This is a genomic window from Paucilactobacillus vaccinostercus DSM 20634 (assembly GCF_001436295.1).
Lineage (GTDB): Bacteria > Bacillota > Bacilli > Lactobacillales > Lactobacillaceae > Paucilactobacillus > Paucilactobacillus vaccinostercus.
The window spans coordinates 173,014-230,684 of record NZ_AYYY01000025.1; the positions used below are offsets into that span (position 1 = coordinate 173,014).

Below are 57,671 nucleotides of genomic sequence, written 5' to 3' on the forward strand. Positions count from 1 at the left end.
CCAACCGTTCAGGCGATACGTACAGTAATTTAACTTCCTGTCGTTCAACTTGCGCCAGACGCGTCGCAATCTCCGGATAATCCAGTGTACTGTTAATAAACGTCGCCGGAATATCATTTTCATTGAGTGCGTCGACTTGATCCTTCATTAATGAAATCAACGGGGAAATGACTAACGTAATCCCGTCTTCAAGCAGTGCCGGCACTTGATAGCAAATTGATTTACCACCACCAGTTGGCATAATCGCCAACACATTTTGCCGTTCTAAAATCGTATTAATAATGTCTTCTTGTCCGGCACGAAAGGTATCGTAACCAAATTTACTTTTCAAGATTGTTTGAGGCGTCATTTTCTCATTCCTTTATTTGATAGTCCGTCCTCTATATTAGATGATCTGTGGTCAAATTGCGAATCACCTACCACTTAAATACGCAAAAAGTCCGCCAGAATCGGCGGACAATTAGTCATTGACACTATTAATTTATTTTTAAGCGGGCACCACTTTTAACATGATGCGCATAGCCAAGGGCTTTACCAAAATTCCACGCACGATGTAGGCTAAAATAAACGAACGCGCCCAGGTCATCAGTAGCCCCGTCACGCCAATTGCTGGCAACTGACCGGCTGTCAGTAGGCCCCAAGTACACATGCTGAAACACATGATCACAATCATCGTCCAGCCTCGAATTTGACTACTCTTTTTAAGAAGTGCCTGACCTGTGAGTCCCACGGTAGCACGGCTAATCAGCCAGTTCGTTATGTTACTAGCCACCATCAAATTATAGATAAAGGCCACGACGATCGTCTGAACCCACCACCCGAAAAACGCGTGGAAGGCGCTCGTGGTCCACCCCATCGCAAACAAATTACCGATTAGGCTCATGATGGACCCCATTCCGAGGCACATTTCAGCCGTTAAAAATAAGCGTTGTTTCGTTGACATTGTAATCCCATCCTTTAACAGAGTTTGATCACTACGCCAACTACCGTCTTCAAAACGGACACACTGTCAGCTGACATCGATCAAAAATCGTCGGTATCGTTCAAGCCTATTGATAGTGTGCGCATGATAGTCATTAGTTTAGTCCTAATTTGCCCCCCAAAGCAAGTTTTTTAGGCTTCTATTTGAACCCCCACACCAATGAGGCCGGGCCCGGTGTGCACGCCTAACGACGGTGAAATATCACCTTGATAATCCACTGCATGCCCCGTTTGTTCCTGCAACGCTGCCGATACTTGCGCCAACAACGCTGGATTCTGACCATGAGCCACGGCGATCCGTCCCCGCTGTCCCGCAAAATCACCGGCCACTAGGGCCACCATTTTAGCAACAGCTTTATTTTCTGAGCGTGACTTGGTGATCGGATAGTAAATTCCTTCCGGATCACACGAAATCACTGGTTTAATTTTCAAGGCACTGCCGACGAGGCCAGATACTCGGCCAATCCGGCCTCCCGCTCGTAAATACTTCAATGTGGGGATGTAGAAATAAACGTGACTCTTGGCAATCGATGCCGTCACCTTAGCCACAACCGTTTCAAATGAGTGGCCCTGATTAATCAGCTCACTCGCATAAACGGCCTGCAAGCCACTGCCAATCCCCACGCTCTTTGTATCCAGCATCACAACCTGATCTGAATCAAACTGCTCCGCTGCGAGTCGAAAGGTCTGATGAGTCGCCGATAGACCACTCGAAATGGTGATTCCTAAAATTTTGGTGAACCCTTCATCCAATAGACCTTGAACGGCAGTCGTAACTTGTTCAGGGGCTGGACTCGCCGTTAGCGGCAGTGCCGAAACCGTCTGTAGCCGGGTATAAAACTCATCGGGCGTTAAGTTCACCCGATCTTGATAGTCTTGGCCTTCGATCGTTACAGTTAATGGGACAATGCGGATATTATCATTGGCATCAACAACTGCTTGTGGGACATCTGATCCTGAATCAACGAGAATCGCAATTTTTTCCGTCATGAGTGCGCTCCAATTCTATATAATGTTATTGACGATATTATATAGTTTTACAAACTAGATGTAAATAGGCGTAACAAAAAAAGAATTCGATTTGTTTCATCGAATTCTTTTTTGTTACTTAATGGTTGCTGCTACGGCCGCATTAACTGCCGCCTGTTCATCTGTAATAAGTTGTACGCGGCTTTCAATCACAGTGATATCCATCGTAATTTCACGCGTGAGTCCCGGTGTTGCAATCTTCGGCTCGAAGAACGCCTTAAATTCGGCAAGCCGTGCGGCCGTCTTGAAAATTCCGGCGATGACCGTAATGTAAGTGGTGAATTCCATGTCACCACCCACCGTTTTTTCAAGCCAGCCCCAATCCTTACGAATCCAGTCCCAAGCAGTCTGTTCACCAGCAGGGTTCGCCAAAGTGCCCCGGAACCAAGCCCGTAAATCTTGGGGTTTAATCGTATTCGGATCCTCAAACTGCTGAATTAGTTTCGTAATCAGTTGGGGGTCCGTTGTGCCAGTCAAGGCTGCGCAAATGCTAGACTTATAGCTTGCATCACTGGTTTGCCGATACTCATCGAGTAATCGATCAAACAAGGCCGCGGTCCCAAAGTGTTTAACCTCGTTGGCTAAAATTAGCGTCCGGGTATCGGCTGCTAACGTCGCCAGCTGGTCACGGTTAGCCACAAAGATATCGTGAGCTGCCGCAATTGTCGCCGCATTTTCGGCGTACAACGATGCTCGTAATACAAACGGCCGCGTTAATTGATCGTCATGCGATTCTCCCGTCTTAGTCGTCCACCCGAGGCGAGCCACTTGTTGGGCACTAAGCTGATCAAACAACGTCTGTAACTGGTCTTTTTGCGCCGAATCAGGTACAACAAACTGCTTCAAATCGCCAGCTACCCGATATAGAGCGTCGTTCACAATAGTCTCGTGACGCGCCGCAAACTTCGTCAATAGTGGCACAATGGTGGCGTATGAGATTTGACGTCCCTGTGCCAATAAACGCTGGTCCTGAAGTAGCTGTAACTGCGAAATAGCGTCCAGTTCAGTCACATGTTCTAATAGATCGGCCATCAACGTTTCATCATACTTCACGATAAAGTGTGACTCATTGCCCAGGTTCAACCGGAATGGCTGTCCTTCACGCGCTCGCAACTGCTGGTAGTCGCCAATCACAATGTGCTTTCCGGTCATAATGCCGGGCACGTCTTGATAGTTAGCCTTTAATGGAATCTGCCACTGCCGACCAGTATCCTTACCGGTACCAATGAAGAACTGTTGTTGTGACAGCGTCAACTGACCATCCTCGACCGCGGCAGTGACAACCGGATAGCCAGGTTGTTCCAACCATGATTGCATGATTGTGCCCACATCAATTCCCGACGCCATGGCCAGTGAATTCCATAAATCGGGACCCGTGGCGTTGCCATATTTATGCAGTTCGAAGTAGTTCTTCAACCCGGTGCGTAGTGCTTGATCCCCGATTAGGGCTCGCACCATGACCAACATCCGTGCACCCTTAGCATACACGATCGCCCCGTCGAACAACGCATCAATTTCGGCTGGATTTTCGACCTGCACGTGCACGGATTGGACCCCATCGGTTGCGTCACGCTGCAGGGCAGCCGGTACATCCGACGTCTGGAAAAGTTCCCAAATATGCCAGTCGGGTTCGATTGCATCGATCGCAACATACTCCATCATGTTGGCAAAGCTTTCGTTTAACCACAGATCGTCCCACCACTTCATCGTGACGAGATCACCGAACCACTGATGCGCTAATTCATGGGCAATCACGGTTGCTACCAATTGCTTCGTATCAAAGGCCGTGTTATCTGGATCCAGTAACAGGTATGCTTCACGATAGGTCACTAGCCCCCAGTTTTCCATCGCGCCCGCCGAGAAATCGGGTAACGCGAGCTGCCAGGAGTGTGGTAGTGGATACGGTGTTTGATAAAAGTCTTCATAAAATTCAATCGAACGTTTGGCAATGTCGAGTGCAAAATCAAGTTCATTCGCCTTGTGTGCCTTGGTAGCAAACACCCCTACTTGGACGCCACTCTTAGTCGTCGTCAGCTTACTTTGCAAGTCGCCAAAGGCAAATGCAATCAAGTACGTCGACATTTTAACCGTGGTATCAAAGTAATGAACCCCGTTTTCGGTCCGCACCTCAGGCATATTGCTCAAGATGGTCTCACCGGGATGCTCATCAAATTTAATGGCTAAATCAAACGTTGCCTTCGCCTCTGGTTCATCAACACAGGGGAAAGCTTGGCGGGCAAAGTTCGTTTCAAATTGAGTCCCAATAACCTGTTTTTGAACGCCATCGACTTCGTAGTATGACGGATAAATCCCCATCATGGAATCGGTCAACTTCGCCCGATAGCTAATCGTTAACGTCACACTCCCCGTTTGACCAAGGTTAATTCGAATTGCATCAGCCTGATTATCGCTGACAAACCGAATGCGTTTCCCGTTGAGTTGCACATAATCCACGAGCAAAGCTTTTTGATGAATGCTGATTGTTTCCTGCTTTGCATCCCCAGTAATAGTCGTTAGACCACTGATTTGTTTATTTTGGCGGTTAATTTCCAAGTACACATTGTAATGTGTTGGTTGGAAAGTTTCATAAAAATGTGTCATTTCAGCCATATTTGATCCCCCAGTTAATTTAGAATACGTCCATTATACGCCAACGCTCGGTTTAAGTCTGAGGATTGCGCTCGATATTGAATAGAAATCAGTTGAACCGATTAAGTGACTTAATCTGCTCTCAAGCAATCGATAACTTTCAGGTTTGCGTTATACTAACATTAACGAAATCTTGGGGAGGATTACTTTTTATGGGAAAATTTAAACTCATCGCAACGACGGTCGCGGCGACCGCTATCTTACTTACCGGATGTGGCACGAGCAACGGTTCACAAAAGTCAACATCGCAATCTGCTGTCAGTTCTACTAAGGCAACATCCGCTTCCAGCAAGCATGCCACTAGTCAAAAAGCAACGGCCACACTGTGGAACACGGCCAAGGCGTCCCAGTTACGAAGTTACATTAAGACATGGGGACCAACGATGAACCAATCGTATCAGGAATATACCACTAGTAACGATGTCAATTTTTACGGTTACCACTTTCCTAGTGACTTTGCCAGCACGCAACTTGTCTATAACGGACACAACTATTCCGCTCAACTTTCTCAGGACGGTACTGGAACGGGTACTGATACCTTCCATGTTGTCGCCGTATATTCAGATGTTGAATCCATTGATAATCGGCCTGGTGGCTACCTTTACTTGTTTGCGTTCAAGAACGGGCAGCCCTACACCCTCGTTTCTGACCAAACTAACGGTGGTGGCGGACTTCATGTCAGAGACTCGGCCAATCAAGATATTTCCAATGCTTTCAGCAAAATCGCTAAAAACACTTCGACTACCGCCTCGGCAAAATCAGCCACTAGCACCACGAGTCAAACAACTACGCTTGACGATAAAACAGCTGGCGTCCTCGTTTCTCTGCGGGCAAATGCCGATTGGTTTAAGGAAGGCGCCAATAATAATGGAATGTGGTATGGTAATGCCGGTAATGATTTTGGTGACGAAGTCGTGGGGTACAGCTACATGACCGCCAACGGTGACCCAACCAGTTATATTTACTACAAAATCAGTGGAGATAGTGTCACGTACAAAGTGTGGACCGCGCGCGATTCAGTTGCGGATGGCTACTTCAAGTCCACCACGACCACACTATCCAGCCTCGAAAGCGACTACTATAGTACAAAAGATCAGAAGGCTGAAGTTCAACAGTACGCTAACGAAGTAAAATCTGAAAGTAGCTTTAATGACGGCGAATAGTGTTTCTTTCAGGACTCGGCTTAGAGGTGGTAGGTTTCTCTGATCCAGAGGATGTTGAACACGTTTGTTAAACTTAATTAGAAAGTGAAAAGTACTAAAGTCTAAGTTGGCTTTAGTACTTTTTATTTTAAATTCTTTATAATTGGAAATTTAAACCTTTAGCTGGATGATACAATGCGATCATGAGGATACAATCTACGAATTCTAACTTACCACTATCAGTAATTATTCTTGTGACATCTATTTTATAAGTTTACCGTGATATCCCTCGACATGAGTTTCATAATTTTGAACCTTTTTATTTATCAGGTCATACGTATTTTGAACCTCATCCAAGTGCCTTTTAATGACTTTAAGTTGTTCTCTAAGAAGGTCTTTCCGAGCTTCTAAGGTTTTCTTCCCACCTTTGAATAATTCTATATATTCGATCAAATATTCAATACTAACACCAGCTTCACGCATACATTGTGCGAAGCTGATCCAATCCATATCTTCTTGGTCATAATCTCGATACCCAGCTTCATCCCGATTTACTGGTGGTATTGCGCCTTGCCGTTCCCAATATCTTAAGGTATCTGCTGGTATATTATATTTTTGTGAGACCTCTTTTATTTTCATTTAACTACTCCTACCATGGTTGATCAGTCGGTCCAACCGTAAACTCATTGACGTTAGTATCCTCCGGTTGATCAATGGCAAACGCAATAACATTAGCTACTCGATCAGGCCCAATTTGATAGGTATCATACACATCTTTCGCGCCACTGGCTGTAGTGGTATCTGTGATAGTCTTTAACAGTTCAGTGTGAATTGCCGCAGGATAAATGGTGGCTGTACGAATGTGTGACCCTTCCTGAGCTGATTCCATACGCAAAACTTCCATCATATCCCGAACCGCCCATTTAGTAGCACCATAAATTGCACCGCCAGGATAGGCCTTTAGCCCTGCCACAGATGATGTTGTAATAACGTGACCAGATTTTTGCGCTTTAAAAGTTGGTAACACAGCTGCTATTCCGTTCATAACGCCCTTAATGTTGACATCCACCATTTGATTCCACTCATCAACTTTAAGTTCAGAAAGCGGTGAGTTCGGCATTAATCCAGCATTTAAGAAAATTACATCCAACTTACCAAACTTATCCTTAGCCAACTGAACTAGCGCTTCATTGTCTGCCGGATTGGTCACGTCAGTCACTTGATAAACTGCCTCACCACCCGCTGCGATAATTTGGTTTGTTAACTCTTTAAGTTTACTCTCTCGACGTGCACCAAGAACAACTTTGGCGCCTTTCGAAGCCAACAACTGGGCAGTAGCTGAACCAATTCCTGATGATGCTCCCGTAATTGCGACTACTTTGTTTTGAATGGTCATGATTGAATCCTCCTAAATTTTTATTGTCCATATCATAAACCTTGGAGTCGACTCAAAGGCAAGCACTTCTCTAAAATTAATTAAATAATTCTCTACTATGCCAATATATTTATCAAAATAACACGTAAAAGTTTAAGCGTTCAGATGACTCATTCATTGTTATTGTGGATTCATACTTTTTTCGTTTACAGAGTAAAAGCCAGTCCAAATTTCTTTGGACTGGCTTTTACTAGGTTAGCAGACTACCATATTAATTTAAATTATTTTTGAATCAGATACAGTTTCCGAACCGCCAATTACTGGTATTCGGACACCAAATTCATTTGGCGTCTTATTCCCATTCAATTGTCGAAGGTGGCTTACTGGTACAATCGTACACAATCCGGTTAACATGCTCCACTTCGTTGACGATCCGCACGGAGATCTTTTGCAAGACATCCCATGGAATCCGCGCGAAGTCCGCCGTCATCCCATCAATAGAGGTTACGGCACGAATGCCGACAGTGTAATCGTATGTCCGACCATCACCCATGACACCGACACTCTTGATGCCTGGCAAAACGGTAAAGTATTGCCAGATATCCTTATCAAGCCCGGCTTTAGCAATTTCTTCCCGCAGGATCAAATCACTGTCACGTACAATCGTTAATTTTTCATCGGTGATTTCACCAATGACCCGAATTCCAAGACCAGGACCTGGGAATGGCTGACGCCAAACAAGTTCGTATGGCATACCAAGTTTTTCACCCAATTCACGGGCTTCATCCTTGAACAAGCTCCGCAATGGTTCGATCAATTCAAAGTGCATGTCTTCTGGAAGACCACCCACGTTGTGATGTGACTTGATCGTTTGGGCCGTATCTGTCCCACTTTCGATCACGTCAGTATACAACGTGCCTTGCGCCAAGAAATCAATACCATCAAGCTTCTGAGCTTCATCATTGAAGACCTGGATAAATTCGTTCCCAATGATCTTCCGTTTCTTCTCAGGATCACTCACGCCGGCCAACTTACTCAAGAAGCGTTCCTGAGCGTCCACCTTGATGATGTTCAAACCAAGCTTGCCAGCTAAGCCGTTCATCACTTCGTCAGCTTCATTCTTCCGCAGGAGACCGTGGTCGACGAAGATACAAGTTAATTGGTCGCCAATGGCTTTATGCAATAAGGTTCCCACGACGCTTGAGTCCACCCCGCCAGAAAGGCCAAGTAAGACTTTGCGATCGCCCACTTCTTTACGGATGTGGTCAACTTGAAGGTCAATGAAGTCATCCATCGTCCAGTTTGCTTCGGCTTCACAAACGTCGAAAGCAAAGTGCTTCAAGATTTCACTACCGTATTCGGTATTTTGGACTTCTGTATGAAATTGAAGACCGTAGAACTTACGATCGTCATCCGCCATTGAAGCGATTGGGCAGTTTTTGCTGGTGGCAACGGCTTTGAAACCATCTGGTACTTTGGTTACCAAGTCACCATGGCTCATCCAAACATATTGTTTTTCAGGCAGGCCTTTAAACATCACTGCGTCTTTATCGGTAACTTCAATATCTGCGTGTCCATACTCAGAGTTGTCGGCGTTTTCAACCGCGCCTCCTTGTAACTTGTATGCCATCAATTGCATACCGTAGCAAATTCCAAGAATTGGAATGCCTAGTTCAAAAATTGCTGGATCAACTGAAAATGCATCATCCGCGTACACACTGTTGGGTCCGCCAGAGAAGATGATACCCTTTGGGTTAATCGCTTTGATCTGTTCAGCAGTTGTCTTATGTGACATTAACTCTGAATAGATACCAAAGTCACGGATACGTCTCGTAATCAGTTGGTTGTACTGACTACCAAAGTCCAAGACAATAATCTTGTCGAACGCATCAAGGTTAACGTTAGCCAATGTTTGCCACCCCTTTGATAAATTTTCCTAACGAAATCCATTTTACGGGTTAATTTCGTTCGGGTCAATGATTATTAGGACGGTCTCATGATTAAAACCGTTTACTTTCTTAAATAGATTTTATCGATCAAATGGTGCTTCGTTTTATGCAAGATAACATCCGCTCGGTTGCGCGTCGGCAAGATGTACCGGTTCAAATTAACGAGGTCAATATCTTGCCAAATTTTATGTGCCCGTTTGAATGCTTGGTGTCGATCACCGATCGCGTAGGAATAATAATAGTTCGTGGGATCCCGAAAGGCCGAATCTAGTAATAGTTCGAATCGTTCGATAAACCACTTCTCGATCAGTTCCGGATTGGCATCCACATAGACCGAAAAATCGAAAAAATCACTAATGTACAGGAGTTGATTTGACGGGAGTTGCAGAGTATTAATCCCCTCCACGATCAAAACATCCGGCTGCACAATCTTTTGCTTTTGGTCCGGCACAATATCGTATGTCGCATGTGAGTAGACGGGTGATTCGACAACATCCACACCAGCCTTCACATCGTTTAAAAACGTGAGCAGGGCTTCCATGTCGTAGGATTCCGGAAACCCTTTTCGGTTCAAAATTCCCCGCCGCTTCAATTCCGCCGTCGGGTACAAGAAGCCGTCCGTGGTAATTAATTCCACGTTGCGCTGGGGCATCAGCCGGTTCAATAAGAGTGATAATAGCCGGGCCGTGGTACTTTTACCAACCGCTACAGAACCCGCAATGCCGATAATAAAGGGAACTCGGCGGGCCGGCATTTTGAGAAACGCCGCCTTTTGGTCCTGCCACTTAAGATACTGTTGATACTGCAACTTAATTAGTTTCACTAGTGGGAGATAAACTTCACTCACATCATTGAGTGAGATCCGATCGTTTAACGCCTTAATCTGATTTAAATTATCCTGAGTTAGTTCAACGTGGTCGTCAGCACTAAAATTACCCCAGTCACCACGATCAAACTGAAAATAATTGACTCGATCCTGCATCATCGCAACCTCATTTTATTCATAAATTACAAATATTCTAACATACCCACCGCCGACAAACACGTTTATGTGTAAGTCAAAAGGGCCGGTAAGAAATTATCTTCTTCCGACCCTTTTATAGAAAACTATTTTGCCGTTGGGAAGGTGTAATCCTTCGCATCAACATTTTGAAGTTCAGGCGCATCCGTCGTGTATTCGTCAAGCGTCGACTTACCGCCGTTTTCGCTTTCAACACTCGTCTTCTTCTTTTCCTGAGCTTCTTTGAGCTTCTTCAAACTCTTATTCAAGTTGTAACTGTAGTCCTTCTTATTCACCTTAGTGAAGCCCTTTGGATGGTAGAAACGGAGAAGATCCCCATTAACAACCTTATCTGAGAGATTCAGTTCGGTGGTGACATACTTCTGATCCTTTTCGACCGCCGCTTTTTGTGCCTTAGTCATGTGGGTCAGTTTCTTACCCGTCTTCGTATCATAGACGTCACCACCGTACTTGGTGTACTTAGCACTGACAAAGTCCCCGTTCCGGAACGACACAATCTGCTTTCTGTTCGTCGCCAGCAAATCTTGACCGAACTGAACGTAGTTGCTGGAGTCGATACCCAACAAGTTTTCAATCGTTGGTAGCACATCGATTTCACCACCGTAAGTATGATTAATGCCCCCCTTGAGTCCTGGCATTTGAATCATAAACGGTACCTTTTGGAACATCGCTAGATCGTAATTCGTAACCTTCTTCTTACCGAGGATATCAGCAATCGCAGACTTATGGTTGTTCGAAATACCATAGTGATCCCCGTAAAGAACAATCATACTATTCTTCCGTAGGCCAGATTTATCAAGGTAGTTCATAAACTCACCGATTGATTGGTCCAAGTAGTGCGCCGTTTGAACGTACGGATCAACCGTATTATCGCCCGTCTTTAATTGATCAATCGAAATGTTTTCCTTATCTAGTGGGTATGGATAGTGGTTCGTAACCGTGATTAACTTCGCATAGAACGGTTGTGGTAACTGCTGAATGTAGTTTGCCGCGCCCTTCAAGAAGATCTTGTCTTTAATCCCGTAACCTTCTTCATCGTTCTTCACGTTTGGATAGAATGATTTACTAAAGAAATAGTCATATCCCCATGACTTATAGGCGTTATCCCGATTCCAGAAACTTGGCACATCCCCATGGAACGAAGCGGTCGTGTAGCCTTGCTGTTGACTTAAGATCGCGGGCGCTGCTTGGAACGTGTTCGTCGTCCCGTCAATCGTCATTGCGGATCCTTCAGAAAGCCCAAACAGCGAGTTTTCAAGCATCAATTCAGCATCTGACGTCTTCCCTTGCCCAACTTGGTTAAAGAAGTTGTCAAATGAGATTGTATCGCTAGCATGGTAAATTTTATTGAGGTTCGGTGTTACTTCTTTGCCATCGACCTTATAGTCGATCACGAACTGCTGCAAACTTTCTAGGTGAATGATAAAGACGTTCTTGCCCTTAGCCACCCCTTTATATTGGATATCAGCATTCGTTTTATTTTTCTTGAGGAAATTAAGAACTGGTTTGAGATCCGAAGAACTCGCCTTTGATTTCACCTCGTTGTTATGCGTCGTCTTGACCGCATCGTACACCGTATAGAACTGAAGCCCTAAGTACTTCACAATGTAGTTGTTATCAAAGGTCCGAGTTAACAGACCAGAACGGTTACCTTCCGCCATCCCCAGGTTGGCGCCAAACAGGAGCACCCCAAGCATGGTAATCACGCCTGCATACCGAAGCTTAAAGTAGCGACCATCGATTCGAATCAGCTTAAATGCGAGTACCAGAATCAAAATGACCACGTCGGTATACACAAACAGGTCTGACATTCTAAAAATGCCGGCAAGACTCTTACCGAGGTTATTCGATACCGAGCCTGAGCCAGAAATCAAGTTAAAGGTAATAAAATCCGAGAATTCACGATAGTACAGAATATTAGCAAATAACCACGTCGACAGGATTGCATCAATCAAAATCATCAACCAATAGGACAATCGGCCCCGGAAATATAGCGCGATCCCAATTAAAATGATCGCTCCTGGAAATGCGTTAAACCACAACAGAAACTGTTGAACATTACCAACGGCTCCTAGTGCGAACTTGTTCTCGTACGCCCAGCCATCCTTAATCGCAAACAAAATAACCGTGAGAATGAAGAATCCAAGCTTGGAATTCAAACCGGACCTTACCTTCTGCAACACAGTTTTCATAATCTTTCCTCCATCTAAAAATATCGCCACGTCCTATCATACCGTATTTCACGTTAAAGGCAATTTAATATCACAATATTTCCTAAATGTTTAGAATTTAGTCAAACTTTCATATGCTCCATTGTACCGAATTTGGTCTGGCTTTTTACCGGATCATCAAAAAAGACCAGAAATTTTAACATTTCCAGTCTATATTAGTTATTGAATTAAATCGTACTGATCTGTCGGAACCTGATCAATCAAGCTGGTCATTGACCCGATGCCGATCATCGTCAGTTCGTGCATGGCCCGTGAACAGATCGTGTATAGCAATTGCCGTTCATCATCCCCGACGTACTGCTGAGCATTGGCATTCCACACGATGACCGCGTCAAATTCCAACCCCTTAGCTAGGTAGGATGGTACAACGATGGTGCCTTGCACTAGCCGTTGGTTCTCGGTTTTGATCAGTGTCACTTGCACACCACGCTTCTGTAGTTGTGTGCAAATTTTCTCACTGTCTTGTAAAGTCTTCCCAATGATGGCCGTCGTATCCTGTTCGGCACGTTCCTGCTTCAACGTCGCCATTACCTGATCCGTAGCCTGTTCTAATGTCGGGCTTACGATGACCTTTGGCAACTCGCCTTGTCGTTCAAACGGTTCAACGGCTTCCCCATTTTTCAAAATGGCTCGGGTAAATTCGGTAATCTGCTTCGTTGACCGGTAGGATTTCGTCAATTGCACCACCTTGGTCTTATCGGGATCAAACATGGTCCCGAGTTGGCCTAGCAATGAGCGGCTATTTTCCTTGGTAAAGATGGCTTGGTTCAAGTCGCCGAGGAGGGTAAATTTAGCCTTTGGAAAACTAAACTGCAGATAGGCCAACTGGTAAGCATCGTAATCTTGCACTTCATCGACAAAGACATACCGGATATCGCGTTCGCCACGCTTCCCAGTAATCAGGTCGTAAAGGTACAGATAGATCGTCACATCGCTGGCATCTAGATGCCGTGTTTTCAGCTTCTCATAGGTCGCATCAACGTGCGCATCCCACTCGGCAGCGGTAATACCATACTTTTCGAGGTTCACTAATTTAGGTGCCACGCGCATGAAGTGCATAAATTGAGAGTTAATACTGATCCACCGGTTATGGTCGATCGCTTTTTTGATGGGCCGGAACGCCTTAATCACAATTTGACGGGCCAAGAACTTGAATTCCTTATCGCCGGATTCGAATTCACGCGGCTGGTCGCCAAACAACGCATCCATTTCTTGCTTACTGAGCGATTGCACGGTCTGTTCAACCCACTTGGAACGCATCTCCGAACTGATTCGGTGATTGAGCATCTTAACGAGTTCCTGTTTCGTTGCGTCTAATCGGTTGCCCAAGTGATAGTTAAGGTTGAATGAATAGTAGATGTCGCGAATCTTTTCACGACTGATGAAGACCTTCCCGTCAAACATGAGGTTCCGGAATCGCATATCATCTTTTTCCAGGTAATGCGCGTACCGGTTCGTGGCCTTAAAGAAGGCTAAGCTCGTCTTCAAGGCGGTAATCTTTTGCGCAGCCGCACTTTGATCGGCCTCAAATCGTTGTTGTAGCGTTTGTACCGTCATATTGGGCAGCCGGCGGTTAGCAAACTGGAAGTAGGTCATTTGTACCATATTCTGTTCGCCCAACTCTGGCAAGACTTGATTGATGTAGTCATTGAATAATTGGTTTGGTGAAAATAAGACCACCTGTCCCGAATTGAGGTTCCCTCGATACCGGTATAGTAACCAAGCGACCCGTTGGAGGACCGCAGCCGTTTTACCGGAACCAGCAGCCCCTTGAACAAAGAGTAACTGGGCATCGGTATTCCGAATAATTTGGTTTTGTGCCTTTTGGATCGTCGTGACGATGCTCTTCATTTTCGTGTTGGAATGGGTTCCCAACGCTTCCAGCAACATCTGGTCGCCGACCGTTTCATCGGTGTCAAAGATGGTGACAATGGCCCCGTCTTTAATTTGAAACTGCCGCTTCAAACTCACATTGACCGTTTGCGTACCATCGGGAGTCTGATAACTAATCTCTCCGAGTCCACCATCATAGTAGACGCTTGAAATGGGTGCGCGCCAATCATACACCAAAAAATGATCCGGTCGGTCGGTGAAAGTTGCCAACCCGATATAAATGGTTTCTGGGTGTTCTTCGCCCGTTTCTTGGAAATCAATCCGGGCAAAATATGGCGTTTGTGCCAGTTTCTGTAATGTTTGTAGTTTCTGGTTGGCATGTTGCCAACTACCTTCCCGCTCTGCCAGCATTTGCTGTTGTTGGCGGACCGACATCGCCGTGTCCATCATCCCGGAATAGGATGTGGTATTGACATGAATATCGTCAAATTGAGAATTAATATCGTCGACGTCCTTTTTAGCCGTGCCGATATTCTTCTTTGCCGCATCTTCAGCTAATTGAATTTTATCAATTACTTCATTTAAATGTTCTTGTTCGTAATCTTGAATTGAATCTGCCAAATCGACGCCCCCGTAAAAAAGTAATTAAATAATTATATCATGTTCACTAATATCATCAAGCGATACGATCACTTAGTTTCCCCGGTTAGTTTCTCAAATAATTGTTAAATGTTCAGCAAATTGGTAGTTTTTTTGCACAAAACTCCTTAGAATAGGAGTAATCACAATTGAAAACGCTTTTCATCAATACTAAATTAAGCGAGTGGAGGCCCGTCTAATGGATCAGGTGATGTATATTTTGTCACATCTAAATGACGTCATTTTACCAATGGTCAACTGGCTAGGACCGTGGAGCTATCTGATTTTATTCATGCTGATCTTCATGGAAACCGGGTTGGTCGTTTTCCCGTGGCTGCCTGGTGAATCCCTGATTTTCCTAACGAGTGCCCTCGCGGCCGTTGCCGGATCAGAGCTGAACATCTTTGTACTTATTTTTGTTTTCTTCTCCGCGGCCGTCATCGGCGATACGGTCAACTTTCACATCGGCAATCGCCTCCTAAAATGGTCGTTCTTTCGCCGGCACGTTAAAAGTCATACCCTGCTGCGAACCGAACGTTTTTTCCAAAAATACGGTATTCTCGCCGTCGTTTTCGGGCGCTTTGTTCCGCTCATTCGGACCTTCGTCCCCCTCATTGCTGGAACTTCCCGGTTCAAACTGACCCGCTTTACAATTGCCAATTTCTTGGGTGTGGGCCTTTGGGTATGCGTGGGGAGCGCCCTCGGCTACTTTTTCGGGACGATTCCTTTCGTGCAGGCCCATTTAGCCCTCATTATCATGTGTATTGCGCTCATCGCCATTACGCCGACCACCCTCTTTTGGATTGTCCGTCACATTCGGCGCCACATTATTTCTCGTAATTTCACCCGCTAATCTGTATCAAGTCGTCACTAGTTTTGTTATACTAGTGGCGTTTTATTTTACAATCAATTAATTCAACTCAAGGAGCAATAACATTGGATCAACTTTCGCTCGTTATCGTCTTGTTCGCGGCCTTAATCACCCCGCTCATCATGGCGAAGTTCAAAATCTCAGCGCTTCCCACCGCAGTCATCGAAATTATCGTCGGTATTCTGCTGGGAAAAAGCGCCCTCAACGTTGTCAGTGCCACTTCATCACTCAACACCCTCTCGGATATTGGCGTGATCGTGCTGTTATTTTTAAGTGGGATGGAAATTGACTTTTCCCTCTTTCAACGGCAACCTCATCGTACTAAGCAAGCTCAACCGGCCACTTCACCCTTAAAGCTGGCCAGCTTTTCGTATCTCTCAATTGTGATTCTTTCATTGCTGATTGCGATTGTGTTCAAGGTGACCGGTCTCTTCAGCGATCTTTGGTTGGCGGCCATCCTTTTTGCCACGGTCAGCCTCGGGGTCGTTATCGCCACACTCAAGGAACGCGAGCTCTTCAGCAAACCATTTGGTCAAACCGTCCTTTTGATTGCCGTCCTGGGTGAAGTCGTCCCAATGCTGGCCCTGACCATTTACGCGGCCGCTTTTGGTTCTTCTAGCCACTCGCTTTGGCTCATTTGTTTGTTATTTTTAGCAGCCGTCATTTTGTTCAAACGGTTTCGGCGGTTCTTTAGCTTTTTCGAACGAATCAATAAATCCACCACGCAACTCGACATCCGGCTGGCCTTTTTCTTGATCGTCACCTTGGTCGCGATTGCCGAATCCGTGGGGGCCGAAAGTATCTTTGGCGCCTTTTTGGCTGGTATTGTGCTTAAACTGCTCCAACCACATGAGGACACCCGTGATAAATTGGATTCATTTGGCTACGGGTTGTTAATTCCGATCTTCTTCATTATGAGTGGGGCCACCCTGAACATCCCCCAACTCGTCCAAGACCCCAAAACCCTCATCTTAATTCCACTCTTCTTTATCGCATACTTGGCAGCTAAGGTGCTGGTCTATGCAATTCTTAAGCGCCGCTTTTCCACGGCTAACGCATTTGCCGGAACGGCCCTGAATACGGCCACGATTACACTGGTCTTAGCGGTCCTGAAAGTCGCGAAAAGTATGCACGCGGTGACCAGTCAACAATCCGGGGCCTTTACGCTCGCCGCCATCATCACCTGCATCCTCGCACCACTGCTTTTCAACCACTACTTTCAACCTGAAAAAGAAACGCTCAAGCCCACGATTGTGCACTTCATTGGTACTAACCTCGCCACGATTCCCGTGGCGCAACAGCTCGCGAAGGGCAACTACGATATCAAAATGTACACCGATAAGGAAAAAAATTACCATGCCTACAATAGTCAGGTTAACGTGGCCCTCTTACCCAGCCTGGAAACACAAGATGTTGTTGCTCAAGACGTTTTCGCAACCGATATCCTTGTTCTCGGGCACTTTGATGCCATGAAAAATTACCGTCTTGCCTTAGCCGCCAAGAAAATGGGCGTCACCCGAGTAATTGCGCGGTTCGAAGATCGTAATATTCTTAACAATGCCGAGGATGAATTGATTGACGCCGGTGTGGAAGTTTACAGCACGCCAGAGGCGAACATCAGTATTCTCCGGAGTCTGATTGAAGTCCCATCGACACTCCGAATGCTTCAAAGTACCGAATCTGGCATTTACGAAGTAACCGTTCGGAACCTCCGCTACACGGGGACCGAAATTCGAAATCTCCCGTTTGTAAGTGAAATTACCATCAGTCAAATCTACCGTCATGGACACTTTATTAAGCCTTCGGGCGACACCGCAATTGAATTAAACGATCGTCTTATCTTCACTGGTAGTAAGGAACATGCGCCCCTCATCCGGCAAGCACTCGGACGGCTTAACACGATCTAGCATCATGAACACTTCTCCAGCCATTCGAATCAGTAAGTATGGTAAACTATTAGTGCAATGAACGTCCGTTAAATCCCATTTAAAGGAGACCAGTACTATGTCAATTAACGTTTATTTTGTCCGTCACGGACAAACTTATCTGAACTTGTACGATCGAATTCAGGGGTGGTCCGATGCGCCACTGACTGCCAAGGGACGCGCTGATGCCCAACGGGTGGCTGACCAACTCAAGAATGTCCACTTCGATGCTGCTTATAGCAGTGACCTGAGTCGAACCGTCATCACGGCCCGGACAATTTTGGCGGCTAACGTCAGTGACCTTACCGAACCCATTCAGGAACCGGACTTTCGGGAAGAATTTTTCGGCTTCTTCGAAGGTGCTATCGGGCCGGACACCTGGAAACAAATCGGTAAGGCCGATGGGCTCACGCGCTTCGAACAGTTCGTCGACCGCTACACCCTCGAAGGGACGCGCGACTTGATCGCCAAAAACGATCCGTTTCACGATGCGGAAGATGATCACGCCTTCTGGACGCGTTACGGCCACGGAATCGATAAACTGCGGCAGTTTCCCGATGGCAGTACGATTTTGGTGGTGTCCCACGGCACTGCTATTCGTTCCATCATCAGTAAGTACGCCAAACAGATTCCCCCTGTCGCGCCCGCTAACGGCAGTATCACCAAGGTTACCCTAACCGCTACCACCACTGACGTTGACTTTTATAACCAATTAACCCTGCCATAACTCATAAAGGAGCTTGCGATGATGCCAATTTAAAATCCAGTGCACCTCGTTGCCATCTTTCACATTTTAGGAGGTACTTATGGATACACAACCAACAACCGAACCGGTGATCATTGCCGGACTTAATTTAGCTAACCAACAAGTCGATTTTGACTACTCAATGGAAGAGCTTGCCAATCTAATCGAAGCCAACGAAATGACCGTCGCTGATCGCCTCGTGCAATCGCTCGACCGTCCCAACGCCGCAACCTACTTTGGTAAAGGGAAGGTCGAAGAACTCGCCGAACTGATCACCGCAACTGGTGTTCAGACCGTGGTCACCAACGATGAGCTGTCACCCAGCCAAATTCGTAACCTCGAGGAAAACACGACGGCCCGCATCTTAGATCGGACCGCTTTGATTCTCGAAATCTTTGCCAAACGCGCTAAGTCTCGGGAAGCCAAACTCCAAGTAGAAATTGCCCAGTTACAGTACCGCCTACCACGCCTAAAAACCAGCGCTAATCAACGGTTGGATCAACAAACTGGTGCCGGTGGCGGGAGCTTTACCAACCGTGGGGCTGGTGAAACGAAGCTCGAAATGAACCGTCGGACTATTCAAAATGCGATTACCCATTTGCGAGGCGAACTCGCCGAACTTAATAAATCGGCTACTACGCAACGCCAACAACGGGCTAAAAGTGGCATTCCGACAGCCGCACTTGTCGGCTACACTAACGCCGGCAAATCAACCATCATGAATGGTCTCGTCCGGATGTTTGGTATCGATGATGACAAACAAGTTTTCGAAAAAAATATGTTATTCGCCACGTTGGATACTAGCGTCCGGCAGTTAACCCTTCCCGATCAAAAACAGTTTTTGCTGAGTGACACGGTTGGCTTTGTCAGCAAGCTACCCACCCACCTCGTCCAAGCCTTTAAGTCTACACTGGCCGAGGCCGCAAACGCTGATTTATTGATCCAAGTCATCGACTACTCAGATCCACACTACCAAGAAATGATGGCAACCACTGCCGCAACCCTGAAGGAAATTGGCATTGAAGATATCCCGATGATCCTCGTCTTTAATAAGGCGGATAAGATGGAAGTTCAGTTTCCCGTCATGGACGGCGACGATCAGGTTGTTTTATCAGCTCGTGATGAACAGTCCCTTGGTATGCTAGTTGGGGTAATTAAGAGTCATCTCTTCACCAACTACGTCACAGTAGAGTTATTAATTCCATTTGCCGATGGTGAAGTCGTGTCGTACCTCAACGACCATGCTCATATTCTCAGCACCGACTACCTCGCAACCGGTACGCAGCTCAAAGTAGAACTCTCTGCTACCGACCAACAACGATTTGCCAAATATCAACAACAATAATCATAGTGATTAGAAAACGCGCTTGGAAAATTTAGACAATTTCCAAGCGCGTTTTTATTTACTTTGATGCTTTTATCTGACGACTAGACGCAATTCCACTGCGCCAGAGCTGGTAAGCGGTCCAGAAACTCACCACTACGATCAACCAGCCCAGAACTTCCAGCGACATGCTCTTGACAACCGTGGCCGCAATCACAACCCCGACGATGCCGCCCACAATGAACCCAAAGATGCCACGAAGTGAAAACCGGCCATTGCGAATGAAGTTGACGCTAACGCTTGGCATTAGCATCGCACACGATAGCATCATAATCGGAAAGGCCGCGATGGGCTTCAATCCTAGGAAGTAAACGAGCACCATGCAAGGGGCGTACAGACCGACACCGGCCGACATTAACATCCCCAGCACAAAGTTCCCCGCCACCCCAATCACCAGCGGCCAACCGGTTAGCCCGAGTGCTTCATTGTGGACGGCAATGATCGAAATCCAGCCCATCTTATTAATGGCCATCAAAATCGAGGTCGCAATTAATGCCAGCGCCATCGTTTTTTGAATCACGGCGGCGTTCATTCTGACGACCACCTCGCTGCCAACTAACGACCCGATAATTGCTGCGATCACCATGGCGCCCATCGTGAGGATGTCCACCTTCACCGCCGTCACAAAGAATAGGGCTTCGGCCACCGTTGGGATCGCGTGGGCCATATTCATCGTTCCCGGTAACTGCCGCTCATCATCGAGGTAGTGTGTCCACCCAAACAGGGTCGTTGTCGTAACGAAGCTTCCAACCCCTAAGGTATCCAGAAAATCCGTCAGGCCACCGATGCCAAACCCCAGTAACTGATCACGCCAAGTCATCTTCGGACGTTGCTTGATAACTTGCCAGATAATTAGGCCCAATAACCCCAGCGCAAAAATTAGCAGTAAGGCCACAATAAGTTTGATCATTTTCAATTCTCCCGTTTTTCAATATTGTTTTAGTATAGAAAACTTGCGGGAAAATTACCAGACCATTAATCTAGTTCAACGCGTGGGGACTCTTTTGACCGTTCACAATCGTCACCACATCGTTCAACCCAATTTCCACAATGTTTTTAACCGCTTTGTTCGTAAAATAAGCTGAGTGAGGCGTCATCAGCACATTAGGCATTGCCTGCAATGTTTGATAATCTTGCGGGGTCTTCGTCGGATCCATCTGTGTCTCAAAGAATTCCGTTTCATCCGCAATTGTGTCAAGCGCCGCACCGGCAATTTCATGGTTCTGTAGGGCTGTAATCAAATCTTGGGTGTTCACGAGCCCCCCGCGAGCCATATTAATAAAGTATGCACTCTTCTTCATCTTGCCCAAAGTATCTTTGTTGATCAATTCACGCGTATCCTCTTTCAATGGTGTGTGAATCGTCACGATATCAGACTGGGTCAAAACGGTATCCAAATCCGTATATTCCAAGTAGGGTTCAAGTTCCACGTTATAAACGGGATCGGTTGCTAAAACCTTGGCCCCCAAAGCCGTATACAATTGTGCTGAGGCCCCACCAATGTGCCCCGCACCGATGATACCGACGGTCAAATCATGAATTTCCTGACTAATCATCCCGTTCCACCGGAAATCACCATTACTCATCCGTTGCTGGAAGTAACCAATATTACGGATCAAATACATGGCCTGCGTGACGCCCATCTCGGCGATTGCCCGTGGTGAATAAGCGGGAATGTTAGTGACCGTTAATCCATTTTGGGTGGCTAAATCCAGATCAAAAATTTCATATCCAACCATTCGTCCCGTCAGTTGTTTCATTCCGTACGAAGCGAGCTTTTCGTATACGATTGGATCTTTCACATCACTTGTTTGTTGCATATCGATCCCGTCGTAACCTTTAGCCAGTTCGACTGTTTCAGGGGTTAAGCGGTCTTCGATCTGGGTTACCTGATTCCCCGTTTTCTTTTCCCACGCCTCGATATAGGGCTTTTCTTCGGCGAGCACACTGTACATAATAATTTTCATAACCTTTAACTCCTCCTATTACGCTTTAAAATCAGCTGGGCTTAACTGTTTTATTTTATCGAACGCTGTTTTAATGACCTCTAGCGGCTGCGTGGCAGCAATTCTGACAAACCCTTCGCCGGCCTGTCCAAATGCCAATCCTGGAATCACAATAATTCCTGCCTTTTTCAGTAGCTGTTCAGCAAAGGTCACCGAATCAAGGCCCGTCTGACGAATATCCACAAACGCATAAATGCTCCCCTGAATCGGCGATACATCGAGCCACTCAATCTGGGCCACTTGTTCCTTGATAAAGGTCAGGCGTTTGGCAAAGGTCGCCGCAAACTCTGGAATAATCTCATCCGCATGTTGAAGCGCATACAGTGCCGCATTTTGGGACGGTGCGGGGGCAGAATACGTGATCCCTTCATTGACTAACCGGGCAGCTTCCGTGAGATATTCGGGTCCGATCAAATAGCCAATTCGCCAGCCCGTCATCGCAAAACTCTTCGAAAAGCTCCCCAATGTAATGACGTTATCGGGTGCGTAAGTCGCCATTGGTGTAAACTGATGATCTCCTAATAAGAAATCGGAGTAGACCTCATCGGCCATAATAAAAATACCACGTTCTTGAGCAAGCTGCGCTAACTGCTGGGCATCAGCAGGGGCCATCACATTGCCGGTGGGGTTATTCGGTGTGTTAATGATGATTGCCTTGGTCTTATCGGTAATCAGTTTAGCAACATCAGCGGGTTTAATCGCAAAGCCCTCCTCTGGCCGGGTATCAAGCATCACGGGGACCCCACCAACTACCTTTACCTCTTCGGGATAGGGTGAAAAGCTTGGTTCTGGCACAATGACCTCGTCACCGGGATTAATCAGTGCGGCAAGGGCAATAAACAGCGCGTGTGACGCGCCCACCGTTACCCGAATCTGGGGGATGGTAAACGACAACTGATACTTACTTTGATAGTACGTCTGGATAGCTGCCCGTAATTCTGGCAACCCGCTTGCTTCGGTGTAATGGGTCATCCCCGCCTTCGTCTTGGCGAAAGCTGCGTCGATCACTGCATCGGGGGTTTTGAAATCTGGATCCCCAATCGACAAATCAATTGCATCTTGTGTGGTTGCTGCAAGCGTCCCAATTTGCGCTAATAGATTTGGTGCCGGATGCTGATACCGGTTGGTTAAAATTGAACTATCCATAATGCCACTCCTTTATTATCATCAACTATTATCTTACGTATACTTTAATTCAATAATGATATTTATGCAATAAAAAACGTTAAATATTCATCATTATGATGTATTTAACGTTTTTTTGTATATTATCACGCATTTAAGTGAAAATTATCTTTAACGACTAGTATTTACGTCGGTAATCCAAAAGTTGGTGACTGACGTCTTTGGTGGCCTCATAAACTTGCTTATAGATTTGGTGCATTTCTCGATACTTCTTCACATTTTCAGCATCTGGTTCGTAGACCTTGCCGAAGTGAACAAATTCCTTGGCACAATCTTGCACGGTATCAAACCAGCCGAGACCGACAGCTGCTAACATTGCAGCCCCCATTCCTGGTCCCTGTTCGTTCTTCAAGCTAACTACTTTACGATTGAAGATATCGGCTTGAATTTGAAGCCAGAGCGGACTCTTGGCACCACCACCAATTGAAACGACGGTGTCAAAGTCTTGGCCCTTTTCTTCGAAGATATCCATAATATCAGCGAATGAGTAAATGATTCCTTCCAAGACGGCCCGTACAAAGTCCGACCGCTTATCCGTGCCATCAACCCCAATAAAGCTTCCACGGATGTCGGCGTCGGCATGCGGTGTCCGTTCACCCACGATATATGGTGTGAAAATTAATCCATTGGCACCGACCGTTGAGTCACCCGCCGTTGATACAAAACTAGTGAAGTCTTCGTTCGGGCCAAAGGTCTTCTTGAGCCAGCTTAAACTGTACCCGGCAGCTAATGTCACGCCCATCGTGTAGAACTTATCTGGAATGGCATGGTTGAAGAAATGCAGTTTGCCTTGATAGTCAACGTCCGAGTTATCCTCGTACTTGAGGACCACGCCAGAGGTCCCGATACTAGCCATGACCATGTTGGGCGCTAAGATTCCTGAACCCACGGCACCGGCAGCGTTGTCGGCCGCGCCACCGAAGACTTTTGTGCTGGTTGACATGCCAGAAAATAGTGAATAGCTTTCTGAAATATTGCCCGCATACCCGATTGATTCGATCAGAGGTGGGCACATTGAAACTGGGATGCCGAACTTGTTGCAGATGGTTTCACTCCATTGCTTCTTCGCAACATCCAGTAAGACTGTTCCGGCAGCATCCGAGTATTCCATTTGAATTTTTCCGGTCATCCGGTAACGCAGGTAGTCCTTGGGGAGCAAGAACGTTTTCGCCTTAGCAAAAATATTAGGTTCGTTTTCCTTCACCCATAAAATTTTAGGCAATGTGAACCCTTCGAGGGGCTGGTTCCGGGTAATGTTGATGTACTCGTCACCCATAGTCTCTAAAATTTCTTCCCGTTGCTTGGTCGTCCGGGTGTCATTCCACAAAATGGCAGGACGCAATACTTGGTTATTTTCGTCCAGTAAGACGAGCCCATGCATTTGACCAGAGTAACTAATTCCTTCAATTTCTTCCGGTTTGATTCCATCCTTCAAAATCAAGCGCACGATAGCCACCGTGGTTCCAGAAACCCAATCTTCTGGGTTCTGTTCACTGTAACCTGGTTTGGGGTTACTTAATTCATAATCGAAACTTTGTTGGGCGACGATATTCCCGTTCCGGTCAACGGCGGATACCTTAACCGCGCTAGTTCCTAAATCCACACCTAGTACGTAGCTCATATTAAATTCCTCCTGAGTTGAGTTGTGCAAACCAGATTACTACGAGAGCTCCAGCTTGTTTCACAGTTCTATTTCCATTATTTTGATCTTAACTAACAAAATGGAGGGTGGGTTTTGCCCATCCTCCACCTTGCTGAAGGCACTGATTATTTACCCAATACACTGACAATGTAGTGGTTAATGGTGTCTTTAACTTGTTCAAGATGATCTGAACTAGTTGCGTCACGTAGATCCTTTTGGGTCTTATCAAGTGAGTACTTTTCAAGGTCGGCAAAGGTTGCTTTACCGCTTTCGATGTCTGCACCAATACCACTCTTATATGAGCTGTACCGATCAGCAACCAAGTTCTCAAGTACTTTGTCTTCCTTCATCTTCATGGCAACCCGTAGGCCGGCAGCAAAGCTATCCATCCCGACGATGTGACCATAGAAGAGGTCTTCCGGTGCAAATGAAGAACGACGTGGTTTAGCATCAAAGTTCAACCCACCGCGAGGGCCAATGCTCCCACTCTCAACCACTTCGTACATTGCGGCAGTTGTTTCATAAAGGTTTGAAGGATATTCATCAATATCCCATCCAATCAACTTGTCGCCTTCGTTAGCATCCAATGAACCGAGCAAGCCGGCTTCACGCGCTGTCCGAATTTCGTGTTGATAAGTGTGACCAGCTAAGTTAGCATGGTTTCCTTCCAAATTCAGCTTGAAGTCCTTATCCAACCCGTATTCCTTCATGAAGGCAATGGTTGTTGCAGCGTCAAAATCATATTGATGCGTCGTTGGTTCCTTTGGCTTGGGTTCCAATAACATTTGTGCGTCAAATCCAATTTCATTCGCATAGTCCTTCGCCATATGGAACATCTTAGCTGCGTGTTCTTGTTCCTTCTTCATGTCCGTATTCCAAAGTGATTCGTAACCTTCACGACCACCCCAGAAGACATAGTTCTCAGAACCAACGCGCTTCCCAATCTCCAAGCTGTGTTTCAATTGAGCTGCTGAGTAGGCAAAGATATCTGCGTATGGTGAGGTTGCAGCGCCCGCCACAAACCGTGGATTAGTAAATAAGTTCGATGTGTTCCAAAGAACTTTCATCCCAGATGTCTTTTGGTAATCCACGATCTTGTCCACAATCTTATCCAAGTTCTGGTTGGTTTCACGTAATGTGTCGCCTTCTGGAGCCAAGTCACGATCGTGGAAGCAAAGGTAGTCAACCCCTAATTTGTCATAGAATTCAAATGCATAGTCAACTTTAGCCAAGGCTTGATCCATTGGATCCGTGTACTTGTCGTATGGACGAATTGCCGTACCATCACCAAATGGGTCAACTAAACGTTGGTCAAATGTGTGCCAATAGGCAACGGAGAAGCGTAGCCAATCGCGCATCTTCTTACCACCAATTACTTCATCAGCGTTGTAGTAATGAAAACCGAGTCCTGATTTTAAATCTCCGGTACCAACATAGGGTACTTTATCAACATTCCAATAAGCCATATTGAAAATAGCCTCCCATTGTTTAGTTTGTTGTGTCAACCAACTTACATGTCCTATTATAGTGCATCATATTTGTTTTGCAAGCCTTTTCATCAGGTTATTTACGACTTTTTCTGCTTAGTTTTTGTGAAATTCAGACCACGCCATCGTCTTCTGGACACTGCCTAAAATTTCATCAAAAAAAGGCGCCCTTTCCCACTACTCACGTAGCGCAGAAAGTGACAGCCTTATGTCACAAGCTAATCATCAAATGCATTGCTTAAATCAAAATTAAACTTCAACCGTTGATTCGACATCTTGAGCGCCAGATGGGTGACAGCTGAGCAGCCGCCAAGCAACGATGCATACTTAGCCCCCTTCAACATGCGAATATCCGTGTTCCCATTTTCAGGGAGCCGGTTATACTTATCCACAATCATCGGGAGTAGTTGGTCAATGGTTTCGATTAAGTTGGAGCTCAGGTAGATCGTATCCGGATTATAGCTGACGGCGGCATTATAGACGATCATGGTGATGTAATCCCGAAAATCATCGATAGCCTTCACCACGATTGCATCATCTTGCGCGTATAGCTCGGCGACTTCATCGAAGTCGAGGTGCGTCAGCCCCTTTTGTTTCTTCAGCAGGTCAATGATTGCATCTTGGGATGCGTAATTTTCAATTTTTTCGACCTTACCGGGATCGGCAAAAACCGTTGGGTAAACCGCCCGGCCAATTTCGCCGGCTTCCCCTTGCTCACCACGATAAATTTGATGGTTAATGATGATCCCAGCACCAATCCCCTTGTGAATACTAATGACCACAATGTTATTCATGTTATGTTCATCGTCATCTGAAAAATCACGTTGGAAGACCGCTACCAAGTTAGCTTCGTTATCGACAACGATCGGCACGGTGAATGTCTGAGTGAGCTGTTCGTAAATGGAAACATCTTCCATATCGATAAATGGTGAGTAGGTCACTTGGTGTTGATAAACAATCCCGTGAACCGCCACGGAGATGCCGAGTAGGCCCTTCACCGTACCAGGATCTTCAAACGCCCGCACTGACTTGATGATCAATGCTAATATTTGGTGAATATCAGCGCCCTCAGTTTCAAACCGGGCGTACTTGAACGCCGTGCCATCGAGGTAGTTCGCCATCATATCTAGGTGATGGTAGCCAATATCAAAGTTGATCGTATATCCGTATTGCTGATTGACTTTGATCATAACTGGCTTACGGCCACCAACCTGTGTACTTTCACCCTGCCCCATTTCCATGACTAATTGTCGATCATTTAGGTCGTTGAAAATGGCTGAAACAGTGGACTTGTTTAATTTTAAGTTCCGTGAAATTTGAATGCGTGAAATCGGTCCTTCAACAAAAATTTGGCGCAAAACCGATTTTTCGTTCAAGTTTCTAATGCTCTGCTTATTTAGTGCCATTTTCCTGTATCCTCATTTCAAAAAAATTTACCCATTTTATGGCTTTAATTATATCACAGTCAAAATCATTGTAAACGCTTTCTGACTTTTTATTCAGGAACAGCGCAGTGGAGAACACTATTAATAAAATCGTTGAATAATAAAAAAAGAGTGCGATAACCACTCGGTTACGCACCCTTTCTCTTCATTTCATTATATATCTTGTTCATTCAATCAGTTCGTCACTGGCCCACAAGAAACGGGACTATGAAACCGACTAGATGTCGAATTCGCCGACCTTTTCTTCAGTTACTTGACCTGCTTCATGAACTTTAACCGTGACATTACCATTGAGACCATCAGCAACAACCGTAAAGTGCTTACCATCACGGGTGACCGTTACCTTCGCTGCGTCTTGTCCATGATCATCAACAACTTTTTGCTCAGTTGTTCCTTGAACCATGTTGTACAGGTGAATAGTGACATCCTTGGTATAGTCGTAATCAGCGTGTTGTGCTGCTTCATTACGAACCAAGATACTATTTTCACGAGCTAACAATGGTAAGTTCAGGTGATCGTACGTTTCTGAGAACCAGTTACCACCATCGGTCACATCGTAATACTGTTCCGTTAAGACGTTCGTCCACTTGCCGGCTGGTAGGTAGTAGTTGGCTTTGCCTTGATCGTTGAAGATGGGGGCAACCAAGAGCTTGCTACCAAGCATATATTCCTTGTCCAGCGTGTACGCATTCCGGTCCTTCAAGTATTCCATGAAGACTGGCCGCATCAATGGGGTTCCGGTTTCTGCCGTGTGAACCGCTTCGGTGTAAAGGTATGGCATGATCGACAGCTTGAAGTCCACAAACTTCCGGGTGACATCGACCGCTTCATCATCGTAGTTCCAAGGCACCCGGGCTTCAATGCTTCCATGGTACCGACTGTGTGATGATAACAAACCAAACTGAGTCCACCGTTTGTAGATATCAGGGGTGGCACTTTCCTCGAACCCACCAATATCATGGCTCCAGAAACCAAATCCTGACATCAAGAATGATAAGCCACCACGCAATGAATCGGCCATTGAATTGTAACGTGACAGGTTATCACCACCCCAGTGAACAGGGAACTTCTGTGACCCGACAGTTGCGGAACGGGCAAACAAGACTGCTTCATCTTCACCCTTTTCTTCTTTCAATAGATCGAAAACGGCTTCATTGTAAAGGTAGGTGTAGTAGTTGTGAATCCGTTTTGGATCAGATCCATCGTAGTACACGGCGTCTTCGGTTGGAATCCGTTCACCGAAGTCCGTCTTGAAGCAATCAACACCCATATCGAGTAAGGCCTTTAATTTGCTTTGATACCATTTAGTAGCTTCGGGATTGGTGAAGTCGACAATCCCCATGCCAGCTTGCCAAAGATCCCATTGCCAAACATTACCATCTTTGCGTTTGATGAAGTACCCCTTTTCGGCTGCTTCCTTAAACAATGGTGACTTTTGACCAATGTATGAGTTAATCCAGACACAAACCTTGACGCCCTTATCGTGGATCTTCTTGATCAACCCTTCTGGATCTGGGAACATTTCTGGATCCCATTCAAAGTTGCACCATTCAAAGCCCTTTTGCCAGAAGCAATCAAAATGGAAGACATCCAACGGAATATGACGTTCTTGCATGCCGTTGATATAGCCCATAACAGTCTTTTCACTATAGTCAGTCGTGAATGACGTTGATAGCCATAGCCCAAATGACCAAGCTGGTGGCAAGGTGATCTTCCCCGTCAAGCGAGTATAACGGTTCAAAACTTCCTGTGGGGTTGGCCCATAAATCACAAAGTATTCGATTGATTGTCCTTCAACGCTGAATTGGACCTTGTCGACATCTTCAGAGGCCACTTCAAACGAAACGGTTTCTGGCTGGTTCACGAATACTCCGTATCCTTTGCTACTTAAGTAGAATGGAATATTCTTGTAGGCTTGTTCACTCCCAGTCCCACCATCTTTTTGAACAATGTCAACTTCTTGACCGTTCTTAACAAATGGTGTGAACCGTTCGCCCATCCCATAAATGAGTTCATCGACGTCAATCGATAACTTCTCACGCATGTAGTGCTTCTTGTCGCCCGTATCGGTAATTTCACCTTCGGACTTAGGTTCTGACTTCGTGACAGTTTCACCATCGGCTTCGAATTCAATCTTGAAATCCTTCCGAACGGGTAACTTCGCCGTTAGTGGGCCAGAAGTCAGTGAAATTTCATCATCACTGGTTTTGATATCCACATCCGGGTTTTCATCAGATAATTCGTAACTAGGACCCTTAGTCAGCTGATCAAAGTGAACGAGCTTAACGCCAATCACCCCTTCAACTGGTGATGACAACTTCACGGTCGTCATCCCTAAGTTAAGTTCATCATTACGAGTTGTAATTTTGTTGTACGGCGCATATGCGATCAATTGCTTGCCATCAACTTTGTAATCAAAAACTTCCTGTGGCGAATTGATCTGATATTGCGGTCGAGTGAGCCAATAACCATCTGTAAATTTCATCTTAATCTTCACCTCTCAAATTTGTTTGAAAAGTTTGTTTTCAAACTATGCATTTATCATAGCTTCATTCAGTTCAAATGTCAACGCTTACATTTCTTTTTTTGTAATCTTGTGTCCCCTTTCATCCCTATCCTAATTAAGATATAATAACTTCAAATATCAATCATTGTACTGTTAGTTATCGTGAGCGATATTGCTAACTAAAATTCTTTGGGGGAATAGGAAATGGTTATCAAAAAAGACACCATGAAAAACGCCAATAACCGCTCCGTTTTTCAGACCATCATTAATAAAGGCCCCATCTCTCGTAATCAAGTATCACAAGAGTTGGGGCTTAATAAAGTTACGGTTTCAAATATTATTAACGACCTCATGAAAGCTAATTTCATTACCAGTATCGGCGAGGGGCAGAGCACCACGAGTGGTGGCCGGCGGCCAGAACTCGTGCAATTAAATGCCAAGTTTGGCTTTGTGGTTAATTTTAGTGTCACTGACGATCAAATTGAGATTATGTCAAATCAGTTTGATGGGAGGACGTTAGAGTACACAGTTACCCAGTCAAAGGCCCAGACCCTCCAACAACTCTTTCAAAATATTTGTGACAGCATTGCCGAACTACCGGACTTTGAAACCCAAAACGGGCTCTGTGGCATCTCCATTGCCATTCCGGGGTACGTCTACCGGGGAAACATTATCGACTCTCCGTTCAAAACAGTTGGCAACTTCAATTTACAAACTGCCCTACAAGAAAAGTTTGAGGTCCCCGTCGTCATCGAAAACGCCTCTAACCTTTCCGCCGTTTTCGAACAGGACTTCAGTCAACAAGAACTGGTCAATATCATCTCGTTAACCGTCGGCAAGCACATTGGCGCGGGAATCCTCATTAATCGGCAACTCTATAAGGGCTACTTTGGGCGAGCTGGGGACGTCGGTCACATGATTTTTAAAGACGACTGTCAAAACGTCCCCCTGTCACAGCTCAAGCCAATTGAAACTGAATGGTCTGAACAACGCGTTCTTGAAAAACTTCAGGATGTTTTAGGAAAGGACTTTTCCCTCAAAGATATGGCACAAGCCTATACTCAGCAAGATCCCGGTGTCACCAAGATTCTTGACGATTTTTGTTACCACCTATCCTTGATCGTGAACCATTTGATCATCTCGTTTGATCCCCAAATGATCTTCTTTAACTCCGAAATCATCAATGAGTTGCCGGACCTTCTGCGTGTCATTCAGCTCAACTTGTCCTACATGCCCCTTGTGCCGCCCCTCGTTTTTTCCAAGGATGTCCACTTCTCCGCGCTACTGGGCGGTTGTTCACTCGTGATTCATAACGTGCTCAACATGGAGCATATCCGCCTTATTCTTCATCACTAGTATCAGTTGCGAGATCAGCGCCACGCGACGCAATTACCTTTTGATACCAATAAAACGAATCTTTTCTAATCCGTTTGAGACTGCCGTTGCCGTGATCGTCTTGATCCACATAGATCATCCCGTAACGTTTCTTCATTTCACCGGTGCTAGCTGAGATCAGATCAATGTGCCCCCAGGGTGTATACCCGATAAGTTCAACGCCGTCTTCCACGACGGCTTTTTCCATTTGGAGGATATGGTCATGAAAATAGTCAATCCGGTAAGGATCATGAACTTGACCATCGGCAGTCAATTGATCATAGGCACCAAAGCCGTTTTCAACAATAAACTGCGGTTTATGCCAGCGATCGTTCATCCAATTCATGCCATAGCGGAGCCCCACAGGGTCGATTTGCCAGCCCCAATCTGTTTTTTCGAGGTGCGGATTATCTACTAGATCCCGTGCTTCATCAAAGAAGAGTTCCTGTTCCCCCCCTGCTTGGGTGGCAAACGACATATAATAACTGAACCCGATATAATCAACGGTTCCGGCGCGTAGTGTCTGTCGATCTGCCTCGCTAATCTCAATTTTATAATCATGCCGTTGCCAATACTTCAGCAACCATTGCGGGTATTGTCCCAGCGCTTGGACATCCCCATAGTAGTAGCGTGTCTGCATAGCCCGCTGTGCTTTCAACACATCAGCCGGCTTAGACGTTAGCGGATAGATCGGACACATCGCCACCATCGCCCCCACTTGGAGTTGATCGTCAATTTCATGGGCCACTTGCACCGCACGGGCACTTGCGACAAACTCATTATGCGCTGCCTGAAACATTGCTTCTTCCCAGTTTTCATCATCCGCAAGTATTAATCCTGAGTTTTGTAGCAGATGATGCGGATCGCGCCAGTTGGTTTGATTATTAATTTCATTAAACGTCATCCAGTACTTCACTTGGTGATGGAACCGTTCGAAACAGACCCGCGCAAAACGTTCAAAAAACGTAATCAACTGCCGGTTCTGCCAGCCTCCATAGGCCTTTACCAAGTGATATGGCATTTCAAAATGAGACAGCGTCACAACCGGCTGAATGCCATTACGCAAGCATTGTGCAAATAAGTCCTCATAAAACTGTAATCCGGCTTCGTTTGGTTCCTCCTCATCCCCATTCGGAAAAATACGGGTCCAAGCAATCGACGTCCGGAAACAGTTGAGCCCCATTTCAGCAAATAACTTAATATCTTGTGGATACTGATGATAAAAGTCAATTCCCCAGTGATTAGGATATATCTTTCCGGGTTCCACCGTCTCCGTCACAACACGAGCCTGGTTCTTATCACCACCGGTCATGACGTCCGCGATACTGATGCCCTTCCCACCGGCTTGCCAAGCACCTTCAAGCTGGTGAGCGGCGACTGCACCACCCCATAAAAAGTCCTTTGGCATTTGGTATCCCTGCATTTGTTTCATTTGTTATAGCCTCCACGTTTAAACCGTTTTCATTATGTGTTATTATAACTTGTAGGTACAAGTTTAGCAAGGCCTTTTGAATATCAATTAGTTGGGAATGATGAAAAATGTATCACGATATTGCAGACGATATTATTAAACAAATTAATGAGCAAACTTACGTTGATAAACTGCCCAGTGAAGCACAACTGACCGATCACTATCAGGTTAGTCGCAACACAATCCGAAAGGCGATCGATGAAGTCTGTCAGCAAGGGTTGCTCCGCCGGGTTAAAGGCAGCGGCTACTACATTAACCAGATTACTATGCATGACGCCCCCGTCGTTAATCTCTCATTGGGGGCCGGGAAAGCCATGCGCGCTGTCGATTCTCACCTCACCTCGACCGTGCTAGCGCTGGAAGACGTTCTTGCCAATCAGTTTCAGGCCAACCACCTCCACATTACAATTGGTGAGCCACTGATCCACGTACTCCGGTTACGCCAGTTAAACGGCCAGCGCTACTGCATAGAAGATAGCTACTACCTCAAAACACAAGTTGCTCAACTAAGCCTGGCCGATGCGCAACAGTCAATCTTTCATGCCGTTAAGCGTGATTATGACATTAGTGTCAACAATGCCGAAAACTACATCAGTGTCACCACTCTGAATGACCAACAACGGCAGTTGACCGGCATTCATGACGATCATGCCTTACTGACCCTGACGCAAATTAACTACTACGGCAATAATATCGCCTTTAACCTTTCGACGACTAAGTTTTTCAACGCGGATCTCAACCTTTACTTCCACTCCTCTCAAACCTTCGGGGGTGACAGCAAATGAGCAAGATTGCACTCATCGATGTTGGGGGGACCAGCATTAAGTTTGGTACCTGGGACGGCCATGAGCTCGCCAAAACTGGCCAATCAACTACTCCAGCTACCCTGACTGAGTTCTATCAAGTTTTGCAGATGCACGTTAACCTCCTGCAACACCGTACCCCCATCGCCGGCGTCGGGATTAGCATTCCGGGATCCGTTAATAAGCAGACCGGCCAAATTGAAGGTAAAAGTGCCATTGATTACATTCATGGCTTTGATATCCAGTCGGCATTGACCCAACAACTACACCTGCCCGTTACACTCGAAAATGATGCAAACTGTGCTGCACTGGCGGAACTAACAGACGGTGCTGGCCAAGATGTATCCAATCTGCTCTTTATGATCATTGGAACTGGGGTCGGCGGGGCTGTCATTATCGATAACCATATTTGGCATGGCAAGCACCTGTTTGGCGGTGAATTCGGCTACATGCTCGTTGATGACCACCATATTCTTAGCGACATCGCCTCACCGGTCAAAGTGGCCCGCCACTTCACGAAGCGCCAAGCCGACGGCCACATTTACAATGGCAAAGAAGTTTTCGATCTCGCCGAAAGCGATCACCCACTTGCAAAGCAGGAAGTTGATCGCTTTTACCGAGTTCTGGCACGGGCAATCTTCAACTTACAATATAGTTTTGACCCAGAAAGAATTGTCATTGGTGGGGCAGTCTCCAATAACCCCGAGCTCCTACCGCGGCTTAACCAAGAAGTAGCGGCCTGTCGTGACGCCAGTAAGATCGGCACGATTCTTCCCTCGCTCACTACTTGCACTTATACCGATGCCGCTAACTTGCGCGGGGCCGCAGTTGATTTCCTCGCGACTTATCCTAATGCACTCCACTAAAAAACGATCATTCGTCAATTGCGAATGATCGTTTTTTTTGAATTATATTATGGTTGGCTGATTACTTTTCGTCGTCATCCTCTGCATTTTCACGTGCATGTTTAACGGCTAAGTCACCGAGCATTTGTTTTTCAATTCCGTCAACTTTGTAGAAGGCAAGTGCTAATCCTGAAAGGGCGAAACCTAATAGTGGTACCCAGATGTAGTTCAATTCGATCCCGTGTAAAGCAGTTGCGGATTGGGCGTGGTTGGCAACGTAGCCAGTGGCTGAAAGAATCCAACCAGTGATCACACCACCAAAGCCCATTCCAAGCTTGGCACTGAAACTTGAGAAGGAAGTTACAATCCCTTCGGCACGAACCCCGTTCTTCCATTCACCGTAATCAACGGCGTCAGCAAGCATAACGGCGATCAATCCAGAAACATAACCAGTTCCTAAGTAACCAATGATCGTAGCCACGATGATGATGGAAACGCTCAAGTGAGCAGCGCCCAAACTCAATAGCAATTGACCAATGCAGGCTAGGATCATTCCACCAAGCATGGTATTACGTTTCCCAATCATCTTAGCAGTCCAAGGCGTCAAAACAACGGCAATCAGTGACACGAATTGTAAACTCAATACGAATGATGATAAAGCAGTGTTGTGCATATTGTACTTGAAGAAGTAAACCGTAACTTGTGAACGCGTCTGCATCCCCAACCAGTAGATAAAGTTGATGAAGATGATGATGGCCCATGGCCAGTTACTCCGCAATGCCTTAACCGCGGTCTTAATCGGAATTGACTTCCGTGAACTCTTGGTTTGGACACGTTCTTTAGTATTTTTGAAAACGATTCCAAAAATAATTACAACAATGATGGCCACAATGAGTGCCCAGATGAACCAGCCACGCGCACTAGTTGTTGAACCACCACCAAATTTGGCAACCATGGTTAAGGTGATCCCAGTAATAATTGCGGCACCGGCAGTTCCCATGAATTGACGAATAGTTGATAGCACAACCCGTTCTTGGGGATTACTTGTTAATGATGGCAAAATCGAAGTAATTGGAATATTAACTGCTGAATACAAAACATCAACACCAATGTAAGTAATGTAAGCCCAGATCAACTTACCGGTTAAACTTAAGTTTGGTGTGGTGAAAACTAACACACAGAAGACCGCAAATGGAATTGAGAACCATAACCAGTAAGGTCGACTCTTCCCAAAACGAGTATGTGTGTGGTCAATTAAGATCCCCCAAATTGGTCCATCAACGGCGTCAAAGAACCGAGCAACGAAGAATAACGTTCCGACAGCGGCAGCACTGATCCCAAATGTATCAGTGTAGAAAATCATTAAATACGTCCCAACCATTTGGAAGGACAGGTTACATGCAAAATCACTTAAACTATATGAAAAACGCTCATTCCACGGAACCATGTTTTTTGGTTTCTGTGGTGCGCCCTCAGAATTTGAAATCTTTTGATCCATAACTAGCACCTCTCCGTAAAAAAATTAAACAACCATAATAAATTCAATTTCCTAACTGCGATTATATTGTAATCGGTTTCATTCGTCAATGGATTTTTCCGTTTTTTAGCGACTTTTTTTGCTTTTTCTGCTACTTTTAGTTGAGGCCTTTGATCATCATTATTTCTAATAATCGTCTCAAACGTTGTTATATCAGTGTTTAACTTGTACCCACAGCATTAAAAACATCTTTTAGATATAAGTAATGCCTCACAGGGCTATAATTTACTTTTATTAGTATTTTTTGACCTTTAAAGTCATATACGAGTCTCACGATTTACCGAGTTAGTTAACTTTATTTACAAACCCGTTTAACGGCACTCAAACATCACTCACCAAACTTCATGGTTTCCAATTAACACGTAAAAAAGCCCTGAACGACCAGCGTTCAAGGCTTTGGTGATCCTGTAGTTTTGATTTACTCGTAGTTCCCCTTAATCACGAAATAACTGCCGCGGATCGTTCCGGCCAGCTTCGACCGTTGCCGGGCGAACTTAAACTTGTCTACTAGTGGTGCGGGGATTGCCATTCCATCGGACAATTTCAACCCCACCGCCCGTTTGCCACCTTCAGCTAGCGTGTACATCACATTAATACTCAACCCATCAATATAAAAAATATAGGTCATTTTGATTCCTGCGACTTCAAACTGTGAAACTTCCAGTGGTTGGGCCGAAATACTGATTTGTTTTTCTTTCAGAATCTCAGCCACATAAGCCACAATATCAGGGTGCTCAGCCGCCGGTTCCGTCACAAAGGTGTGCTGATACTTATTCCAAAAATACCGGGCCTCATTAGCCCTTAAACCGGCCAGTGCGGGTGCAACTGGTGACTGGGTCAAGCCAACTTGATCAACAGTCTTAAAATCAACCGTATAACTCATCGCGACGCCTCCACTTACTTTTTGTAACGTCAGTATGTCATACCATTTCGACGTTGTAAAGGCCTTCTCAGTCGGCATTTAATTCGCTTTAACGATGACCACATCTTCATCAGCGTTCGCCACGATGTACGCCGCGGTGGAACCAATAATCATTCGTTCCACCCGATTCAGACCAGTCGCCCCGACAACGATCAGATCAGCATGCTCACGACGAGGGAGATTAACCGCTAATTCTTCTTTGGCACTACCGTAATAAACTAACGATGAAACACGCACACCGGCTTCTTGAGCCTGTTGGACACAACGATTAACAAATAGCTGCAGTTGCTGTTGCGATTCATTTACCATCTGCGGTGACAGCCGGTATAATGAGGCACGCCCCGTTGCCAAATTCGCAAATTTACCGTCATTTTGGACGGCGGCAATCAAAAGAGCTGCATCGCACCCCGCAGCTATGTCAATTGCCCGAGACAGGGCTAATTTAGCCTGTGATGAGCCATCCACGCCAACTAGAATCTTTTGATATCGTTTCATTGTCAGTTCCTCCTCATATCTAGTGATTGACCCCAGTCTATCAATTTTTTCGTGAAAACGCCACCAATACAAGATCAGGCGTTATGGTTTCACAGTCAAGGTTGAAGGTTCCCTGTTTGTTTTGATTCAGCGACTAAAATAAACACGTCAAAAAGAGACTGGGATTTTCCCAGTCTCTTCGTTTATTGCTATTTAATGCTTAGTTTTTAGCAGCAACACCGGCACGTTCGTCCAAGTAGCCTTCGATTTGTTCCAAAGACTTGCCACGAGTTTCGAACACACCTGAGTGAACGAACCAAATAGCCAGAACACACAATACCCCATAACCGATAAAGAGTTTCTCTGTTCCAAGTGCAGCCAATAATGTTGGGAAAGTCAATGAAACGATCATGTTAGCGCCCCAGTTGAACGTCCCACTTAAACCAACACCAAGTCCACGAATGTTCAATGGGAAGACTTCACCAATCATAACCCACATTACAGGGCCCCATGTTGCTGAGAAGAAGGCGATGTAAACCGTCAAGGCAATCGCAGCGATGTAGGCTGCGGTCATTGAGTTGTGTGAGTAGTGCATTGCAATCCCTAATGTGAATAGCGAAGCCGCCATCCCCAACGCACCGACAATCAGCATTGTCTTACGGTTAACTTTATCCATGATAACCACGGCAATCGCAGTCACGATCACGTTAAAGATCCCGATCCCAATGTGGGCTAACAGCGCTGCAGAAACCCCAAAACCAATATCAGTAAAGATCGTTGGTGCATAGTAAAGCACCGTGTTACATCCCATGACTTGTTGGAATACCGCTAAGCCAAGGCCAATAATTAATGCTGGACGAGCAACTTTAGAGAAGACATCTCCCCAGCCACCCATTTTAATTTTTGCTTTTTCTTCAATGTCAGTCAATTCGGCTTGGACTTGATCCGCATTCCGTAATTGCCCTAAGACACCACGAGCTTCGTCCACTTTACCAACCCGAACTAAGAAACGAGGACTTTCAGGTAAGAATAAACCACCAATAAACAGAATTGCGGCAGGTACTGTCGCAGCAGCTAACATGATCCGCCAGCCTGAATAGAGACCTGACCATGCGTAGTTAGTAACGTATGCTAAGAAAATCCCAGTCATGATCATCAATTGGTTCAAACTTGAAAGGGTCCCACGCATTTCAGCAGGTGCAACTTCTGACAGGTACATTGGTACCATCGTTGAAGCACCACCAACGGCGATCCCCAAAATAAACCGGAACAAAACTAATGACCAGAATCCCATGGCTAGCCCACAACCAAGTGCCCCAATAAAGAAGATCACGGCGGCGGTCAACACCATCTTTTTCCGACCAAACTTGTCACCCAGAGGTCCGATCACAATCGCACCAACCAGAGCACCTAACAAAACACCTGAAACAATCCAACCTTGTTGCCATGTCCCCAAATGCAATTGTTTTTGAATAAACAAGATCGCACCTGAGATAACACCTGTATCATAACCAAATAAGATTCCGCCTAACGCACCGAAGAAGTAGATAAATCCTCTAGATACTTTATGCATGATACAACTCCTCACTTTGCAATGTTTTTTTAGTTCAGCACAGTGACAGATAATTGAAATAATTGCTTAGTTTGTTTGTGTGCTCAACCAACTTACAAGAATCATTATAAAAGGGCTTACACTATTTTGCAAGCGTTTTCTAATAAATTTTTAACAACCGCTTTCTTTGTTTTGTTTACGGGCAAAGCGTGCTAAAATTGTCGTAACGGTTAAATATGGTTGAATAAACTTTTCTGGAGGCATTTATTAATGAACATTTCAAAAAAGGTATTTGGCGAACACGAAGGACAAACGGTTGATGAATACACATTAACAAACGACAACGGGATCAGTATTTCAGTACTGACCTTCGCTGGTCTGTGGCGTTCATACACTGATGGGAAGACCAACCTACTCTTGAGCGCTGACGACCTCGAAAACTACACAAACAATCCCTTCTTTGCTGGGCGGATCATTGGCCGGATTGGCGGTCGTCTTAAAGATGGTCAATTCTCATTAAACGGCAAGGATTACCAGGTTGACCAAAACGAAGGCAACAATAACTTACATGGTGGCGCAAATGGATTTGCTAACCAAGTTTGGGATGCTGAAACTAGCGAAGATGCTAACGGCGTTTCATTAAAGCTTAGCAAGACGTTCACAACGGCCATGGACCAGTTCCCAGGTAAAATGCCCACCACGGTTACCTACACACTAGCCAACGACAACTCGGTAACAATTGACTTTACCGCTACTAGTGATGAAGATACCCTCTTCAACCCAACGAGCCATGCTTATTGGAACTTAGGCGACGCGGATACAACGGATATCTTAGCCCACACATTCCAAGCAAACGCCGACTCACATCTTGAATTCGATAGCGAAAAGATTGCGACGGGTAACCTGCTCGACAATGCTGGAACCCCATTTGATTTCAGCCAACCAACGGTGTTCAAGGACGCCATTGACGGCATGCAAAACACCACTGAAAAAGGCTTTGACGACATTTTGGTTGTGAAGCCAAGTGCCGACACACCAGTCGCAACCCTTCGCGACCCGGCCAGTGGTCATTCACTGAAGGTTTACTCACAACGCAACGGGTTGGTCGTCTTTACCGCTAACTCATTTGACGATTCAATGACTTACAACCGTGGCGTTGGTCATCCTTGGGAAGCAGTCGCTCTGGAAGCCCAAACGCTGTCAGACACGCCACACCATCCAAACTTCGGTGATGTCACCCTTCCTGCTGGTGAAACAAAGTCATACCAAATTAAGTTCGAAGGTCAATTTTAACTAATTAAAAGTTCAAAAAAAGGAACTGCGATTTTAATCAATCACAGTTCCTTTTAATTTTACCTTTTTATCTGTACGACATTCTCTTGTCTAAGTACTTGGCCAAGAGTGATAGGGCATAACAAACAATAAAGTAAAGTACGGCCAACGCAATGAACATCGGGATGATGTAATTGGTGTTTTGTCCGTAAATAATTTGCGCATGATACATCATTTCTGGTAACACGATGATCGTAGCCAGTGACGTATCCTTCACAAGTGAAATAAACTGACTCACTAGTGCCGGAATCATATTCTTCATTGCCTGTGGCAAGATCACAATTCGCAGTCCTTGCCAGTAAGAAAGACCGTTAGAAAGCGCCCCTTCCATCTGACCGGAATCTACCGCCACAATCCCAGAACGCACAATTTCGGCAATCATCATTGATTCGAAAACCGTCATGGCGAGAATTGCAGCCTCAATAATGGCTGGCTTAAACCCTAAGTTCGGTAATCCAAAGTACGTAAAGAAGATAATCAGCAGCAATGGCAGGTTCCGAATTAAATCGATAATGAAACCGACGATTGCTGAAACGTACTTGATGTTGGCATACCGAATAATCCCTAAGATCGTCCCAAAAATATAACTTAAAATAATTGAAGCAACTGAAACTTCGACCGTTACCCATAGTCCTTGAAGCAGGTAGCGAATGTTGATCCATGAATACGCGTCAATAAAGTTTTGCATGGTTCACTACCTCCTTTAGGCTAATTTCTTTTCCAGATAACGCATGTAGTAACTCAACGGCATCGTGATGACGAGGTATAAAATCCCCACCACGAAGAACGTTGGCATGGTTTGCAACGTATTGTTAGCGATCATATTTCCCTGATACATCAGATCAAAACCAGCCACGAAGGCCAGTACCGATGAATTTTTAACTAGGTTAATAAATTGGTTGCCCAGTGGTGGAATGACAATCTTGAACGCCTGTGGCAATACCACGTAACGCATTGATTGCCAGAACGTCAGACCGTTGGACATGGCGCCTTCCATTTGACCAGGATCCACGGATTGAATCCCTGAACGAACCGTTTCGGCGATAAACGCTGACGTATAGATTGTCAGCCCAATCGTCCCAGCCGTAAACCCGTTAATTTTCGTGACGTACAAGGGAATCACAACGAAGAAGAACATGGTAATTACCAGCAGTGGAATATTCCGGAAAACTTCCACGTAGATATTACCAATCACGCGCATGATCTTGTTTGGCATGATTTCAAAGATCGCAAACAACGATCCAATAATCAGGCTAAAGAATAACGCGATGATACTACACAATAATGTTCGGCCAAGCCCTTCGAGCAGTAACGGCCACTGGGTCGCAAAAATGTGAATCATTAGCGTTTCATCTCCTCATAATTAAATCCTTGAACGTTCCCGAACCACTTCTTCAAGATGCGGTTGTAAGTCCCATTCTTTTCGAGTGTCGTCAGCGCCTTGTTCAACCGGTGACGGAACTTGTCTTGGCCTTTATTGACCGCAATTCCGTATGGTTCCTTCGTGAAGGAACCACCGACAACGGTGTAGCCCGGATTTTCAACGGACATCCCATATAAAATCCCGTTATCAGTCGTTAAGGCTTGTCCTTGTCCCGACTTCAACGCTGTCAATGCCTGAGCGTAATCGGAAAGCTGCAAGACTCTTGCTTTAGGTGCATACTTGGCAATATTTTCCACCGAGTTTGACCCCGTAACCCCGAGTACAACGGAACCAGACTTATCCAAATCCTTCACGCTCTTAATGGGACTGCCCTTTTTCACGAGGATGGCTTGCCCAGCGTTAAAGTACGAACGCGTGAAGTCGACTTGTTTAGCCCGGTCTGGTGTGATGGTCATTGTGGCCATGATTGCATCAATGTTCCCGTTCCGAAGTAGCGGCACCCGAGTTTGACTGGTTACCGGCACAAAGATCGCCTTCCCATTCTTACCCAGGATTTCTTTTGTCATCGCCTTAGCCAGATCAATTTCAAACCCTTCAACCTGGTTAGTTTTCACATTCATTAGTCCAAAGAGCTTCGTGTCGGCCTTTACACCCCAGGTAATCGTATTCGATTCCTTATCGGCCTGTAACACGTCTCGTTTAGATAGTGCTGAATTCGAACCACAAGATGTCATCAAGATCAACAACAGTGCGAGTGCAGAAAACAGCCCCATGAAGCGTGTCAATTTTTTCATGGCTGTTCCCTCCCCTATTTGTGCACAATAATCTTGCTTAAGAATTGACGAGCACGCTCGTTGCTTGGTTGACCATCAAAGAAGGTTTCCTTACTATCATCTTCCAAGATTTCACCGTCAGCCATGAAGATCACCCGATCGCCAACTTCACGGGCAAAGCCCATTTCATGGGTAACCACCAGCATGGTCATATCAGAATCGCGAGCAATATCTTTCATAACGTTCAACACATCATCGATCATTTCAGGATCCAATGCTGATGTTGGTTCATCAAATAACAGACACTTTGGCTTCATGGCCAAACTACGCGCGATCGCAATCCGTTGTTGCTGACCACCTGATAATTGACGTGGATAGCTATCAGCTTTATTAGCTAAGCCCACCTTATCTAATAACTTCATCGCAAATTCGCGATTTTCATCATCTGGGCGCTTCAAAACAATTTTGGGCGCCAGCATAATGTTTTCTAACACGGTCTTGTTGGCATACAAATTAAAGTGTTGGAATACCATTCCGACATTTTTACGGATCTTGTTGGGATCAGTTTTCTTATCAGCTAAGTCATAGCCGTTAACAATCAGCTGACCTTTTTGAATGGGTTCCAACCCATTAATTGTACGAATCAGGGTACTCTTACCAGAACCAGATGGTCCAATTAATACGACGGTTTCACCTGCTTCAACAGTTAGATTAATGTTCTTGAGTGCATGGAAATCGCCATAGTATTTTTGAACATCATGAAATTCGATCATTGACATACGAATATCCTCCAAATTTTCAAGATTATGTGAATATTAATTTAAGATTTCGTCTCTAATTTAATAAACATTAAGTTAAATTTTAGAACAATTTTAGAATCCCGTCAAAGCATTGCCCCTCTGTAAGCGGTTACTATCAAGAATTTATTCATAATCTTAAGCATTTAGCCCCTTTTTGATTCAGATAGTTAGGTACCTAAGTTACTACTAAAACTGAACACGTAAGCTCTTACCAATGTAACAATTAGCATTTAAATATTCGTTCTGTTCATTATCTTTTCTTAATCACAAAAAAATGACGCTACCGCGTCATCTTTTGATCTTATTCAGGTTGTTTCGTGGCCATATACGCTTTAAGGCGTTTCATCGCTTCACGTAATTGCGCCATCGATGACGCATAACTAATACGAATGTGGTTCTCGCCACCGGGGCCAAACGGCGTTCCCGCAGCGACTGCGACTTGATAATCGTACGCTAGATGGTGACAGAAACTGTCTTCGTCCTCATCGAGCCACGCCGGTAGTTCACAGAACAGGTAAAAGGCACCTTGGGGCTGCGAAACGCCAAAGCCCATGGCCTTCATTTGCTCGTAAACAAAACGCCCCCGCTTTTCATATTCCGCCCGCATTACTTGACCATCGTCAAATCCATTTTCAAAGGCTTCCTGTGCGGCGTCTTGTGCAACGTAAGTGGCCGTGGTAACTGAAAATTGATGCAGCTTGAAGATCTGTTGCACGATCGGTTCTGGCGCACAAATAATCCCGATCCGCCAGCCCGTCATGGCGTGTGACTTAGAAACCCCATTAATTAAAATCGTCTGTTCCGGCAGGTACTCGGCCACTGAGACATGGGAATCACCGTATGTGAGTTCACTGTAAATTTCATCTGAAATGACAAACACATCGTACTTCTTGAGCACGGCCGCAATGGCTTTCGTATCCTCGCGCCGATAGGTGATGCCGGTTGGATTAGAAGGAAAATTCAATACGACTGCTTTGACCTGATCCCCGTACTGCTGAATCGTTTCTTCTAGCCGTTTTGGTGTTAAAACATAGTCATCCGCCGACGTATCAATGAAGACTGGATCAGCTCCCTGCATCTGGGCAATTGGAATGTACATTGGCCAAATGGGGGTGGGAATAATTACCTTGTCGCCTTGATTAACAACCGCGCCAATCGCCACCGAAATGGCCTCAGTAGCGCCCACGGTCACGACAACGTTATCTGCCGTATAGTGTAGCTGATATTTTTTATCTAGGAAATTAGCGGCCGCCTGACGAAGTCCCGGCGTTCCGGCTGATTGCGGGTAGTGTGAGTGATTCGCTCGGATACTTCTAATTGCGGCTTCCTTAATATGCTCAGGCGTATCAAAATCTGGTTCGCCTAACGTTAACTTAATAATCCCGGGAATTTCAGAAACTTCTTGGTCGAACGCCCGAATTTTGGAAGGTGAAACATCCTTTAAACCCGATCGCATTCGGCCCACTAATCGCTGTATCTTATCACTCATATACAATCCCTCAATCCTTTATTAAAATTAGATTAGACTATAATATATCAACATCTCATCATAAAATCAATTTTAGTTTGTGGGTTTAGTCTTGTAGGCCACCTTAACATTCAGTTCATATGGTTCCTCAGAAACCAGCGTTGCGTCCGAGCGACCGGCGATCTTCACGGGTCCCCCACTTATAAAGACGTTCGCTAAATATAACTGATAATTTTTTCGTGCCGTCGTCACTTCGGTCAAACCGACACTCGTAATATGACCCACGGCCAACCGTTCCATCTGGTTCAGCCCAATGTAAATTTCTAGTCGTGCACCGGTGGGTACCAATTCGAAATAGGGGATCGGTTGGTCTGGTCGTAATGCTGGCACCGGCTCACCAGTTTCCCGGTTTTGCCGAATAATCTGGCGTTCGTCTAAGGCCCCGTAATCGTCTAGCAATACCTGTGCGTCAATGAGCTGCTTCACAACCCGCTTCAGGTTGGCCCGTTCATGTTCATTAACCGCAACGTTCGCCGGCAAGATTTGATCGTTGGTAAACAACCCGTTTGCTGGGATAATGGGTGCGGCCGATGTTGCTTGATCCTTTTTCAAATCTTCCTTGCGGGGGCCTCCCATTAATTTTTCAATCTTCGGAGAAATATCAAACTTCGTCGTCTTTGCGGTGAAGTAATACAACACGTTCAATACTGAAAAATACAAAAGGAGTACAAAGACCAATAGGTAGAGCACTCCGCGCAGCCAAACGCCGTTATGCAGCAACCGGACGGCAACGTAGATTAAATACCACTGGCCAACAAACCCAATCGCCGTGTAAATGCGATTTTTTAACTTCACGTTGAGGTTAAAGTACCCCAAACCGTGATTAATCATGTCTAAAATACTGAGCATGTTCGTTTTCTCCTTTACTGATTAACTATTGGTCGTTGCGTTAGTCGTCGTGCCCGTGGTATTTCCAGTGGTTCCTGTATCACCAGTGGTGGTATCAGTATTGCCGGTTGTGGTCGTATCATCGGTCGTGTTGTTGGTTGTTCCCGTTCCAGTGTCCGTGGTACCGGTTGTCCCCGTTGACTTCGTTGCGTCTGTGCCGGTCGTCGTGCCCGTATCCGTTTTAGCAGACGAACTCGTCTCCGTCGTCTTGGCGGAACTAGCCTTGGTATCATCAGAAGACTCAGAGCTCGCGTCATCAACGCTCGGCTTGCTCTCCGAGCTGGCGGTATCGGAACTAGCTTTACTCTCATCCGACGCTGACGTGGAAGTCGTGCTCGATGACGTCTTAGTCACCGTTGCCCCTTCACTCGTATTCGTTGCCTTGTTCACAACAACGTTGGTTGCCCCTAACGCTAACACAATGGAAACAATGGCAAATGGTGTAATAAATGGTGGTGTGCGATAGGCCATAATTCATTTCTCCCCTTAGTTTCTGCTTACCTTTTTATCAGTCTTGAGTATACTACTTTCACCGGTCGAGTTTGTTAAGATTTCGCGAAGCTTTTTCAATCTTTCAGTCACTTTCATCGGTGACAAAAAAAGTGACGCATCGCTTTCCACGCCAGGAATTCGATTTGTCACTTATCACTATTTTGAGCTGCACGACACTGCGCACATAGGCCCACCAGTTCAAACCGATGACCGGTAATTTGCGCCCCCGGTAATTGACTCTCAAAAAAGGCCATATCGATGGGACACATTTGAATTTCGGTAACACGCCCACAATTCTGACAAACAAAGTGGTGGTGATGCTGATTTTCATAATCACACTGATACTTGACTTGCATCTGATCGTTTTCCACGTGGGTCTCCACAATGCCGATCTCTTCGAATTCCTTGAGGTTGCGATAAATCGTATTATGACTCATCCCCGGGAAAAGCTGCCGCAAGTAAGCATCTATCTTGGTGATTTCAACGTAGCGATCACGATGCTGTGCTAAAAACTCAATGAGTGACCGCCGCTGCTTCGTTACTTTATAGTGGTTATCTTGTAAAATTGTTAGCGCCTGAGTTGTCTTTGTTTCCATGTCAACGCCCCATCTATCGTCTGAATGTCTTCTCTACCCGTCATATTACCATAGTCACCACGAGAACCAAAGTAAAGTGTGTTCCTTTATTGGAGCGTCTGAACCAACTCGTCCAACTGTTGCTGCGTGTGTTCCCATTCGTCGTTAGTAATGACTTGGGCCGTCGCCGTCAATTCGTCCGGCAGGGTCAGATCACGATGGTACTCCGCACTCGCAATGCGCTGCTTAACCGCAGTTTTAAGGTCGCCACGTTTCGCAAGTCGTTTAACTAACGCATGCTGCTTGGTGACGGTCAGAAAAATAACCACTGCTTGTTCCCCCAACCGTTCGTGATACGTCTGCGCGCCCTTGGTATCAAGCACAATCGTTGCCATATCATGATCCTGCCACGCCTTTTGTAACCCTTCATACGAGGACCCATATAAATGATGATCGTATTCAACACGCTCAAGGAGGTGGAGCTGGCCCATCGACTGCCGGGTCTCAAAATAATAATCCCGGCCATCAACTTCACCGCGGCGGGGTCGGCGCGTGGTATGGGTGACGACGCGTGGAATTTGGAAATGTTCACTTAAATAGTTACTGACCGTCGTTTTGCCGGAACCAGCCGCTCCGGTAATGACTAATACATGCTTCATCAAACTTCTTCCTATTCTAATTAAATTACTTGGTTGTTAGATATGTATTCACATCATCTAATAATTGCTTCAAGTTGTCGTACGTTAACCGATTTCGAGCAGTCTCATAGTCAAACCAACCCGCATTTTTGATTTCAATCGCTTGTAACGTTAAATCCGTTGCTTGCTCGAGTTTTGCGGTATACAACGTCATTTTCTTGTGGTTGCCGTTGGGCAAATCGTATTCCGTCGTCACGTGAAACTGATCGTTAATGGTTAAATCAAGCTGCGTTTCTTCCCTAATTTCACGGTGTGCGGTCTGCAATAAATCTTCTCCCACCTCAACGTGGCCCTTCGGAAAGCCCCAAAAGTTACCTTTGTTCATGCTTTGCAACAACAAATACTCAATTTTTTGATCAACGATTCGATAAACAACCGCGCCACTTGTCACTTCAATTTTCATTTATTCACAATTCCTCCCACATTTCACAGATTAGTCGAATTTTAATTGACTTTTAATCTTAACCAACGGTATGATATTCCCTAGTTTAAAATGCTATTATTCATTATACCAAAGGTGGTTTATTTATGTTTTCTAATTTATTCCGAAAGGAAAGTCTTGACCGTTATCTTGAGCGGGATAACCGCTTCGTCAAAACACTATCGGCCTTCGATCTGATGGCCCTCGGAATTGGGGCCGTCATCGGCACCGGTATTTTTATTTTACCAGGAACTGTCGCCGCAACAACCAGTGGCCCAGGAATTATTTTATCATTTTTAGGGTCCGCCGTCGTGTGTGCGTTAGCAGCCATGTGTTATGCCGAATTTGCTTCCGCCATGCCCATCGCCGGAAGTGCCTATTCTTACGGGAACGTCGTTATGGGCGAAATTATTGGCTGGATTTTAGGTTGGGCCTTAATTCTTGAATACATGCTCGCCGTAGCGGCCGTTTCAACCGGCTGGGCAGCCTACTTCGATTCGTTCATCGAGGGCTTTGGTCTCCACGTTCCAAAGGCCATTTCCGGCCCCTTTGATCCCGCCCATGGCACTTATTTCAATTTAGTCGCCATTATCATCGTCCTCTTGATCTCATTTTTGCTCTCACGAGGCATGACCACGTCCATGCGAATTAATAATTGGGCCGTGATCATTAAAATTGCTATTATCATTATTTTCGTCATCGTTGGCGCCTTTTACGTCAAACCAAGTAACTGGCACCCATTCTTACCTTACAAGGCTTCTGGGGTCATGCAAGGAGCCGCACTCGTCTTCTTCGCCTACCTCGGATTTGATGCCGTTTCATCATCAGCCGCCGAAGTTAAGAACGCCAAGAAGAATATGCCAATCGGGATTATCGGGACCTTGATCGTCGCCACCGTCTTATACATGGCGGTTTCCATCGTCTTAACTGGGATTGTGAAATACACCAAGTTAGACGTGGCCAATCCCGTCTCCTTTGCCCTTCAGTTGGTTCATCAAGATTGGGCCGCAGGCCTGATTTCCATTGGTGCTTTGATTGGGATGTTCACCATGATGGTCACCATGATTTACTCTAGTTCTCGTTTAGTTTACTCAATTGGTCGGGACGGCTTGTTACCCAGCTTCCTTGATAAAATCAGTGACAAGCACAAGATCCCAGTTAACGCGCTCATCACCGTTACCATCATCATTGCTATCATGGGCGGCTTGGTGCCACTAGACCAGCTCACTAGCTTGGTTAACATCGGTACGCTGCTTGCCTTTACGTTCGTCTCATTTGGTGTCATTCCCCTGCGTCATCGTAAGGACATCAAAAACGAAGGCGGCTTCAAGGTTCCCTGGTACCCCGTCTTACCAGTTCTTTCAGGAATCGCCTGCTTGGTTATGCTAACGCAATTACAATTAGAAACTTGGATTGGCGCCGGTGTCTGGTTCTTGATCGGTATTATTCTCTACTTTAGCTACGGCTATTCACACAGTAAGCTTAGTCATAAAGACTAACATAAAAAATGCGCATTTTCCTGATGAGGAGAATGCGCATTTTTCTATTCAACTTTTTTAAAGTAGTGTTTGAGCATTAGTGGTGCGATCAAGGTACTCAGAACAATCACGATCACCATATCGGAATATTGATTTCCCGTTAGGATCTTGGCTGATAACCCGATTTGCGCAATGATCAAAGCCATTTCGCCCCGTGAGATCATCCCGGCCCCCACTGCTAACCCGGAGTGCCAGCTGAAGCCAGTTAATTTAGCCCCGATTGCCCCACCATAGAGCTTCGTGACCACTGCCAAGATTGTCAGAACCACAATTAAAATCCATTGATCTTTCAGGCTGGCAAAGGTCATTTCTAATCCGATACTTACAAAGAAGATCGGAATGAAAAAGGCGTAACCAATCGGTGTGACCGTGTTTTCGATTTCCCGACTGACACCCGTCTGGCCAATCGCGATTCCCGCAAAGAAGGCCCCGACAACCGCACTTAACCCAACCAAATCTGCAACGTAAGCCATCGCTAAACAAATTGAAATCGATAAAACGGTTGGTGCTGAGTTAACCTTCATGAGGTTGCCAAGCCGCATAACCCATGGTGCGAGCCACTTCACAAACAGGTACACCGCCACAAAGTAAATCAGCTGAATCAGTAAACTCCATTGGAGCGGCAATTGATGCCCGCTACCGCCATCATGAGTGAGGGTCACAAAAACACTCAAAATTAATACGGCTAAAATGTCATCCACCACGGCGGCCCCTAAAATGGTTGTCCCTTCCTTGCCGTTAAGCCGCTTCATTTCTTGTAGAACTTCCACGGTAATGGAAACAGATGTGGCGGCAAACGTAATCGCCAAAAAGGCCGCGTGTTCTGTCGACAAGTGCGCAATCTTTCCTGCCAGCATAAAGACCACCATGGGAACAACGACCCCACAGACGGCAACGCTCAACGACGGTGTCAAATACCGGCGTAGCAACTGCAGGTCACTTTCCAACCCCGCCATAAACATCAGGATGATCACCCCAATTTCGGCGATAAAGGAAATAATTTCCGTCGGATGCACGAGATTTAACACTGCTGGTCCGAATAATACCCCTACCAGAATTTGTCCAATCACAGCTGGTACCTGAATGCGCTGTGCGAGGGTTCCCACCACCGCCGTGCAAATCAGTAACATCGCAATAATTCCTAATTCAGTCATGATCGTCCTCAACTTTCGTGTTGGCCTACTTCTTAAACATCTTAAACTCTAAAAATAAATCGTTATAATCGCCAATCGTTTTTAACGGTAAGTCCTTGTAGACCTGCAAGTGAGTCACCGTTTCACGACTCGGATAAAATTGGGCATCATTTCTAACGCTGGCCGGTAAATCTTTCATGGCCGCCTTATTAGGGGTTGAGTACCCAATGTATTCAGCATTTTGTGCAGCGTTTTTTGGTTCCAACATAAAGTTCAAAAAGGCATAGGCGGCCTTGCGGTGCTTGGCCGTCTTTGGAATGACCCAGTTGTCAAACCACATGTTGCTTCCTTCACTTGGCACAACGTAGTGTAAATGAGTGTTGTTAGCCATCATTTCCGCTGCCTCACCCGAATAAGTGACCGCAACTGCCGCCTCATCTTGTTCCATGTACATCTTGATTTCATCAGCAACAACCGCTTTGGTGTTCGGCGCTAACTGGTCCAAGCGCTTGGCGGCCTGATCCAACTGCGTCTTGTTCGTGGTATTAACCGAATAGCCTAGTGGAATCAGCGCAATCGCGAGCATGTCACGCGCACTATCAGTCAGCATGATCTGGTTCTTAAACTGCGGGTTCCATAGCTGTGACCAGTGCTGAACCTGACTCGCTTTAACCATCTGATCATTATAAACAATTCCTAATGTCCCCCAAAAATAGGGTACCGAATAATCATTACCGGGGTCAAATGTTAAGTTCATAAAACGCTGATCAATATTTTTTAACAGTGGTAACCGACGCTTGTCGAGCTTCACTAACAGGTGGGCTTTACGCATGCGTTGGACCGTGTAATCACTCGGTACCGCCAAATCATAGCTCGTCCCCCCCTGCTTGATTTTGGTCAACATCGCCTCGTTGCTATCAAACGTTTCATACACGACGTGGTAGCCCGTTTGATGTTCAAACTTTTTAATTAATGCGGGGTCAATATAATCGCCCCAGTTATAGATATTGAGAACCCTTTGTCCGTCAGCACTGGTTTTGGCATTCAATTCGTGGTTGATTCCAAAGAGGACACCACAAAAAATCAGAATGGCAGTAATGATGAGCGTCAATTTTTTCATGCGTCATCCACCTCCTGACTCGCCTTCGCACGGTGAATTTTTTTCTTTTCATTGTACCGGTTTAACAGGTAATACCCACCCACCAACAACAATGATACGAGGAACATCAACGTCGATAAGGCATTGACTTCCAGATCAATTCCCTGCCGTGCGCGCGAATAGATCTCGACGGATAACGTCGAAAAGCCGTTTCCAGTCACGAAAAAAGTGACCGCAAAGTCATCCAGTGAATACGTGAACGCCATGAAATACCCCGCAAAAATCCCGGGGGTAATCGCCGGCAGAATCACACGCGTCAACGTTTGCCACTTGGTTGCCCCCAAATCATAGGCCGCATCAATCATCGTTTGCGACATATCCTTGATTTTGGGCAGGACCATGAGCACCACAATGGGCACCGAAAAGGCAATGTGACTGAGGAGGACCGAACCAAATCCCAGCTTGACGCCCAGAAAGGTAAAGAAGATTAAAAAACTGGCCCCAATAATAACATCCGGCGAAACCATCAAGACATTATTTAATGACAGAATACCATTTTGGAGACTCCGCTTTTTGAGTTGATCAATACCGAGCGCACCGAACGTCCCAATGATCGTCGCTAGCAGTGCCGACAATACCGCAATAATCACGGTATTAAGCACAATACTGATCATGCGCGTGTCCGCAAACAGCGTGAGGTAGTGCCGCCATGAGAACCCCGTGATGCGATCCATCGTATCACCGGCATTGAATGAGTAAATAATCAGATAAATAATCGGTAAGTAGAGCACGATAAAGACCAGTAACAGGTAGAGGTTGCTCCATCGAATTGGGTGATCACGTTTCATCGAATCTGCCCCCCTTTGTTCTTACGATCCCGGGTCAAAAACATCACCACAAACATGGCTAGAATCAAGATCACCCCAATTGTCGACCCCATCCCCCAGTTCTGAGTCACCAAGAAGTGTTCCTCGATGGCCGTCCCCAGCGTAATCACACGATTGCCCCCGATCAGACGGGTAATCATGAAGAGGGAAAGTGATGGAATGAATACGGCCTGGACACCGGCCTTAACGCCCGGCATGGTCAGCGGAAAAATCACCCGTCGAAATGTCTGCCACGCACTGGCGCCTAAATCACGACTAGCATTCACCAGAGATGGATTTAATTCATCGAGGGCGTTAAAAATGGGCAGAATCATGAACGGAATTTCGATGTAGGTGGCCACAAAAATAAAGCTCGCGTCCGTAAACAAAATCTGATGACTCCCCAGACCGACAAATCGGAGAAAATCATTGATCGAGCCGTTTTGACTAAATAATCCAATGAACGCATAGGTTTTCAATAGGAGGTTAATCCACGTTGGCAGGATAATTAGCAGTAACCATAATTGTTTGTTCTTTAAATGGTTAATCAGGTAGGCCGTTGGGTAGCTCACTAAAAGTGCCAGTACCGTGATGATGAAGGCGTACCAAATCGAGTTAACCGTCATCTTGAGGTAGACGCCCGACGACAAGTACTGCTCGTAGTTACCAAACGTGAAATGGCCTGTGATACTAAAAAACGACTGGTATAGGATCAACGCCATGGGGGCGATCACAAAGAGGGCAATCCACAAAAAATAGGGCGTGAGGTAGGCTGTTTTGCTTTTCATTGTTCGCCCTCCCTATTCGTAGCGTTCCAAGCGCGCATCGAAGGTCGCTTCGTCTTCACCGTAACGCATGACATGAATATCTTCCGGATCAAAAGCGAGACCGACTAACTGGCCGACCGTGGTTTTGTGAATCGAATTAATCTTCCATTCATTATCGTTAACATCATGGGCGGTAATTTGGTAGTCAACGCCCCGGAACAGCTGCGTATCGACCGTAACGTTGACCTGCCCCGTATTAGCGGCGGTAATATCCAAATCTTCTGGGCGAATCACAACTTCGACGGGTTCGTTTTGCTTCATCCCCGCATCAACGCAGTCAAACTCGTGTCCGTCAAAACTCACCACGTAATCGGCTTTCATTTTGCCGGGAATAATATTGCTTTCACCAATGAAATCCGCAACAAAGTGGTTGATCGGTTCATCATAAATATCAACCGGCGTCCCGCTTTGGAGAATCTTGCCGGCATTCATGACAAAAATTTGATCACTCATTGCTAAGGCTTCCTCTTGATCGTGGGTCACAAAAATAAAGGTAATGCCTAAACGCCGCTGTAACGAGCGTAGTTCACTTTGCATTTCCTTACGTAGCTTATGATCCAATGCGGATAGCGGTTCATCTAGGAGGAGCACCTTAGGCTCATTGGCAATCGCTCTAGCAATGGCGACCCGTTGTTTTTGACCACCGGACAGTTCAGAAATTTCTCGATTACCATATCCGCTGAGTTGAACCAGTCGCAGGGCTTCTTCCACCTTCTGTGCAATCTGCCCCTTGGCCACCTTTTTAATCTCCAACCCAAACGCTACGTTTTGCGCGACATTTAGATGTGGAAACAGCGCGTAATCTTGAAAGACCGTGTTAACCTGGCGCCGATTGGCCGGTAAGTCATTCACCCGTTGGCCTTCGAACAAGATGTCACCCGCAGTCGGTTGTAAAAATCCCGCAATCATTCGCAAAATCGTGGTTTTACCACATCCTGACGGGCCCAATAAGGTATAAAATTTTCCCGCCTCGATTTCGAAATCAATTTGCTTCAATACTTGTGTTTCGTCGTAGCTCTTGCTAATGTGACGAAATTCAATAACGTTTCCAGCCAATCCCAAACCTTCTTTACGTTTTTCTCTAGTTGACACATGATTATCATCATTAAACCATTATCATAACTTATGTTAAACTAATCCTTAACCATTATACGGAATTGAATAGTATCCGTGAACTAAAATCTTTTCTGTCCGCAAAAAATTGAGAGGCCCGCTATGAAAAATAACCAATTTGCAATTCAACCCGTTTCTACCCATCAAAAAATCGCTGAACTCACCCAGCTCGGATTTCTCGACGATCAGACCGACCAATTGACCGCTACCGAATTATGGTACCACTTTCTCCGCCATACCATGCTTGAGAACCCCAGTGAAGCCGGTTGGCATGCCTTTTTGACACAAACCTTAGCCACGAGTGACTTAACGCTGGCCGAATGCCGTGCCCAGCAGCGCCCCGTGTCGCGTCATATGTTTCAACTCGTTGCCTTGCAACTACTCGCATTTGAAGTCGATGTCGATTACGATCCCGCCCATCCAGACGTGGCATGGCGTACCATTCAGCTCCCCGCCCTCGAGCATGCGCTGGATCAGCCAGCGGCCATCATCGATGCCTGGTACCTGCTCTTGTGCACCCACACCAAAAACGGGCAATCATTTATCGATGCGCTCACTAGCCGCGGTTTTTTAGTCCCCCTGTATCAGCTCCCCGCCACCCAAAAACCACTGTTCTTTAATGGTAAGGCCCTTGCCGTTTTCGATCCCACCCAGTTAATCAACGAGGTGGTCTACGTTGAAACTGACTTGGACACCGACTCAGACGGACAACGCGACCTCATCAAAGTCGAGATTACGCGGCCTGCTGAAACAAATGACGGTCTCCAAATCCCCGCCGTTTACACCGCTAGTCCTTACAATCAGGGAACTAACGATGCTTGGGGCGAAAAAATGACCCACTCGGTGGCCACCAAACTGACGCATAAAGATCCCCAGCAACAGCCCGATATTCCCGCCTTTCCCACACCGACGAGTCACCGGTCAACGCAGGGTGAAACCACTACTGCTGAGGAAACCGTGCACCATCAGGCCACGTACACATTGAATAACTACCTCGCCGTACGGGGCTTTGCGATCATCTATAGTGCGGGCATTGGTACTAAAGATTCAGACGGGTTCCAAACCTGTGGTTCCCCTGAACAAACACTGGCGACAATCGCCGTCATTGAATGGCTAAACGGTCAGCGGCGGGCGTTCACCAACCGGACCGATCAAATTGAGATCTCTGCTTGGTGGTGCAGTGGTAACGTTGCTATGACCGGTCGGAGCTACCTTGGCACCCTGGCAACCGCGGCGGCCACCACCGGTGTGACTGGTCTCAAAACCATTATCAGTGAAGCAGCCATCTCAAGTTGGTACGACTACTACCGGGAAAACGGGCTTGTCATGGCCCCCGGTGGCTTTCCCGGTGAAGACGCCGACGTCCTGGCGGCAGAGACCTTTAGTCGAACCAAAAACGCGGGGGATTATCACCACGTTCAGGCCGCGTTCAACGACTACCTCCAGCAAATGGCCCGCGCCATGGATCGCGCCACCGGTAACTACAATGACTTCTGGCGGCAGCGAAATTACCGGCCCAACATTAAGAACATTCAGGCCGATATTATGATGGTCCATGGTCTCAATGATTGGAACGTAAAACTTAATCAGGTTAAGAGTCTCTGGGATGGCCTAGCCGACCTGCCCGTTGCTCGTAAACTCGTACTGCATCAGGGCCAGCATATTTACATCAACGCCTTTCGTTCAATTGACTTTACCGACATTGTTAATCTTTGGCTTTCAAACAAACTGTGGCAGGTTGATAACCACGCCAACGACGTGCTACCAGATTTAATTGCCCAAGATAACGTGGTTCCTGAAACATGGACCAGTACTGATCAGTGGGAACAACCGGGGCACGCCCGTCAATGGCAACTAACCACTGACGGTCTCCGTGAACGCGCCGTGGCAACAACTGACTCAGTCACCTTTAACGATCAGTTGCCAGTCGACCAATTTCAAACGTTCTCCCGGCAACCTACAGTTTGGCAAACGGCACTCGTAACCACTAATAACGCCTTTAGCTGTCAGTTTAAAACACCCCAGTTCAAGGATGATCTTCTCCTTCAGGGGACCCCCGAACTGACGGTTTCACTAACCGTTTCCGTCGATCACGGCATGCTCAGTGCCCAGCTAGTCGACTATGGTACGGCTCGACGCTTCAACGTTTCTCCAACCATGCTCAATCGGCAGGGATTGGAATTAGGTTATCACTGGCAAAAAGACGACCTGCGAGAATTTACCCTCGCCGATCGTCCTAGTGATTACCATGTGATTTCATTTGGTCATATTAATTTACAAAACCGGCATAGTAGCGCACAAATTGATGCACTGGCGGCCGGTCAACGCGTCGCTTTAACCTTGAAGTTGCAGCCCATCTTTCACCACCTCGCCGCCGGTCACCGCTTAGGACTGGTACTATTCAGCACCGACTTTGGCATGACCGTTCGTGGTAACGAGGCCATTACGTACCGGATTGAGTTAGGTGAGAGCCACCTTGTCATTCCTACCGTTCGTTAACGTGAAAGGGTAACTTAACCTTGGCTAGTAAAATGTTGGCGACCATTGCGGCCAGCACGGCCTTAATCGCACCAGGAATTAAGAACGGAATTAGGCCACTAGCAGCGGCCGCCATCAGGGATAGGTGATTGAAAGCCATCAACCACAGGCTCCCAATAATCAGCTGTGCGAGGCCCCCGACGAAGTTTCCAAAGACAAGATAACCAAACGTCGGCCGGCGCCGGCAGGCAATGATTAGCCATGCTTGAATAAAGAAGCCCCAGATAAAGCCCCCCAGTGGGCCGAATAAAACGCCCACGCCAGCACCAGCGCTCGCATAAACCGGTAACCCGATTAAACCAAGCAAGACGTAGACGATCAAACTTTTATTGGCTAACCGATAACTCGTAATAGAGGCGAGGACCCCCACCGCCAACGTCTGCCCCGTTAAGGGTACCAGCGGTAATGGAATTGTCAGTTGTGCGCTAATCGCGAGAAAAATTGCGAGTTCTGCGGCAAATAAATTTTCTTTTAATCGTGACTTACCCACGATAACCACCATCCTTTAAATTTAACTTAGTAATCTCACCGGCGCCCACCATTTGGCGGCCGGTTTTTGTTTGCAGTTGTAAGGCCCCATCATCATCGATGGTTTGCACCACGCCATCCAGTTCGCGTTTCCCAATCCGCACCTGTACACGTT

General features: G+C 46.0%; 50 protein-coding genes (2 of these 50 only partly in view). 11 read left to right on the top strand and 39 right to left on the bottom strand.

Annotated features, from left to right (window positions below):
- The 4 genes from recQ to FC26_RS06100 all read right to left on the bottom strand — a co-directional run.
- On the bottom strand, positions 1–349 hold the 5' end (the start) of the coding sequence (gene recQ / locus FC26_RS06085) for a DNA helicase RecQ (protein ID WP_057778762.1). Its footprint begins 1,409 nt before the window's first position; the window shows 349 of its 1,758 coding nt (coding positions 1–349); its start codon is at positions 347–349; its stop codon lies beyond the left edge, outside the window.
- A 138-nt stretch (positions 350–487) separates the two neighbouring features.
- Positions 488–943 carry a hypothetical protein gene (locus FC26_RS06090; protein ID WP_057778764.1) on the bottom strand — a complete coding sequence of 152 codons (456 nt, stop codon included), beginning with the start codon at positions 941–943 and terminating at the stop codon, positions 488–490.
- Positions 944–1,113: 170 nt separating this feature from the next.
- Positions 1,114–1,971 (bottom strand): DegV family protein, encoded by an 858-nt coding sequence (locus FC26_RS06095; RefSeq protein ID WP_057778766.1) that lies wholly within the window; start codon positions 1,969–1,971, stop codon positions 1,114–1,116.
- 114 nt (positions 1,972–2,085) lie between these two features.
- Positions 2,086–4,620 (bottom strand): M1 family metallopeptidase, encoded by a 2,535-nt coding sequence (locus tag FC26_RS06100; protein ID WP_057778768.1) that lies wholly within the window; start codon positions 4,618–4,620, stop codon positions 2,086–2,088.
- A 191-nt stretch (positions 4,621–4,811) separates the two neighbouring features.
- Here FC26_RS06100 and FC26_RS06105 point away from each other — a divergent pair, with 191 nt between their 5' ends.
- Positions 4,812–5,822 (top strand): Lreu_0056 family protein, encoded by a 1,011-nt coding sequence (locus FC26_RS06105; protein ID WP_057778772.1) that lies wholly within the window; start codon positions 4,812–4,814, stop codon positions 5,820–5,822.
- A gap of 240 nt (positions 5,823–6,062) precedes the next feature.
- Here FC26_RS06105 and FC26_RS06110 read toward each other — a convergent pair whose 3' ends face one another.
- The 6 genes from FC26_RS06110 to helD form a co-directional block, all read right to left on the bottom strand.
- The gene (locus tag FC26_RS06110) at positions 6,063–6,440 is read right to left on the bottom strand and encodes a MerR family transcriptional regulator (RefSeq protein WP_057778773.1); all 378 of its coding nucleotides are present in this window, start codon (positions 6,438–6,440) and stop codon (positions 6,063–6,065) included.
- A gap of 10 nt (positions 6,441–6,450) precedes the next feature.
- Complete coding sequence (locus FC26_RS06115; protein ID WP_057778775.1) at positions 6,451–7,197, bottom strand: SDR family oxidoreductase; 747 nt, start codon at positions 7,195–7,197, stop codon at positions 6,451–6,453.
- A 331-nt stretch (positions 7,198–7,528) separates the two neighbouring features.
- Positions 7,529–9,085, bottom strand: a complete 1,557-nt coding sequence (gene guaA / locus FC26_RS06120) for a glutamine-hydrolyzing GMP synthase (protein ID WP_057778777.1) — start codon at positions 9,083–9,085, stop codon at positions 7,529–7,531.
- A 101-nt stretch (positions 9,086–9,186) separates the two neighbouring features.
- Complete coding sequence (gene coaA / locus FC26_RS06125; protein ID WP_057778779.1) at positions 9,187–10,107, bottom strand: type I pantothenate kinase; 921 nt, start codon at positions 10,105–10,107, stop codon at positions 9,187–9,189.
- A gap of 125 nt (positions 10,108–10,232) precedes the next feature.
- A complete protein-coding gene (locus FC26_RS06130) occupies positions 10,233–12,338 on the bottom strand; it encodes an LTA synthase family protein (RefSeq protein WP_057778781.1) in 2,106 nt (701 codons plus the stop codon).
- Positions 12,339–12,536: 198 nt separating this feature from the next.
- The gene (gene helD / locus FC26_RS06135) at positions 12,537–14,831 is read right to left on the bottom strand and encodes an RNA polymerase recycling motor HelD (protein ID WP_057778783.1); all 2,295 of its coding nucleotides are present in this window, start codon (positions 14,829–14,831) and stop codon (positions 12,537–12,539) included.
- 217 nt (positions 14,832–15,048) lie between these two features.
- On the opposite strand from helD, the gene FC26_RS06140 reads away from it, so the two are divergent.
- From FC26_RS06140 to hflX, 4 genes are all read left to right on the top strand, one after another.
- Positions 15,049–15,702, top strand: a complete 654-nt coding sequence (locus FC26_RS06140; RefSeq protein ID WP_057778784.1) for a VTT domain-containing protein — start codon at positions 15,049–15,051, stop codon at positions 15,700–15,702.
- An 83-nt stretch (positions 15,703–15,785) separates the two neighbouring features.
- Positions 15,786–17,627, top strand: a complete 1,842-nt coding sequence (locus FC26_RS06145) for a cation:proton antiporter family protein (RefSeq protein ID WP_057778786.1) — start codon at positions 15,786–15,788, stop codon at positions 17,625–17,627.
- Between the two features lie 97 nt (positions 17,628–17,724).
- Positions 17,725–18,372 carry a histidine phosphatase family protein gene (locus FC26_RS06150; protein ID WP_057778788.1) on the top strand — a complete coding sequence of 216 codons (648 nt, stop codon included), beginning with the start codon at positions 17,725–17,727 and terminating at the stop codon, positions 18,370–18,372.
- A 79-nt stretch (positions 18,373–18,451) separates the two neighbouring features.
- Positions 18,452–19,735 carry a GTPase HflX gene (gene hflX, locus FC26_RS06155; RefSeq protein ID WP_057778790.1) on the top strand — a complete coding sequence of 428 codons (1,284 nt, stop codon included), beginning with the start codon at positions 18,452–18,454 and terminating at the stop codon, positions 19,733–19,735.
- 58 nt (positions 19,736–19,793) lie between these two features.
- Here the strand turns inward: hflX and FC26_RS06160 are convergent, their stop codons facing one another.
- The 7 genes from FC26_RS06160 to yicI form a co-directional block, all read right to left on the bottom strand.
- On the bottom strand, positions 19,794–20,684 hold the full coding sequence (locus FC26_RS06160; protein WP_057778792.1) for a TSUP family transporter: 891 nt from the start codon (positions 20,682–20,684) through the stop codon (positions 19,794–19,796).
- 70 nt (positions 20,685–20,754) lie between these two features.
- A complete protein-coding gene (locus tag FC26_RS06165; protein ID WP_057778794.1) occupies positions 20,755–21,741 on the bottom strand; it encodes a D-2-hydroxyacid dehydrogenase in 987 nt (328 codons plus the stop codon).
- A gap of 18 nt (positions 21,742–21,759) precedes the next feature.
- Complete coding sequence (locus FC26_RS06170) at positions 21,760–22,926, bottom strand: aminotransferase class I/II-fold pyridoxal phosphate-dependent enzyme (RefSeq protein ID WP_057778796.1); 1,167 nt, start codon at positions 22,924–22,926, stop codon at positions 21,760–21,762.
- A gap of 157 nt (positions 22,927–23,083) precedes the next feature.
- Positions 23,084–24,586 (bottom strand): xylulokinase, encoded by a 1,503-nt coding sequence (gene xylB / locus FC26_RS06175; RefSeq protein ID WP_057778798.1) that lies wholly within the window; start codon positions 24,584–24,586, stop codon positions 23,084–23,086.
- Positions 24,587–24,732: 146 nt separating this feature from the next.
- Positions 24,733–26,073, bottom strand: a complete 1,341-nt coding sequence (gene xylA, locus FC26_RS06180) for a xylose isomerase (protein ID WP_057778799.1) — start codon at positions 26,071–26,073, stop codon at positions 24,733–24,735.
- Between the two features lie 239 nt (positions 26,074–26,312).
- Positions 26,313–27,500, bottom strand: coding sequence for an ROK family protein (locus tag FC26_RS06185; protein WP_057778801.1), 1,188 nt, complete (start codon positions 27,498–27,500; stop codon positions 26,313–26,315).
- A 256-nt stretch (positions 27,501–27,756) separates the two neighbouring features.
- Positions 27,757–30,024, bottom strand: coding sequence for an alpha-xylosidase (gene yicI, locus FC26_RS06190; RefSeq protein ID WP_057778802.1), 2,268 nt, complete (start codon positions 30,022–30,024; stop codon positions 27,757–27,759).
- Positions 30,025–30,249: 225 nt separating this feature from the next.
- Here yicI and FC26_RS06195 point away from each other — a divergent pair, with 225 nt between their 5' ends.
- Positions 30,250–31,401, top strand: a complete 1,152-nt coding sequence (locus tag FC26_RS06195; RefSeq protein WP_057778804.1) for an ROK family protein — start codon at positions 30,250–30,252, stop codon at positions 31,399–31,401.
- On the opposite strand, the gene FC26_RS06200 is transcribed toward FC26_RS06195, so the two are convergent.
- Complete coding sequence (locus FC26_RS06200; RefSeq protein ID WP_083483765.1) at positions 31,385–32,851, bottom strand: 6-phospho-beta-glucosidase; 1,467 nt, start codon at positions 32,849–32,851, stop codon at positions 31,385–31,387. The two genes, FC26_RS06195 and FC26_RS06200, sit on opposite strands and share 17 nt — an antisense overlap.
- Before the next feature lie 107 nt (positions 32,852–32,958).
- Between FC26_RS06200 and FC26_RS06205 the strand changes: the two genes are divergently transcribed.
- A complete protein-coding gene (locus FC26_RS06205; RefSeq protein ID WP_057778806.1) occupies positions 32,959–33,675 on the top strand; it encodes a GntR family transcriptional regulator in 717 nt (238 codons plus the stop codon).
- On the top strand, positions 33,672–34,559 hold the full coding sequence (locus FC26_RS06210) for an ROK family protein (protein WP_057778808.1): 888 nt from the start codon (positions 33,672–33,674) through the stop codon (positions 34,557–34,559). The genes FC26_RS06205 and FC26_RS06210 overlap by 4 nt, the downstream gene beginning before the upstream one ends.
- 61 nt (positions 34,560–34,620) lie before the next feature.
- Here FC26_RS06210 and FC26_RS06215 read toward each other — a convergent pair whose 3' ends face one another.
- The 4 genes from FC26_RS06215 to FC26_RS06230 all read right to left on the bottom strand — a co-directional run bounded on the left by FC26_RS06215 (position 34,621) and on the right by FC26_RS06230 (position 39,044).
- Complete coding sequence (locus tag FC26_RS06215; RefSeq protein WP_057778810.1) at positions 34,621–36,036, bottom strand: glycoside-pentoside-hexuronide (GPH):cation symporter; 1,416 nt, start codon at positions 36,034–36,036, stop codon at positions 34,621–34,623.
- 457 nt (positions 36,037–36,493) lie between these two features.
- The gene (locus FC26_RS06220; RefSeq protein WP_057778812.1) at positions 36,494–36,958 is read right to left on the bottom strand and encodes a hypothetical protein; all 465 of its coding nucleotides are present in this window, start codon (positions 36,956–36,958) and stop codon (positions 36,494–36,496) included.
- Between the two features lie 78 nt (positions 36,959–37,036).
- The gene (locus FC26_RS06225) at positions 37,037–37,492 is read right to left on the bottom strand and encodes a universal stress protein (protein WP_057778813.1); all 456 of its coding nucleotides are present in this window, start codon (positions 37,490–37,492) and stop codon (positions 37,037–37,039) included.
- 199 nt (positions 37,493–37,691) lie between these two features.
- The gene (locus FC26_RS06230; protein WP_057778815.1) at positions 37,692–39,044 is read right to left on the bottom strand and encodes a sugar porter family MFS transporter; all 1,353 of its coding nucleotides are present in this window, start codon (positions 39,042–39,044) and stop codon (positions 37,692–37,694) included.
- A 249-nt stretch (positions 39,045–39,293) separates the two neighbouring features.
- Here FC26_RS06230 and FC26_RS06235 point away from each other — a divergent pair, with 249 nt between their 5' ends.
- The gene (locus tag FC26_RS06235; RefSeq protein WP_057778818.1) at positions 39,294–40,316 is read left to right on the top strand and encodes an aldose epimerase family protein; all 1,023 of its coding nucleotides are present in this window, start codon (positions 39,294–39,296) and stop codon (positions 40,314–40,316) included.
- A gap of 67 nt (positions 40,317–40,383) precedes the next feature.
- Here FC26_RS06235 and FC26_RS06240 read toward each other — a convergent pair whose 3' ends face one another.
- The 10 genes from FC26_RS06240 to FC26_RS06285 all read right to left on the bottom strand — a co-directional run bounded on the left by FC26_RS06240 (position 40,384) and on the right by FC26_RS06285 (position 47,896).
- Positions 40,384–41,043 carry an amino acid ABC transporter permease gene (locus FC26_RS06240; protein WP_057778820.1) on the bottom strand — a complete coding sequence of 220 codons (660 nt, stop codon included), beginning with the start codon at positions 41,041–41,043 and terminating at the stop codon, positions 40,384–40,386.
- Positions 41,044–41,058: 15 nt separating this feature from the next.
- Positions 41,059–41,697: an amino acid ABC transporter permease gene (locus tag FC26_RS06245; protein ID WP_057778822.1), complete on the bottom strand. Its 639-nt coding sequence runs from the start codon at positions 41,695–41,697 to the stop codon at positions 41,059–41,061.
- Positions 41,697–42,533, bottom strand: coding sequence for a transporter substrate-binding domain-containing protein (locus tag FC26_RS06250; protein ID WP_057778824.1), 837 nt, complete (start codon positions 42,531–42,533; stop codon positions 41,697–41,699). The genes FC26_RS06245 and FC26_RS06250 overlap by 1 nt, the downstream gene beginning before the upstream one ends.
- Before the next feature lie 14 nt (positions 42,534–42,547).
- Positions 42,548–43,291: an amino acid ABC transporter ATP-binding protein gene (locus FC26_RS06255; protein ID WP_057778826.1), complete on the bottom strand. Its 744-nt coding sequence runs from the start codon at positions 43,289–43,291 to the stop codon at positions 42,548–42,550.
- Between the two features lie 322 nt (positions 43,292–43,613).
- Positions 43,614–44,801, bottom strand: coding sequence for an aminotransferase class I/II-fold pyridoxal phosphate-dependent enzyme (locus FC26_RS06260; protein WP_057778828.1), 1,188 nt, complete (start codon positions 44,799–44,801; stop codon positions 43,614–43,616).
- 72 nt (positions 44,802–44,873) lie between these two features.
- Positions 44,874–45,689, bottom strand: coding sequence for a DUF6681 family protein (locus tag FC26_RS06265; RefSeq protein ID WP_057778830.1), 816 nt, complete (start codon positions 45,687–45,689; stop codon positions 44,874–44,876).
- Between the two features lie 21 nt (positions 45,690–45,710).
- Positions 45,711–46,199: a hypothetical protein gene (locus FC26_RS06270; RefSeq protein ID WP_057778831.1), complete on the bottom strand. Its 489-nt coding sequence runs from the start codon at positions 46,197–46,199 to the stop codon at positions 45,711–45,713.
- A gap of 167 nt (positions 46,200–46,366) precedes the next feature.
- Positions 46,367–46,816, bottom strand: coding sequence for a Fur family transcriptional regulator (locus FC26_RS06275; protein WP_057778833.1), 450 nt, complete (start codon positions 46,814–46,816; stop codon positions 46,367–46,369).
- An 86-nt stretch (positions 46,817–46,902) separates the two neighbouring features.
- Positions 46,903–47,454 carry a guanylate kinase gene (locus FC26_RS06280; protein ID WP_057778835.1) on the bottom strand — a complete coding sequence of 184 codons (552 nt, stop codon included), beginning with the start codon at positions 47,452–47,454 and terminating at the stop codon, positions 46,903–46,905.
- A 25-nt stretch (positions 47,455–47,479) separates the two neighbouring features.
- Positions 47,480–47,896, bottom strand: coding sequence for a bis(5'-nucleosyl)-tetraphosphatase (locus tag FC26_RS06285; protein ID WP_057778837.1), 417 nt, complete (start codon positions 47,894–47,896; stop codon positions 47,480–47,482).
- A 125-nt stretch (positions 47,897–48,021) separates the two neighbouring features.
- Here FC26_RS06285 and FC26_RS06290 point away from each other — a divergent pair, with 125 nt between their 5' ends.
- The gene (locus tag FC26_RS06290; RefSeq protein WP_057778839.1) at positions 48,022–49,413 is read left to right on the top strand and encodes an APC family permease; all 1,392 of its coding nucleotides are present in this window, start codon (positions 48,022–48,024) and stop codon (positions 49,411–49,413) included.
- 44 nt (positions 49,414–49,457) lie between these two features.
- Here FC26_RS06290 and FC26_RS06295 read toward each other — a convergent pair whose 3' ends face one another.
- The 5 genes from FC26_RS06295 to FC26_RS06315 are packed head-to-tail and all read right to left on the bottom strand — an operon-like array spanning position 49,458 to position 54,433.
- Complete coding sequence (locus FC26_RS06295; RefSeq protein ID WP_057778841.1) at positions 49,458–50,606, bottom strand: cation:proton antiporter; 1,149 nt, start codon at positions 50,604–50,606, stop codon at positions 49,458–49,460.
- A gap of 25 nt (positions 50,607–50,631) precedes the next feature.
- Positions 50,632–51,705, bottom strand: coding sequence for an ABC transporter substrate-binding protein (locus FC26_RS06300; protein ID WP_057778843.1), 1,074 nt, complete (start codon positions 51,703–51,705; stop codon positions 50,632–50,634).
- The gene (locus FC26_RS06305; protein WP_057778845.1) at positions 51,702–52,532 is read right to left on the bottom strand and encodes an ABC transporter permease; all 831 of its coding nucleotides are present in this window, start codon (positions 52,530–52,532) and stop codon (positions 51,702–51,704) included. Before FC26_RS06305 ends, FC26_RS06300 begins: the two co-directional genes overlap by 4 nt.
- Complete coding sequence (locus FC26_RS06310) at positions 52,529–53,338, bottom strand: ABC transporter permease (protein ID WP_057778847.1); 810 nt, start codon at positions 53,336–53,338, stop codon at positions 52,529–52,531. The genes FC26_RS06305 and FC26_RS06310 overlap by 4 nt, the downstream gene beginning before the upstream one ends.
- A gap of 12 nt (positions 53,339–53,350) precedes the next feature.
- On the bottom strand, positions 53,351–54,433 hold the full coding sequence (locus FC26_RS06315; protein ID WP_057778849.1) for an ABC transporter ATP-binding protein: 1,083 nt from the start codon (positions 54,431–54,433) through the stop codon (positions 53,351–53,353).
- A 159-nt stretch (positions 54,434–54,592) separates the two neighbouring features.
- Between FC26_RS06315 and FC26_RS06320 the strand changes: the two genes are divergently transcribed.
- Positions 54,593–56,989 carry a Xaa-Pro dipeptidyl-peptidase gene (locus FC26_RS06320; RefSeq protein ID WP_057778851.1) on the top strand — a complete coding sequence of 799 codons (2,397 nt, stop codon included), beginning with the start codon at positions 54,593–54,595 and terminating at the stop codon, positions 56,987–56,989.
- Here the strand turns inward: FC26_RS06320 and FC26_RS06325 are convergent.
- Positions 56,976–57,518: a biotin transporter BioY gene (locus tag FC26_RS06325; RefSeq protein ID WP_235809479.1), complete on the bottom strand. Its 543-nt coding sequence runs from the start codon at positions 57,516–57,518 to the stop codon at positions 56,976–56,978. The genes FC26_RS06320 and FC26_RS06325 overlap by 14 nt on opposite strands.
- Positions 57,511–57,671 carry the final stretch of a biotin--[acetyl-CoA-carboxylase] ligase gene (locus tag FC26_RS06330; RefSeq protein WP_057778855.1) on the bottom strand. Its footprint extends 814 nt past the window's final position, so only the last 161 of its 975 coding nucleotides appear in the window; its start codon lies beyond the right edge, outside the window; the stop codon is at positions 57,511–57,513. Before FC26_RS06330 ends, FC26_RS06325 begins: the two co-directional genes overlap by 8 nt.

What these genes read in the sequence shown, in the direction of transcription:
- FC26_RS06260 (WP_057778828.1), bottom strand. Translation starts at nt 44,801, where the DNA reads ATGAGTGATAAGATACAGCGATTAGTGGGCCGAATGCGATCGGGTTTA.
- FC26_RS06205 (WP_057778806.1), top strand. Translation starts at nt 32,959, where the DNA reads ATGTATCACGATATTGCAGACGATATTATTAAACAAATTAATGAGCAA.
- FC26_RS06110 (WP_057778773.1), bottom strand. Translation starts at nt 6,440, where the DNA reads ATGAAAATAAAAGAGGTCTCACAAAAATATAATATACCAGCAGATACC.
- FC26_RS06265 (WP_057778830.1), bottom strand. Translation starts at nt 45,689, where the DNA reads ATGCTCAGTATTTTAGACATGATTAATCACGGTTTGGGGTACTTTAAC.
- FC26_RS06295 (WP_057778841.1), bottom strand. Translation starts at nt 50,606, where the DNA reads ATGACTGAATTAGGAATTATTGCGATGTTACTGATTTGCACGGCGGTG.
- FC26_RS06115 (WP_057778775.1), bottom strand. Translation starts at nt 7,197, where the DNA reads ATGACCATTCAAAACAAAGTAGTCGCAATTACGGGAGCATCATCAGGA.
- FC26_RS06250 (WP_057778824.1), bottom strand. Translation starts at nt 42,533, where the DNA reads ATGAAAAAATTGACACGCTTCATGGGGCTGTTTTCTGCACTCGCACTG.
- FC26_RS06185 (WP_057778801.1), bottom strand. Translation starts at nt 27,500, where the DNA reads ATGGCACTAAATAAGCAGAGCATTAGAAACTTGAACGAAAAATCGGTT.
- FC26_RS06105 (WP_057778772.1), top strand. Translation starts at nt 4,812, where the DNA reads ATGGGAAAATTTAAACTCATCGCAACGACGGTCGCGGCGACCGCTATC.
- FC26_RS06235 (WP_057778818.1), top strand. Translation starts at nt 39,294, where the DNA reads ATGAACATTTCAAAAAAGGTATTTGGCGAACACGAAGGACAAACGGTT.
- FC26_RS06285 (WP_057778837.1), bottom strand. Translation starts at nt 47,896, where the DNA reads ATGAAAATTGAAGTGACAAGTGGCGCGGTTGTTTATCGAATCGTTGAT.
- FC26_RS06100 (WP_057778768.1), bottom strand. Translation starts at nt 4,620, where the DNA reads ATGGCTGAAATGACACATTTTTATGAAACTTTCCAACCAACACATTAC.
- FC26_RS06275 (WP_057778833.1), bottom strand. Translation starts at nt 46,816, where the DNA reads ATGGAAACAAAGACAACTCAGGCGCTAACAATTTTACAAGATAACCAC.
- FC26_RS06270 (WP_057778831.1), bottom strand. Translation starts at nt 46,199, where the DNA reads ATGGCCTATCGCACACCACCATTTATTACACCATTTGCCATTGTTTCC.
- FC26_RS06255 (WP_057778826.1), bottom strand. Translation starts at nt 43,291, where the DNA reads ATGTCAATGATCGAATTTCATGATGTTCAAAAATACTATGGCGATTTC.
- FC26_RS06150 (WP_057778788.1), top strand. Translation starts at nt 17,725, where the DNA reads ATGTCAATTAACGTTTATTTTGTCCGTCACGGACAAACTTATCTGAAC.
- hflX (WP_057778790.1), top strand. Translation starts at nt 18,452, where the DNA reads ATGGATACACAACCAACAACCGAACCGGTGATCATTGCCGGACTTAAT.
- FC26_RS06310 (WP_057778847.1), bottom strand. Translation starts at nt 53,338, where the DNA reads ATGAAAAGCAAAACAGCCTACCTCACGCCCTATTTTTTGTGGATTGCC.
- FC26_RS06305 (WP_057778845.1), bottom strand. Translation starts at nt 52,532, where the DNA reads ATGAAACGTGATCACCCAATTCGATGGAGCAACCTCTACCTGTTACTG.
- FC26_RS06240 (WP_057778820.1), bottom strand. Translation starts at nt 41,043, where the DNA reads ATGCAAAACTTTATTGACGCGTATTCATGGATCAACATTCGCTACCTG.
- FC26_RS06215 (WP_057778810.1), bottom strand. Translation starts at nt 36,036, where the DNA reads ATGGATCAAAAGATTTCAAATTCTGAGGGCGCACCACAGAAACCAAAA.
- FC26_RS06165 (WP_057778794.1), bottom strand. Translation starts at nt 21,741, where the DNA reads ATGAAAATTATTATGTACAGTGTGCTCGCCGAAGAAAAGCCCTATATC.
- FC26_RS06140 (WP_057778784.1), top strand. Translation starts at nt 15,049, where the DNA reads ATGGATCAGGTGATGTATATTTTGTCACATCTAAATGACGTCATTTTA.
- FC26_RS06230 (WP_057778815.1), bottom strand. Translation starts at nt 39,044, where the DNA reads ATGCATAAAGTATCTAGAGGATTTATCTACTTCTTCGGTGCGTTAGGC.
- FC26_RS06160 (WP_057778792.1), bottom strand. Translation starts at nt 20,684, where the DNA reads ATGATCAAACTTATTGTGGCCTTACTGCTAATTTTTGCGCTGGGGTTA.
- FC26_RS06225 (WP_057778813.1), bottom strand. Translation starts at nt 37,492, where the DNA reads ATGAAACGATATCAAAAGATTCTAGTTGGCGTGGATGGCTCATCACAG.
- xylB (WP_057778798.1), bottom strand. Translation starts at nt 24,586, where the DNA reads ATGAGCTACGTACTAGGTGTGGATTTAGGAACTAGCGCGGTTAAGGTA.
- xylA (WP_057778799.1), bottom strand. Translation starts at nt 26,073, where the DNA reads ATGGCTTATTGGAATGTTGATAAAGTACCCTATGTTGGTACCGGAGAT.
- FC26_RS06245 (WP_057778822.1), bottom strand. Translation starts at nt 41,697, where the DNA reads ATGATTCACATTTTTGCGACCCAGTGGCCGTTACTGCTCGAAGGGCTT.
- FC26_RS06200 (WP_083483765.1), bottom strand. Translation starts at nt 32,851, where the DNA reads ATGAAACAAATGCAGGGATACCAAATGCCAAAGGACTTTTTATGGGGT.
- FC26_RS06210 (WP_057778808.1), top strand. Translation starts at nt 33,672, where the DNA reads ATGAGCAAGATTGCACTCATCGATGTTGGGGGGACCAGCATTAAGTTT.
- FC26_RS06170 (WP_057778796.1), bottom strand. Translation starts at nt 22,926, where the DNA reads ATGGATAGTTCAATTTTAACCAACCGGTATCAGCATCCGGCACCAAAT.
- FC26_RS06290 (WP_057778839.1), top strand. Translation starts at nt 48,022, where the DNA reads ATGTTTTCTAATTTATTCCGAAAGGAAAGTCTTGACCGTTATCTTGAG.
- yicI (WP_057778802.1), bottom strand. Translation starts at nt 30,024, where the DNA reads ATGAAATTTACAGATGGTTATTGGCTCACTCGACCGCAATATCAGATC.
- FC26_RS06130 (WP_057778781.1), bottom strand. Translation starts at nt 12,338, where the DNA reads ATGAAAACTGTGTTGCAGAAGGTAAGGTCCGGTTTGAATTCCAAGCTT.
- FC26_RS06195 (WP_057778804.1), top strand. Translation starts at nt 30,250, where the DNA reads ATGGTTATCAAAAAAGACACCATGAAAAACGCCAATAACCGCTCCGTT.
- FC26_RS06280 (WP_057778835.1), bottom strand. Translation starts at nt 47,454, where the DNA reads ATGAAGCATGTATTAGTCATTACCGGAGCGGCTGGTTCCGGCAAAACG.
- FC26_RS06300 (WP_057778843.1), bottom strand. Translation starts at nt 51,705, where the DNA reads ATGAAAAAATTGACGCTCATCATTACTGCCATTCTGATTTTTTGTGGT.
- FC26_RS06220 (WP_057778812.1), bottom strand. Translation starts at nt 36,958, where the DNA reads ATGAGTTATACGGTTGATTTTAAGACTGTTGATCAAGTTGGCTTGACC.
- FC26_RS06320 (WP_057778851.1), top strand. Translation starts at nt 54,593, where the DNA reads ATGAAAAATAACCAATTTGCAATTCAACCCGTTTCTACCCATCAAAAA.
- FC26_RS06090 (WP_057778764.1), bottom strand. Translation starts at nt 943, where the DNA reads ATGTCAACGAAACAACGCTTATTTTTAACGGCTGAAATGTGCCTCGGA.
- FC26_RS06095 (WP_057778766.1), bottom strand. Translation starts at nt 1,971, where the DNA reads ATGACGGAAAAAATTGCGATTCTCGTTGATTCAGGATCAGATGTCCCA.
- coaA (WP_057778779.1), bottom strand. Translation starts at nt 10,107, where the DNA reads ATGCAGGATCGAGTCAATTATTTTCAGTTTGATCGTGGTGACTGGGGT.